The sequence below is a fragment of the Salmonella sp. SSDFZ69 genome, assembly GCF_004010755.1.
Taxonomy (GTDB): Bacteria; Pseudomonadota; Gammaproteobacteria; order Enterobacterales; family Enterobacteriaceae; genus Salmonella; species Salmonella enterica.
Genome location: NZ_CP034831.1, coordinates 4,027,005 through 4,084,675, shown reverse-complemented (window position 1 = coordinate 4,084,675; position 57,671 = coordinate 4,027,005). Strand labels below are relative to the sequence as shown.

The window sequence follows — 57,671 nt, the reverse complement described above, 5'->3', positions numbered from 1 at the left end:
GAGGCGATTTTCCCTTCTCCCGCTGCGCCAATAAAGACGCCATGCTTCAGCGCGGCAGGGACGCTCGCCAGGTAGTTTTCCGTATACCAGCCGTTACGTAATAGCGTGTGAGGAATACCTGACTCAGCCAGCATTTTTTCCGTTTCAATATGTTCATCGGCGAGCGCCAGCGGCGATTTATCTGCATGTAGCAGGCTGGTATAGGCGATGAACTTCACCTTCGCGGCAATGGCGGCCTGAATGACGTTGCGGTGCTGCGCGGTGCGTTGTCCCACTTCGCTGGATGATATAAGCAGCAGTTTATCAACGCCCTGTAAGGCGGTGGTCAGCGCGGCTTCGTTAGCGTAATCCGCCTGGCGAACGGCAATCCCGCGCTGACTGAGCGGGGCGGCTTTTTTCGGGTTACGGACGATCGCGATGAGGTGACTGGCGGGCGTCGTTTTTAGCAGGTTTTCAATAACGTGTTGGCCCAGTTGGCCTGTTGCGCCAGTGATAGCAATCATGGTGAACTCCTCAGTTTTGGTCTTGTGTTTTATTACGCTACCACCTAAACTTACTTTTAGTAAGTACGTACAAAAAGGTAAGTATCAATGCGCGCTCATACTCTTTCCCGGCAGTTGCGTGAAGGCAATCTCTTTGCTGAACAGTGCCCGTCCCGTGAGGTGTTAAAACATGTCACCAGTCGCTGGGGCGTACTGATTCTGGTCGCGTTACGCGACGGTACACACCGTTTTAGCGACCTGCGCCGCAAGATGGGAGGCGTGAGTGAAAAGATGCTGGCGCAGTCGTTACAGGCGCTTGAACAGGACGGATTTCTCAACCGGGTGTCATATCCAGTTGTTCCGCCGCATGTGGAGTACAGCCTGACGCCGCTTGGCGAGCAGGTGAGTGATAAAGTCGCCGCGCTGGCGGACTGGATAGAACTGAATTTGCCCCAGGTATTGGCGCAGCGGGACCGTTTATCAGATGGCGGCTAGCGCTTTATTCGGCCTGCCAGTCAGGCCGAATAAACGCAGCGCCATACGGGACTCACGTTACTTGCTCAAATCCACCTGATAAATGGCAAAACCGATATCATCGACACCAACCTTTTTCATCGGATACTGCCCTTTCGCTTTAATGAAGGCCGCGGCTTTATCGCCTGGCGATGTTTCAAAGCGGATATCCAGCGCCGTATCGCTGTGGATTGGCGCCAGACGCCAGTTATTATCCGCCGCCGGATGGATTTCGCCCGCGCGTTTTGACTCTGCGCCAATCCATGCCGCCAGCACGGCGCGATTTTCATCCGGAGACGCAAAGGCGATATGGCTGTCGCCCGTGCCGGCAAACTTGCCGCCGTAAGCGCGATAGTTATTCGTGGCGACCAGGAACGTAGCGTTCGGGTCGACAGGCTTACCGTTAAAGGTCAGGTTTTTAATACGTTCCGCCTGCGGATTCACCATCTGGCATTCGCCATCATAGCGGGCGGGCTGTGACACATCGATTTGATAATTCACGCCGTCAATGACATCGAAATTATAGGTGCGAAAGCCATCCCAATTGATCAACGATTGCGGTTTGTTGCTGTGAATATCAATTTGATTAAACTGTCCGGCAGAACATTCCAGCCACTCTTTTACCTCCTTGCCGCTGGCTTTCACCACCACCAGCGTATTCGGATAGAGATAAAGATCGGCGGCGTTACGGAAGGTCAACTGGCCTTTTTCCACTTCGACAAAACTGGCAGGATCGTTCTTACGCCCGCCAACTTTAAACGGCGCGGCGGCGGACAGCACCGGCAGTTTCGCCAGATCCGGATCGCCCTGAATAAAGTGTTCCACATACGCTTTTTGCGCGTTATTCACCACCTGAACGGTAGGATCGTCCTGCACCAGAGCAAGATAACTGTACATATTATCGGCGGATTTACCGATGGGCTTGCTGACAAACTCGCGGGTGGCATCGTGATCGGCTTTCAGAATATCGACCAGCTTACTGTCTTCCGCTGCCAGCGACGTTTTAGCGGCGGCGTCGTAAATAGGCCGCGCTTCCGCTTTCGCCTGCGTAACCTGCCATTTACCGCTGTCGTTATTGAGCACCAGATCGACCACTCCCAGATGGTCGCCCCACATGCCAGGCATTACCGCAGGAATGCCGTTAAGCGTACCTTTGGCGATATCCGCGCCTTTGATGTCGGCAAAATCTTTACCGGGGAAGACGGCGTGAGCGTGGCCAAACATAATCGCGTCGACGCCGGGAACTTCGCTGAGGTAATAAACCGAGTTTTCCGCCATGCTGTGGTACGGATCGGCAGAAAGGCCTGAGTGAGCAATGACTACCACGATATCAGCGCCTTTCTCGCGCATTTCGGGCACATATTTCCGGGCGGTTTCCGTAATGTCATTGACGGTAACTTTGCCGCTCAGGTTCGCTTTATCCCAAATCATGATTTGCGGCGGAACAAAGCCGATATAGCCGATTTTCAGAGTTTGCGGGTTGCCGTCTTTATCAATAACGTTCGTCTCTTTAATCAGATAAGGCGTAAAGAGCGGCTTTTGGGTTTTAACGTCGATAATATTGGCGTTAACATAAGGGAATTTCGCGCCAGCCAGCGCGTTATGCAGATAGTTCAGACCATAATTAAACTCATGGTTGCCGAGGTTTCCAACCGCGTAATCCAGAGTGTTGAGCGCTTTATAGACCGGGTGAACATCACCGTCTTTGAGCCCTTTTGCCGCCATATAATCGCCCAGAGGGCTCCCCTGAATCAGGTCGCCGTTATCCACCAGCACGCTGTTTTTGACTTCATTTCGGGCGGCATGAATCAAACTTGCGGTACGTACCAATCCGAATTTTTCGGTTGCGGTATCCTTGTAATAATCGAAATCCATCATGTTGCTATGTAAATCAGTAGTTTCCATGATACGGAGATCGACGGTGGCCGCATTCACGCTGGCGGCGATCAGCGTAGCCAGAAGCGTTGCACTAAACTTAATCATCAGAGGCACCTTTTAAGAACGCAATAGAAAAGCCGGATAGTGAAAAATAGCGATGATAAACAGTGAAAACCGATATCGTTCCGACCGTCGCCAGAAGAAGGCGAAACCGCCCCATCCGGCCGATTTTTTGCGAGTGTTCACAGAAGGGTGAATCATGCCATGAAAGGTATTATCAAAACCGCAGACGGTATCACAGTTGGCGGAACCCTTAACGATCGGGTATAAGTAAAACAACGAGTTAACGCCCCCGTCATAAAGAGGTGGAGAATGTTAGAACAAGTATGCCAGCTTGCACGGAACGCGGGCGATGCCATTATGCAGGTTTATGATGGAGCCAAACCGATGGAGTACGCCCGCAAGCAGGACGATTCTCCAGTCACTGCGGCGGATATCGCCGCACATACCGTGATTCTCGAAGGGTTACGCACGCTCACGCCGGATATTCCGGTGCTTTCAGAAGAAGATCCGCCTGCCTGGGAAGTGCGCCAGCACTGGCAGCGCTACTGGCTGGTCGATCCGCTCGACGGCACCAAAGAGTTCATCAAGCGCAATGGCGAATTCACGGTCAATATCGCGCTGATTGAGCAGGGCAAACCGGTGTTGGGCGTGGTCTATGCGCCGGTGCTGAAAGTGATGTACTACGCGGCGGAAGGTAAGGCCTGGAAAGAGGAGTGCGGGGTGCGTAAGCAGATTCAGGTCCGGGATGCCCGCCCGCCGCTGGTGGTGATTAGCCGTTCGCATACGGATGATGAACTCACCGAATATCTCCAACAGCTTGGCGAACATCAGACCACCTCTATTGGTTCTTCGCTGAAATTCTGCCTTGTGGCGGAAGGCCAGGCGCAGCTTTACCCCAGATTTGGGCCGACCAGCGTCTGGGATACGGCCGCAGGTCATGCCATTGCTGTTGCAGCCGGGGCGCACGTTCACGACTGGCAGGGAAAAACGCTGGACTATACCCCTCGTGAATCGTTCCTTAACCCCGGCTTCCGGGTGACTATTTACTGAGGAGCTTATGCAGCAGGTCGACCACCTGCTGTACCTCTTGCTGGGTTAACGCGCCATCTTTCACCCATTGAACCCGACCGTCTTTGTCAAGCACGATGACGGCGGACCCCTCTTCTTTTAATTGCCAGGCGTTACGCGCCACGCCATTGCTGTCGACAATAAATTGCGACCACGGGTAGAGCTTTTTATTACTTTCTATACTGCTACGCACGAACATACCGGAGCCTGGGATCGCATCATCGGTGTTCACAATTGTGGTCGTCTGGTATCTGTCATGCGGAAGCCCGGCGGATTTAATCGCTTCAATCAGCGTGGCGTTTTTTTCCTTCGCTGACGTTCGACCCGCAATGTGCAGCAGGACGCGCACTTTTCCCGCCAGCTGCGCGCTATTCCAGTTTTTATAACTAAACTCATCTTTATTCAACGTCAGTTCGCCACGATCGGCAATGCCTACCGGCGGCACCCGTTGGTTATCTTCAAGGTTATGCGCACAAGCCATTATGGGGAGTAGCAGACACGACATCGCCAGAATTTTACGTAGGGTCATGGTCATTCCTTCTTTATTTTTTGCAGGTGATCCGACCACTTTGGGCCGATAGTTAATCATATGTGCGATTGATGCTTTTTCCCGCAAAGGGGATGCCAGTTTGCGGGCGGGCGCACACTTCCTGTGAAAAATGAAGGCATATACTGAGAAAAATGAGCTGATGTTTAGATAATTCTGAATAACTGTAATCAAAAGGTAAATATACTTATGCACACTGGAAACGACGTAGATATGGTCTATAGTCATATGGCATTAAAATTTGCGCCTTAAAACTGTTGGGCCGATTGTGGCACCGCAAGGGCGTAATACTCTGCAGGAGACAACAATGAAAATTTTCCAACGCTACAACCCGCTACAGGTGGCGAAGTACGTGAAGATCCTGTTCCGTGGACGGTTATATATCAAGGATGTTGGCGCTTTTGAGTTCGATAAGGGTAAGATTCTTATCCCAAAAGTGAGAGACAAGCAGCACTTGTCTGTGATGTCTGAAGTTAACCGTCAGGTTATGCGTCTGCAAACTGAGATGGCGTAACCAAAAGTGCTATGCAGTAGGTTAAAAAAGTAAAAAAAAACGGCTCCTGAATCAGGAGCCGTTGATGTTTCTGGCAAACGGATTTCAGGCCGCGCTGTCTTCTTTACCTTGCGCATCGGGCAGTTTCGGCGCCGGTACGTTGCTTTTATTGTCGAGACGCGTCACCAGCAACTGATCGATACGGTAGTTGTCGATATCCACCACTTCAAATTTGTAGCCGGAAAACTTCACCGAATCAGTGCGTTTTGGGATCTTGCGCAGCATAAACATCATAAAGCCGCCAATGGTTTCATAGTTGCCGGATTGCGGAAACTCATCGATATCCAGCACGCGCATGACGTCGTCAATCGGCGTGCCGCCGTCAACCAGCCAGGAATTTTCATCGCGCGCCACAATTTGCTCTTCCAGTCCCTGGCCGACCAGGTCACCCATTAGCGTAGTCATCACATCGTTCAGCGTAATGATACCGACGACCAGCGCGTATTCATTCATAATGACCGCGAAATCCTCGCCCGCCGTTTTGAAACTTTCCAGCGCCTCAGAAAGGGTCAGCGTATCCGGCACAATCAAGGTATTGCGAATTTGCACGCCGCTATTCAGCGCCATACTTTGGTTCGCCAGCACGCGATTCAGCAGATCTTTGGAGTCTACATAGCCGATGATGTGGTCGATATCTTCATTACACACCAAAAATTTTGAGTGCGGATGTTCGGCGACCTTTTTCTTCAGGCTTTGTTCGTCTTCGTGCAGATCAAACCAGATGATACTTTCGCGCGACGTCATAGAAGACGGTACGGTGCGGGATTCAAGTTCAAACACATTTTCAATTAGTTCGTGCTCTTGCTTGCGCAAGACGCCCGCCAGCGCGCCGGCTTCCACCACTGCGTAAATATCATCAGAAGTAATGTCGTCTTTCCGCACCATTGGAATTTTGAACAGGCGGAAGATGTTGTTTGCCATGCCGTTAAACAGCCACACCAGCGGGCGAAAAACGAACAGGCAGAAGCGCATCGGGTTGATGATACGCAAAGCCACAGCTTCTGGCGCAATCATACCGATGCGTTTCGGGGTTAAATCCGCGAACAGGATAAACAGCCCCGTCACCAGCGAGAAAGAGAGAATAAAGCTCAGCTGCTCGGAGAGTTCTGGCGACATATAGTGCGAGAAAAGGGCGGAAAAGGCGGGCGAAAATGCCGCATCGCCGACGATACCGCCAAGAATAGCGACGGCGTTCAGGCCAATTTGCACAACGGTGAAAAACATGCCGGGATTTTCCTGCATTTTCAATACGCGTTGTGCGTTGATACTGCCTTCATCAGCTAATAACTTAAGTTTAATCTTACGTGATGCGGCAAGCGAGATCTCGGAGATGGAGAAGAACGCACTTACAGCGATCAGGCAGAATATAATGAATATACTGTTTAACATATCTTATCCGGCGAAACGCCAGATCCTCGGAAGGGAAGTTTATAAATCCGTGTGGTAACGTTTAATGAAAACCGGCTCGTAGCAGTGAGCCGATAAGTTCAGGGCTAGTATAGCGTAAGCTACTGTAAAGTCGCCAGAGGGTTCATTTTCAACTCCGACAAGTTCCCCCTACGCCTGCGTCGTCACGCGTCAGGCGGCAGGCAAACGCCGATCCCGCCAATCCCGCAGTAACCATATGGATTTTTGTGCAGATACTGTTGGTGTTCATCTTCGGCGTAGTAAAACGGCGTCGCATGGGCGATTTCCGTGGTAATAGGGCGATGGTCTCCGGCGGCGGCCATTGCCGACTGAAAGCGCTCGCGACTGGCGTGAGCGGCGGCATTCTGTTCCGGCGTTAAGGGATAAATCGCAGAACGGTATTGCGTACCGTGATCGTTACCCTGTTGCATCCCCTGCGTCGGATCGTGATTTTCCCAGAAGGTCTGTAAAAGCTGCTCATAACGGATAACGGCAGGATCGTACACTATCCGTACCGCTTCGGCATGGCCGGTCTGCCCGGAGCAGACTTCCCGGTAGGTTGGATTAGGCGTGTAACCGCCTGCATACCCTGCCGCGGTGCTATATACGCCGGGCAATTGCCAGAATAAACGTTCTACGCCCCAGAAACAGCCCATAGCGAAGTAGGCGATCTCCATCCCGGCAGGGACATTGGTCATAGAGTGTTCATTTACCGCATGCAGAGTGGCGATCGGCATCGGGGTGTTGCGTCCTGGTAACGCATCTGCTTGAGTAACCAGATGTTTTTTATCAAATAAACTCATGAGCTATTCTCCCGAAAGCGTTAATTGGCGTTAAGGTTGTAACGAGACGCATCTTTGCACACAATAACAACATTAATGTATCTGGATTTAACCATAAGAAATATTTGGGCAGTCGTCTGCTTTTCAATCGAAATTGTTGATTTTATGTTAAGCCGCGGAGCGGTAGTGTGATTTTTTCCAGGGGTGGGAATAGGGGATATTCAGGAGAAAATGTGCCACATATCCGTCAGTTATGTTGGGTTAGCTTACTGTGCCTGAGCAGTTCTGCGGTAGCCGCAAATGTTCGTCTGAAAGTCGAAGGGCTATCCGGAGAGCTGGAAAAAAACGTTCGCGCACAGCTCTCTACGATTCAGAGCGATGAGGTGACGCCGGATCGGCGCTTTCGCGCCCGAGTTGATGATGCGATTCGCGAAGGGCTTAAAGCGTTAGGCTATTACGAACCCACTATCAAATTCGACTTGCTTCCACCGCCTGCGAAAGGACGGCAGGTATTAATCGCCAGGGTTACGCCCGGCCAGCCGGTGTTGATTGGCGGTACAGAAGTCATTTTACGCGGCGGCGCGCGCACGGACAAAGATTATCTGGCCTTACTGAAAACGCGTCCGGCAATCGGCACGGTGCTGAACCAGGGAGACTATGACAATTTTAAGAAGTCGTTAACCAGCGTGTCGCTACGTAAAGGCTATTTCGACAGCGAATTCGTTAAAAGTCAGTTGGGAATTGCTCTGGGCCGTCATCAGGCGTTTTGGGATATTGATTATGATAGCGGTGAGCGCTATCGCTTCGGACCTGTCACCTTCGAAGGTTCGCAGATTCGTGATGAATATTTACAAAATCTGTTGCCGTTTAAAGAGGGTGATGAGTACGAATCGAAAGATTTGGCGGAACTAAACCGCCGACTTTCCGCTACCGGATGGTTTAATTCTGTCGTGGTGGCGCCGGAATTTGAGAAATCGCGTAAAACAAAAATTCTGCCGTTAAAAGGCGTGGTATCGCCGCGAACCGAAAATACGATTGAAACCGGGGTAGGGTACTCCACCGACGTCGGGCCGCGCGTGAAAGCGTCGTGGAAAAAACCGTGGATGAACTCCTACGGTCATAGCCTGACCACCAGCACCAGTATTTCTGCGCCGGAACAGGTGCTGGATTTTAGTTATAAAATGCCGCTGCTGAAAAACCCGCTGGAGCAATACTATCTGGTCCAGGGCGGTTTTAAACGTACCGATTTGAATGATACGGAGCAGGACTCGACCACGCTTGCCGTGTCGCGTTACTGGGACCTTTCCAGCGGTTGGCAGCGGGCGATTAACCTGCGCTGGAGTTTCGACCACTTTACCCAGGGGAACGTCACCAATACCACTATGCTGTTCTACCCGGGCGTGATGATCAGCCGAACCCGCTCGCGAGGGGGACTGATGCCAACCTGGGGCGATTCGCAGCGCTACTCGGTAGACTATTCGAATACGGCCTGGGGCTCCGACGTGGATTTCTCCGTGCTGCAGGCGCAAAACGTCTGGATTCGGACTTTGTACGATCGCCACCGTTTTGTGATGCGCGCCAATTTGGGCTGGATAGAAACCGGTGATTTCGACAAAGTTCCGCCGGATTTACGTTTCTTCGCCGGGGGCGACCGCAGTATTCGCGGCTATAAATACAAATCTATTTCGCCTAAAGACAGCGACGGCAATCTTAAAGGCGCCTCAAAACTGGCAACCGGATCGCTGGAGTACCAGTATAACGTCACCGGCAAATGGTGGGGGGCGGTGTTTGTCGATAGCGGCGAGGCGGTGAGTGATATTCGCCGTAGCGATTTCAAAACCGGGACCGGGGTCGGCGTGCGCTGGGCGTCGCCGGTTGGGCCTGTCAAACTCGATTTTGCCGTACCGGTCGGCGACAAAGACGAACACGGTTTACAGTTTTATATCGGTCTGGGGCCTGAATTATGAGTTTATGGAAGAAAATAAGCCTCGGCGTGTTGATTTTCATTGTGGTGTTACTGGCGAGCGTTGCGTTTCTGGTCGGGACGACGACGGGGCTGCATCTGGTATTCAGTGCGGCGAACCGCTGGGTGCCGGGGCTGGAGATTGGGCAGGTCACCGGCGGCTGGCGGGACTTATCGTTAAAAAATATCCGCTATGAGCAGCCGGGCGTTGCGGTGAATGCGGGCGAAATTCATCTGGCCGTCGGGCTTGATTGCCTGTGGCGCAGTAGCCTGTGCGTCAATGATCTGGCGCTAAAAGACATTAATGTCGCTATCGACAGCAAAAAAATGCCACCCTCCGAACCGGCGCAAGAAGAGGAAGAAAGCGGACCGCTGAACCTCTCCACCCCCTGGCCCATCACGCTGTCGCGCGTGGCGTTGAATAACATCAATATCAAGATTGATGACACTACCGTTTCGGTGCTGGATTTTACCTCCGGGCTGGCATGGCAGGAGAAAAACCTGACCCTGAAACCGACGCGGCTTCAGGGACTGCTGATCGCTCTGCCGAAGGTCGCTGACGTGGCGCAGGAAGAGGTGGTTGAACCCAAAATCGAGAAACCTCAACCGGATGAAAAGCCGCTTGGCGAAACGCTAAAAGATCTGTTTGCAAAACCGGTAATGCCGGAGATGACCGATGTTCACCTGCCGCTCAATCTGAATATCGAGTCATTTCGCGGCGAGCAGCTACGCATCACCGGCGATACCGATCTGACGGTGCGCACGATGCTGCTTAAAGTCAGCAGTATCGACGGTAATATGAAGCTGGATACTCTGGATATCGACGCCAACCAGGGCACGGTGAAAGCCTCTGGTACGGCGCAGCTCGCCAATAACTGGCCGGTTGATATTACGCTCAACAGTACGCTGAATATCGATCCGCTAAAGGGTGAAAAGATAAAACTCAAGGTCGGCGGCGCGTTACGCGAACAACTGGAGGTCGGGGTGAACCTTTCCGGGCCGATGGATGTCGCGCTTCGCGCCCAGACGCGGCTGGCGGAGGCCGGTTTACCGCTCAATCTTGAAGTCGTCAGCCAACGCATTGCCTGGCCATTGACGGGTGATACCCAGTTTCAGGCTGACGATCTGAAGCTCAAACTGAGCGGTAAGATGACCGACTATACGTTGTCGATGCGAACCGCCGTGAAAGGACAAGATATTCCGCCGGCGACCATTACGCTGGATGCTAAAGGGAATGAGCGGCAGATTAATCTCGATAAACTCACCGTCGCCGCTCTGGAGGGAAAAACCGAACTGAAAGCGCTGGTGGACTGGCAGCAGGCGATTAGCTGGCGTGGCGAACTGACGCTGAATGGCATCAATACCGCTAAAGAGATCCCGGATTGGCCCGCGAAGCTTAACGGCGTCATGAAAACCAAAGGCAGCCTCTACGGCGGCACCTGGCAGATGGATGTTCCGGAGCTCAAGCTGACCGGCAATGTGAAGCAGAACAGCGTTAACGTCAACGGGACGCTAAAGGGCAACAGCTACATGCAGTGGACGATCCCGGGGCTGCACCTTGCGCTGGGCCCAAACAGCGCCGATATAAAAGGCGAGCTTGGCGTTAAGGAGCTGAATCTTGACGCCGCCATCGATGCGCCAGGGCTGGATAATGCGCTGCCAGGGCTGGGCGGCATGGCAAAAGGAATCGTTAAAGTCCGCGGTACGGTAGAAGCGCCGCAGTTGTTGGCGGATATCACCGCCCGCGGCTTGCGCTGGCAGGAGCTGTCTGTCGCCCAGGCGCGCATTGAGGGCGATATTAAATCCACCGATCAGATAGCGGGCCATCTCAACGTTCGCGTAGAGCGGATTTCGCAGCCCGACGTTAACATCAATCTGGTGACGCTTGACGCCAAAGGCAGCGAGAAGCAGCATCAGCTACAGCTCCGTGTTCAGGGAGAGCCGGTATCCGGTCAACTCTCCCTGACAGGCAGTTTTGATCGCGAGGCGGCGCGCTGGAAAGGGACGTTAAGCGACACCCGTTTCCAGACGCCAGTGGGGCCATGGTCGTTGACCCGCGCGATTGCGCTGGACTACCGTAATAAAGAACAGAAAATCAGTATCGGGCCGCATTGTTGGCTGAACCCGAACGCCGAGCTGTGCATCCCGCAAACCATTGATGCGGGCGCCGCAGGACGGGCGGTGGTCAATCTCAACCGCTTTGATCTGGCGATGCTGAAGCCATTTATGCCTGATACCACTCAGGCCAGCGGGATCTTTAGCGGGAAAGCGGACGTGTCGTGGGACACCACCCAGGAGGGATTGCCGCAGGGGAAGGTCACGCTTTCCGGTCGTAATGTGAAGGTCACGCAGACCGTCAATGACGCGCCGTTACCTGTCGCGTTTGAGACGCTGAACCTCAGCGCCGATCTGCACAATAATCGCGCCGAGTTGGGATGGCTGATTCGCCTGACGAACAATGGTCAATTCGATGGCCAGGTGCAGGTAACCGATCCTCAGGGGCGGCGCAATCTCGGCGGTAACGTCAACATGCGCAATGTCAATCTGGCGATGGTCAACCCTGTCTTTTCGCGCGGCGAAAAAGCGGCGGGAATGTTAAACGCCAGGCTACGTCTGGGCGGCGATGTACAAAGCCCGCAGTTGTTTGGTCAGTTGCAGCTTAGCGCGCTGGATATTGACGGTAATTTTATGCCGTTTGAGATGCAGCCGAGCCAGCTCACCATGAACTTTAGCGGGACGCGTTCGACGCTCGCCGGTATCGTGCGAACACAACAAGGGCAAATTAACCTGAACGGCAACGCCGACTGGAGTCAGATTGACAACTGGCGCGCGCGGGTGACGGCGAAAGGCAGTCGGGTGCGGATTACCGTTCCGCCGATGGTGCGCCTGGATGTCTCGCCGGATGTGGTCTTTGACGCGACGCCTTCGCTGTTCACGTTGGATGGGCGTGTGGACGTTCCGTGGGCGCGAATTGTGGTGCACGACCTGCCGGAGAGCGCGGTCGGCGTCTCCAGCGATGTGGTTATGCTCAACAATGACCTGCAACCAGAAACGCCGCAGACAGCGTCTATTCCCATCAACAGTAATCTGACGGTCCACGTCGGCAACAACGTGCGCATCGACGCCTTCGGGCTTAAAGCGCGTTTGACCGGCGATTTGAAAGTCGCGCAGGATAAGCAGGGGCTGGGGCTGAATGGTCAAATCAATATTCCTGACGGCCGATTCCGCGCCTACGGCCAGGACCTGCTTGTCCGTAAAGGCGAGCTGCTGTTCTCCGGCCCGCCGGATCAGCCGCTGCTCAATATCGAAGCGATCCGTAACCCTGACGCCACCGAAGACGATGTCATTGCGGGCGTGCGTGTCACAGGCACTGCTGATGAACCCAAAGCGGAAATCTTCTCCGATCCGGCGATGCCGCAGGCTGAAGCGCTTTCTTATCTGCTGCGTGGGCAGGGGTTGGACAGCAATCAGAGTGATAGCGCAGCAATGACTTCCATGCTTATTGGCCTGGGGGTTGCGCAAAGTGGTCAGGTTGTGGGTAAAATCGGAGAGACATTCGGTGTAAGTAATCTGGCGCTGGACACGCAAGGGGTGGGCGATTCGTCCCAGGTTGTGGTCAGCGGCTATGTACTGCCGGGTCTACAGGTGAAGTATGGTGTAGGGATATTTGACTCTCTGGCGACGCTCACGTTACGTTATCGCCTGATGCCTAAGCTATATCTGGAAGCAGTGTCTGGCGTAGATCAGGCACTTGATTTGCTCTATCAGTTTGAGTTTTAGCAATGCGAATATTTGTCTATGGCAGTTTACGACAGAAACAAGGCAACAGTCACTGGATGACCAATGCCCAATTGCTTGGCGATTACCGTATCGATAACTACCAGTTGTATAGTCTGGGCCACTATCCAGGCGCAGTTCCGGGAAACGGAGCGGTATACGGTGAAGTTTATCGAATTGATAACGCCACGCTGGCCGAACTTGATGCTTTGCGCACCAGGGGCGGTGAATACGCACGCCAGTTAATCCAGACGCCTTACGGCAGCGCATGGATGTATGTATATCAACGTCCTGTTGATGGGTTAACTCTGATTGAAAGCGGTGACTGGTTAGACAGAAACCAGCCCTGAACTGAACACGCCACCCTCGGGTGGCGTTGTTTTTTACATTCTGGCTGATGGCGTTAACGCCGGGCATGGTGAGCTCTTATTCTGCCGTAAATCAATAATGACGCGCCGCCCAGGATAACAATGCATCCGAGAACCATAAATCCCTGCATATAGCTGCCGGTTGTCCGGTAAAAATAGCCGACCATTAGGCCTGCCAGCGTACCGCCGCCGCCGGCGCCGATGCCATTAATAATACCGGAGGCTGGGCCAATCGCATGGGGTTTAACGTTCGACTGGATAATCGACCAGATATTGGGGGTAAAGCTGGCGGCATAATAACCCATCGCCAGGGTAATGAGCGTGATTTTAAAGCCCGGCGCATCGACAAATGGCAGGAGAAATAACATCACGCCGGGGATTAGTAGGCCCAGTGAAGCAATAAGTACACGCTTTTGTGTTTTATCACTGATCCATGAGATAGGGATTGCCAGTATAACCGCAGTCAGATAAGGCAGAGAACTGACCAATGCTTTACTGAATCCGGTATAGCCGAGAGAATTGACAACCATGGGTATCCATAACGTAATTCCCCAGAACAACATCCCTTGAGTGATGTAGGTAAAAATAAGGAGTAGGAAGGGGGTTCCGCCCAGCGATTCCAGGGTAAGTTTAGTTTTCTCTGTTGGCGCCGGTGCACGATAATAAGGCGCTTCTTCCTGTTTTTTCAGCATTGTTATATAAAGTGGAACTACAACAACAATGCCGATCACACCAGTAATAATAAAAACATTTCGCCAACCGAAGGCAGCATCCAGCGGGGACAAAATCATAAATCCCAGGCCTAATGCCAGGAACTGTCCATAATACTGGATAATACTGTTCGCCTGCGTCCGTTCTTTGTCTGAAAACCAGTCGCTGGCGAAGCGGGACTGCTGCGGCCAATAAATGCCTTCGGTAATGCCAAGCACCAGCCGACAAATCAAAATAACGTACACTGACGAGGTAAATCCGACAAAAACGGTCGCAATCGACCAGATTAGCACCATCAGAATGACTATTTTTTTCGGATCGTATCGCTGGGTAAATACGCCGCCAAAAATATTTGAAAAGGCATAGCCAATAAGAAATATGGTTAATACAATGCTGGCCGTTGCGCCATCAATATTCAGGTCGTGTGTAATCGTAGGTAACGTAACGGAAAGATTAGAACGGTCAAGATAAGCAACAAAAAGGCCGAACATTAATGTCGCGCCGATCCGTAGCCATTTTTGCATTGAGGTCATTTTTCAACTCCGTTTGGCCGCGCGCCAAAATCAATTTGACGAAATAATATCTCACCGGATTTTATGGTCATTTGTGGTACCAGCACATGCGTCCCCGTGAGCGTTTCACCATGAATATCGGCAAATTCAACATGCCTGTTTTTTAATTTAAAGATGGCGATATCGGCAAATGCCCCAGGGGCCAGCGTACCAATTTCTGCTGCCATGCCCAATAAAACTGCTGGGGTATGGGTACAGGCGTTAATGACATCGGTAAGCGCGACGCCGAGTGCTAAATATTTCGATAAAATCCATGGTAAGGCGTAAACAGGCCAGGCGAGTTTAGTGATGGTTGAGAGATCGCTACTGATGATATCCGGAAGAAAGCCATTGGCGATGGCTCGGCGTGCCGTGTTCATTGAAAAATGGCTGCGACCATTGGCGGCATCAAATATAACGCCTCTTTCCCTTGCCTGACGGACTTCGGCTAAGACAGAGCCTTCATCAGTAAGAATGGTGCTACCTTTGCCGTGAAACGCATGAGCGATAATATCGCCGCGGCGTAGCAAGGAGACAAGTTCTTTCATGGGAACGATGGGATGAGTCGAGTGTATTGCCACGGGGCACCTTAAATCGTTGGCAATACGAAGGGATTCAGTCAGCGGTTTTAAGCCATATTCAGCAATGTCCTCAGTCTGAACCTTGAGTTTTAATCCCTGAAGAACGTTGCGATACTGGCGAAACAGTGCGTGGATCTTATTTTCATCAATATTGTCAGGATCATAATTTTCTTGTGACCAGGTTTGGCCCGGCGGCGACACGGTCAGAAACGCTTTGATTCGAACTTTGCTGGCGCAAATCACCGTTCGGTAGAAGGCATCAAAGTTTGCCGTACCGGCAGAACCTGCATCCACGACGGTGGTGACGCCATTCGGCGGCATGTACATATCAGGCCTGACGCCGCCTTCCGTCGCGTCATAAAAAACATGCGCGTGATAATCGATAAGACCGGGAGTGACGATCATGCCGTCGGCATGGATAATCCGGGTCTCCGAAGTTACAGGATATTTATCGGCATCAACGATAATATCGTTAATGATGCGTAAATTGTTAATCTCATTAATATTACGAGCGGGATCGATGATATGTCCACCGGTAATTAATATATCATTTTTCATCATAATCTCTTAAAATAGTAAATAATTATGGCAGCCCTTAAAAATATATTAAAAAGTGTGTTTTGAGCGGATGTTATGTTGGATTAAAAATACAATTATTGGTAGGGAGAGCTTAGGATACCTTATTAAAAAGGTAATCGGGCTTATGCACTAAATAAGAATTTAGCGCTTGCTAATATTTAGGGCGTAAGTCCAGGGGAGTCTGGGGGCATTCACAAAACAATTATTATCTTAAACTTTTTAGAGAAACCGTGAGCGTATTCAACCCTTTTTAATAAAAAATCAGGTAAAGTCTTATTCATTCCGTGAATGTTAAATTAATAATGATAAAAATTGTGTTCTATTCATTAGCCAATAAAAAGGCCCTCATTACTATGAGAGCCTTTATCTTGACGCTTATGTAAAAGCGGACTTATTTCTTCGCTGCGCGCTCGAAGGAGGCAACGATTTCCGCTTTAGCCGCTTCGGCGTTGTCCCAACCGTCGACTTTCACCCATTTGCCTTTTTCGAGATCTTTATAATGCTCGAAGAAATGAGTGATCTGCGCTTTCAGCAGTTCCGGCAGATCGTTCACATCTTTAATGTGATCGTACTCTTTGCTCAGTTTGGTGTGCGGTACGGCAACCAGTTTCGCATCTTCACCGGATTCGTCGGTCATTTTCAGTACGCCAACCGGACGGCAACGGATGACGGCGCCTGGCTGCAGCGGGTACGGCGTCGGGACCAGAACGTCTACCGGGTCGCCGTCCAGAGACAGGGTATGGTTGATGTAACCGTAGTTGCACGGATAGAACATCGCGGTGGACATGAAGCGGTCAACGAACAGCGCGCCGCTCTCTTTGTCAACTTCGTATTTGATCGGATCTGCGTTAGCCGGGATCTCGATAACGACGTAGATATCTTCCGGCAGTTCTTTACCCGCCGGGACGTTGAGTAAGCTCATGTCTGTTTCCTTTGAATTTATGACAAACAAGTGGCGAGTATTATAGCCAACTCACGCCGAAAGTCTTCGCTTGTTTTCGTTTCCGCCTCATCTGGCGCGTCGTTGCGGAGCATAAACGACAAAGGTTAAGAACCGAAAAAATCACGGGCCTGATAAGGCAACGCCGCCATCGGACATGTTATTGCCCAATGGCGGCTTCATGCGTTATTCCGCATGGTGGTAAAGATTACGCGTCCGGGTATTCGCGGATAAAGCGTTCCACATCGTCAACCATATGGCGGTTGCCGACGAAGAACGAGCGGCGCTGGTGCAGGCTTTCCGGAATGATATCCAGAATACGTTCTTTACCATCGCTTGCTTTGCCGCCGGCCTGTTCCGCGAGGAACGCCATCGGGTTGCACTCATACAGCAGACGCAGTTTCCCCTGCGGATGGCTGGCGGTGCTGGGGTAGAGATAGATGCCGCCTTTCAGCAGGTTGCGGTGGAAATCGGCCACCAGAGAGCCAATGTAACGTGAGGTATAAGGGCGACTTGTTGAACTATCCTCTTCCTGGCAGAATTTGATGTACTTCTTCACGCCATTCGGGAATTTAATGTAGTTGCCTTCGTTAATGGAGTAGGTTTTACCCTTTTCCGGGAAACGCATACGTTCCTGGCACAGACAGAACACGCCTAACGACGGATCGTAGGTGAAAGCGTGTACGCCGCAGCCGGTGGTGTAAACCAGCATGGTGGACGAGCCATACACGACATATCCCGCAGCGACCTGTTTGTTGCCGGGTTGCAGGAAATCTTCTTCGGTGACCGGCGTGCCGACGGGCGTCACGCGGCGATAAATCGAGAAAATCGTACCGACAGAGACGTTAACGTCGATGTTAGAAGAGCCATCCAGAGGGTCCATCAGCACCACATATTTCGCGTGTTCGCAGCCTTCAAAGACGACAATTTCGTCCTCTTCTTCCGATGCGATGCCCGCTACAATATCGCGCGCTTTTAGTGCAGCTTTCAGTTTCTCGTTCGCGAACAGATCGAGTTTCTGCTGAACCTCGCCCTGTACGTTCTCAGCACCGCTGGCACCCAGGATATCGACCAGACCGGCCTTGTTGATATCGCGGTGGATGATCTTGGCGCCCAATTTTATTGCCGACAGCAAAGCAGTGAGCTCACCGGTAGCCTGAGAGAACTCGTGCTGCTTTTCGACAATAAATTCACCTAACGTTTTCATAACACTTTCCCTGCAATTGATTGGAGTAAAGCGACCGTAACAATCTTAACAAACATTTCAGATGATGCGCTCAGGTGAATCGCGCCAGCAAAGTACAGATTTACCTGAAATGCGTTTCTCACTTGCCAGACATGTGCGTAAAATGGCTCGCAGATAAAAAAAGGATAGTGACGTATGCGCATTCATATTTTGGGAATTTGTGGCACTTTCATGGGGGGGCTGGCGATGCTGGCTCGCTCGCTTGGTCATGAAGTAACGGGTTCGGACGCCAATGTGTATCCGCCGATGAGTACCTTACTTGAGAAGCAAGGCATTGATCTGATCCAGGGTTATGACGCCAGCCAGCTCGATCCGCAGCCGGATCTGGTGATTATCGGCAATGCGATGACGCGCGGGAATCCGTGCGTGGAAGCGGTGCTGGAAAAAAACATTCCCTTTATGTCTGGTCCACAGTGGCTGCATGACTTTGTGTTGCGCGACCGCTGGGTACTGGCGGTCGCCGGTACCCACGGCAAAACCACGACCGCAGGCATGGCGACCTGGATACTGGAAGCGTGCGGGTACAAACCGGGCTTCGTGATCGGCGGCGTACCGGGCAATTTTGAGGTTTCCGCACGCCTGGGCGAGAGCCCGTTCTTTGTTATCGAAGCGGATGAGTACGACTGCGCGTTCTTTGATAAACGTTCTAAATTTGTGCATTACTGCCCGCGGACGCTGATCCTCAACAACCTTGAGTTTGATCATGCCGACATCTTCGACGATCTGAAAGCGATCCAGAAGCAGTTCCACCATCTGGTGCGCATCGTGCCGGGGCAGGGGCGCATCATCTGGCCGGAAAACGACATCAACCTGAAACAGACCATGGCGCTGGGCTGCTGGAGCGAGCAGGAGCTGGTGGGCGAGCAGGGACACTGGCAGGCGAAGAAGCTGACTACGGATGCTTCCGAGTGGGAAGTGTGGCTGGACGGCGAAAAAGTCGGCGATGTGAAATGGGGCCTGGTCGGCGAACATAACATGCACAACGGTCTGATGGCGATTGCCGCCGCGCGCCACGTGGGCGTCGCGCCCGCAGAAGCGGCCAGCGCGCTGGGGTCATTTATTAACGCCCGCCGCCGTCTGGAGCTACGTGGTGAAGCGAACGGCGTGACGGTGTATGACGATTTCGCCCATCATCCGACGGCGATTCTGGCGACGCTTGCCGCGCTACGCGGGAAAGTGGGCGGCACCGCGCGCATTATCGCGGTACTGGAGCCGCGTTCTAACACGATGAAGATGGGGTTATGCAAGGATGACCTGGCGCCGTCGTTAGGGCGTGCGGATGAAGTGTTCCTGCTGCAGCCGCCGCATATTCCGTGGCAAGTGGCGGAAGTCGCCGAAGCCTGCGTACAGCCTGCTCACTGGAGTGGCGATGTCGATACGCTGGCGGAAATGGTGGTGAAAACCGCACAGCCTGGCGATCACATCCTGGTGATGAGCAACGGCGGTTTCGGCGGCATCCATCAGAAATTGCTGGATGGGCTGGCGAAAAAAGCTCAGAACGTAACAGCGTATTAAATGACTATGCGGTCAGCCAGCCTTGTGGCTGGCTGTTTTATATGGGGCATCTTGCCATCGAAAGCGCATTCCGCTCGCCGGGAGACGTTAAAGCAATACTGAAAAATCATTTGCCGCTCAGTATTGAAAAAGAGTAGACGCATATCCTTAAAGTAATCAGTGTAATACACTAAGAGTGTTCCGCCGGTTGCCGTATGCGGGACGAAAAGAGCCAGTTCGCAATAACAGATGAAGGTTTCGTGATTTATAAACGTCATCTTCTGCCTTTCAACGTTTGCGATGCCGCCTGGCTGCGGGCATCGTCCAGTCATAACAATGCTGATCCTGTCGCATTTATGCGGTCAGATTCAGATTGCTCAGAACCCAGCCCGCCAGCAAATTCTGTACTGAAGGTAACCACAGCGCAATTTGAATGTTGTTAACTGTATGTTCAGTTCATTTGTGCTAATATGGTTATTTACGAAATTTTCGTTCTATTAGAGTATCATGCATGTCTAAACATCAAACTCAACTTTCCTTACTGCAGGATGATATCCGCAGTCGCTATGACAGCCTTAGCAAACGTCTTAAACAAGTTGCTCAGTATATTCTGGATAACAGTAATAGCGTTGCTTTTGACACGGTAGCTTCCATCGCGCAACATGCCGATGTTCCCCCTTCGACACTGATTCGTTTTGCTAATGCGTTTGGTTTTAGCGGATTTAATGAAATGAAACAGGTATTTCGCCAGCACCTGATGGAGGAAACTGTAAGCTATACCGAGCGGGCGCGTCTGTTCAGACAGAAAAATGCGGATGAAGGGGAACCTACCCCGGAAAAGCCGGGTGAAATTCTGAAGCTATTTTCAATGGTGAATGCACAGGTATTACAACAATTACCGGTGCAGATTAAAAATGAGCAGTTGGATGCGGCGGTAAATCTGTTAGCGAAAGCCGACAATATTTATGTGATTGGATTACGTCGTTCGTTTAGCGTGGCCAGTTATTTAACCTACGCATTGCGTCATCTGGAGAGACGGGCATTTTTAATTGACGGTATTGGCGGAATGTTCTCTGAACAGCTAAGTATGGTCAGCCCCGACGATGTCGTTATTGCCATCAGCTACTCGCCTTACGCGCAGGAAGTGGTGGAATTAGTCGAGCTTGGCGCGAAACGCGGTGCGCACCATATTGCGATAACCGATAGCCAGGTCAGCCCGCTGGCAGCGTTCAGTGAAGTCTGTTTTGTGGTACGTGAAGCGCAGGTCGATGGTTTCCGTTCTCAGGTCGCGTCCATGTGTCTGGCGCAAACGTTAGCGGTTTCACTGGCGCTGGCGACGGAGTAAAAAAACAAGCCGATGATCGTATTTAGCGATCATCGGCATTGTGGTGAAACTTAATCAGAATAACGTTCGGTTTGAATTGGCTGCAGTTTTTTTCTGCGTTTTGCTAACACTACACTCTCCATTTTCTCCAGCGAAATGCCTTTTGTTTCCGGCAGGTAACGGCAGATAAAGAAGTAACTGAAGATGCAGCAGATGGCAAATATCCACATTGGAAATGCGCCGTGGAAATGCGAAAGTAAATACGGGTTTTCATTAATCATCGGGAAGAATTGCGAAACTAAAAAGTTTGCCATCCACATAAATCCGACCGAAATACTCATTCCCTGCGACCTCATCCGGTTAGGGAATATTTCAGAAATAAGCACCCATGCGCCCACGCCCCAGGAAAGCGCGTAGAAAATCATAAAGAACAGCATACCGAATAGCGCGAAATAACCGGTTGCCTGGCTGTACAGCGCCCATGAAGTGAGCAACAAGCCGATGATGCTGCCAATAGTGCCTTTACGCATCAGCGACAAACGCCCCATCTTATCCATAATCATTGCGCCAATAATGGAACCGATAAGCTGAATCACGCCGATCCAGATTGTCTGGAACAGGGCCTCCTGGGCGCTACCGGTCACATCCTTAAGGACGATTGGCGCGTAATACATCATGACGTTAACCCCTGTTACCTGTTGCAGCATAGCGATCATGCAGCCCAGAATCAGGATGAAACGCACGTTCCCGTCGCGGTAATTGAGTTTTTGATGGGCGTTTAGTTGGTCATTTTGCAGTGAGGTTTTTATATCGGCAAGAAGATGTCTGGCATGTTCTTCGTTGGATATTTTGGTCAGTATTTTTAGCGTCTCCTCCTCGCGACCAATCATCATCATCCAGCGGGGAGATTCCGGGATTAAAAAGACTAAAATACAGAACAAAATGCAGGGAATAATACCCGCAGCAAACATATAGCGCCAGCCAAGTTCAATGAGCCAGGTATCCGCTGCAATCGATGCTATTTTGTAGTTAACGTAGAAGATCAGAATCTGACCGAAAACGATAGCGAACTGCTGCATACTTAATGCTCTGCCGCGCATGTTTTTCGGTGAGACTTCAGACATATACATCGGTGATACTGTTGCCGCCAGGCCGACTGCCAGTCCACCGATAATGCGATAAATCACAAAATGGGTGAACGTGTAGGAGAGGGAGGTGCCCACTGCGGAAATAGTGAATAACAGCGCTGAAACCATCAATGATTTCTTGCGTCCAAAACGTTTGGATAAATATCCGGCGCTAAACGAACCAATAACGCACCCCACCACAACGCAGGAAACCGCCCAGCCGGTCTCAGCAGGAGATAGATGAAAGTAGCTGGTCAGTGAACCAATCGCACCTGAAATAACAGCAGTATCGTAGCCAAATAATATTCCGCCCAGTGCGGCAATCGCGCAGATGCGTAATATGTAACCCGTATTATAACAACTATCTGATGTGGACATAGGTAGATTATCTCCAGAATAAACTTCATCTATCTGTTTGAATTTAGTGAACAAATAGACAAATTCATCTTATGTCGGTCATTGCCGTAGCTCTGCCGACGATCTTATAGCTATTGAGAACTCTCGTTTCACAACCTATGTTTTAATTTCAAAACGATCAATAATGAAACTTATGTTTTGTTATGGGTATCACATTTCGAATTTCATAATCCTGGCGTTTTTTATCGTTAAGATGCTGCGTTTTGCGCAGTGCTCTCCTGTATATTGATGAATTTACTTAATTTTATTGCTTTCGTGACAGTGCCTGAACTCAATTTGTCAGGGGCAGTACTTTTTGTTCTTTCCTGGAACATCTCCATTTCGTGATCTTTTGCATGGAATTTTTCTTCTAATGAGTGCAAAAATAAAATGAAAAATTTCATTGGTGTGTTGTTTCCTCAACAGGCAAGGGAGGGATTATGTCTCAGAGAAGTAAGTACAATTCGGCCTATGTGTACGTCCTGTGTTGTATTGCGGCGCTGGCTGGATTGATGTTTGGTTATTCAACGGCGGTGATTACCGGGGTAGTATTGCCTTTACAGCAGTATTACCAACTGACGCCAACCGAGACCGGATGGGCCGTTTCCAGTATCGTGATTGGTTGTATCATCGGCGCGCTGGTCGGTGGAAAAATTGCCGATAAACTGGGGCGTAAACCTGCGCTTCTGATCATTGCGATCATTTTTATCGCTTCTTCCTTAGGGGCGGCGATGAGTGAATCGTTCATGATCTTCTCCCTTTCCCGCATTGTGTGTGGTTTTGCGGTTGGGATGGCCGGAACGGCATCCACCATGTATATGTCTGAACTGGCGCCTGCTGAAATTCGCGGCAAAGCGCTGGGCATTTACAATATTTCCGTGGTATCTGGCCAGGTTATCGTGTTTATAGTCAACTATCTGATAGCAAAAGGAATGCCTGCTGATGTGCTGGTTTCCCAGGGCTGGAAGACTATGCTTTTTGCCCAAGTGGTACCCTCCATTGCGATGTTAGCGATTACGCTTTTCCTACCCGAATCACCGGCATGGTGCGCCCGTAACAACCGCAGCGAAGCTCGTTCGATAAAGGTGCTTACCCGGATCTACAGTGGATTAACGGCCACAGATGTGGCCGCTATTTTTGACAGCATGAAAGAAACCGTACGTCCACAGGACAACGTCGCCGGGGGAGAACGCACCAACCTGAAAAGCTCGCCGGTGCTCCGCTATATTCTGTTGGTTGGATGCTGTATCGCCGTTTTGCAACAGTTCACAGGCGTTAACGTAATGAACTATTATGCGCCGCTGGTGTTGCAGAACAGCAGTACCGAAGTGGTTATGTTCCAGACCATTTTTATCGCGGTATGTAATGTGGTGGGCAGTTTTATCGGCATGATCCTGTTCGACCGCTATGGCCGTATACCGATTATGAAAATTGGTACCATCGGCTCAATTGTCGGCCTGTTGATCGCGTCATACGGTTTGTACACCCACGATACAGGCTACATTACCATCTTTGGCATCCTTTTTTTTATGCTGCTGTTTGCCGTCAGCTGGAGCGTTGGCGCATGGGTACTGATTTCTGAGGTTTTCCCTGAAAAGATAAAAGGTTTTGGGATGGGGCTGGCGGTGAGCCTGATGTGGATAGCCAACTTCCTCATCTCACTGTTGTTCCCGGTCATAAATGATAACGCCTGGCTGCAGGAGACCTTCGGCGGCGCTTTTTCGATGTGGATTTTTGTCGTCTTTAATTTGGTCTGCTATGTCTTTATTTCTCGTTATGTGCCGGAAACAAAAGGGGTGCCGCTAACAGAAATTGAACGGCTGGCCGAGAACAAGCTGCGTGAAATTCAGGGGAAACGTCGCGATGTAATAGCCTGATACCTCTCCAATATTAGCGGAGAATATCCAGAGATATTCTCCGCTGGTTACACAACCTTTACTCCCTCCAGCGAGTGCGCACAGGATATACCCTGTTGAAGCCTCCCCAGTGTTTACCACCTCTACGTAACTAATTGATCCATAATAATATCGGCAAATAGGGTAAGTCTTCTTCTGCATCATTATTTTATTGCGTATTCCTGGTGGGGGCCGTGCCGTAAATACGCTATATACAAAACAGGGAAATAATTTAAGAGAAGGTGGATAGCGATCTTATGAGCGTGTGTGGCGCAGAGTTGAATAAAAAAGCCAGCCGCAGAGGACGGCTGGCAAAGTACCACTCAACGAAGTGTTATCGCGGGTAGTCTGATGAGTTAATCCACGCGTGGTTCTCTTCCCAGGTGAAACGCCATTTTCGTAGCGGGCCGGCCATCACGTTCAGATAGTAGTTATCGTAACCCGCGATGGTGGCAACCGGGTGGTAGCCTTTAGGTACTTTCACTACATCCCGGTTATAGACCGCCATACATTCATCCAGGCTGCGATCGTCGGTGTAGACGCGCTGTAAGCAGAATCCCTGAGGTGGATTGAAACGGTGATAGTACGTCTCTTCCAGATAGGTCTCCTGGCCTTCAACTGCCGTATCGTGCTTGTGCGCGGGCCAGGAGCTGGTATCGCCTTCATTAGTGTACACTTCAACGACTAGCAGGCTGTCGGCGAGCTGGCTATCAGGAAGGATGTTATGCACCAGGCGCTGATTGCGCCCTTTTCCCCGATGCTCTACCCCGACCTCTTGTGGCGAGATCAGACGTACCGGAAGCTCTCCGAATCCCGGCGCGCTGCATACGGCCAGCTCAAGGTCGGTTTCGGCTGTCACTTTCGCCTCCGTATGATGGGGGAGGTAAACCGAATAAGCCGGAATGCGTTCAAACGGACTCATGCGCTGACCAATCCGATAGAAAAAACTGTCGGCGGCCTTAACGCTGGCCAGCCCGGCAACCAGCACCAGACAGCGTTCACGCTCATCGGACGGCAGGGTTATCGACTCTCCAGCCTTTAACTGCCAGACATCAAAACCGACATACTCCCAGCCTGCATTTTGAGGGGAAATGTGTTGGATATTTCCCGACTCAGAGGTACAGGTACTCAGCAAGTTGGCCATAATCTTCTCCTTCCTGAAAGCGTATTAACCGAGAGTCGGCATACTGAACTCCGATACGATCTGCTGTCCGTTCGGCCAACGCGAGGTAACGGTTTTCATCCGGGTATAGAAGCGCACGCCATCCGGCCCATGGACGTTCAGGGCGCCAAACACCGAGCGCTTCCAGCCGCCAAAAGAGTGAAATGCCATCGGAACCGGAACTGGAATATTAATACCGACCATCCCGGCTTCAACCGACTGGGCGAATTCGCGCGCATAGTGACCGTTGGTGGTGAAAATCACGCTGCCGTTGCCGAATTCATGGGAGTTTACCGTGCTAATGGCGGTGGCATAATCCGGGACGCGCACAATTCCGAGAACCGGGCCAAAAATTTCTTCACGCCAGATGGTCATCTCAGGCGTGACGTTATCAAACAGAGTGCCGCCGACATAAAAGCCTTCAGGATATCCCGCCACGCTATAGTTGCGGCCATCCATGACCAGAGTTGCTCCCTCGCTCACCCCTTTGTCGATGTAACCCAACACTTTCTGTTGGTGAGCACGTGAAACAACCGGGCCCATTTCATTTTCATCTTTGCCGCGCAGCTCTCCCGGGCCGATACGTAGCGCCGCAATCAGCGGTTTCAGGCGTTCGATCAGACGGTCCGCCGTTTCATCGCCCACCGCGACCACTACCGGCAGCGCCATACAGCGTTCGCCCGCGGAACCAAATGCTCCGCCCATAATGGCGTTGACGGTGGCGTCCAGGTCTGCATCCGGCATGACGATTGCGTGATTTTTGGCGGCCCCGAAGGCCTGTACGCGTTTGCCATGGGCGCTGGCGGTGGTATAGATATGTTCCGCGACGGCGGAGGAACCGACAAAGCTGACGGCCTGTACGCGAGGGTCGCTGGTCAACAGGCTAGCCGCCTCATTGCCACAGTGAACAACGTTAAACACGCCGTCCGGCAGGCCAGCCTCCTGCAGAAGCTGCGCCATACGTAACGATGCGGACGGCACCAGTGCGGGCGGCTTCAGGACGAAGGTATTGCCGCAAGCCAGAGCAACCGGGAACATCCACATAGGCACCATTGCCGGGAAGTTAAACGGTGTGATGCCTGCCACAACCCCAAGCGGCTGCATTAATGAAAAGCTGTCAACGCCTGAGCCGACGTTAAAGGAGTACTCTCCTTTGCTGAGGTGCGGGATCCCGCAGGCAAATTCGACAACCTCTATGCCGCGTGTCAGTTCGCCAAGCGCATCTGACCAGACCTTGCCATGCTCGCTGACGATCAGCGCCGCCAGTTCGTCCCGATGCTTTTCCAGTAATACTTTGAATTCAAAAAGGATACGTGCCCGGCGTAGCGGAGTCATTTTACTCCATGCCGGAAAAGCCTCATGTGCGCTTTGAATTGCCGCCAGCATCTCCTCTCGGGTGCTCTGGGTGACCTGACGAATTACTTTACCGGTGGCCGGATTAGTCACCGGTAGCGTCTCGCCGCTGCTGCTCAGTGTCGTTTTACCATGAATAAAATTGCCGACTGTTTCCATCTCTTTTTTATCCTCTTAAACCGATGTTGACGACGTTCTGACTGAGCGGTCACAGGAAAACCTGGTTATCTTCAGCCTAAAACGCATACCGTATTCAATGTAAATTTTAGGATTAAAAATTTCAAATTTATTTTTATGAAATTTTATTTTGAAAATTTGACGACTGATTTTTATACGAGAGTATGTGCAGTAAGAAATCAAAAATCTAATTAACTTATTGATTTTTATTGTTTTTATTTGGTGTGGTATCAATGGTTGTCTGTTGTGACGAGGAAAGATTTGGAAAAAATTATGATCTATATAGCATTTTTGTTTCATTTGGTGTGGTATAAAAATTCAAATTTCAGGGGTGTTTCGGCACCACAGTTTCGGATATTGGAGGGTAAATCATGCGCTTGTGCTTCTGTCCTTCAGAACGAGAGAATAAGGCTCAGCCCCAGTTGGCGTATGTGAGTCAGGTCAGTGAGAGCAATGGTCCGTTTGTCCGGTTCATGCATATGCACCCACAGACCGTTGAACTGATTCTTATCACCGAAGGAGACGGGGAGTATTTCATTGGCGATCGCATCTACCCGGTTCGTAAAGGCGACCTGGTCATTTATAACAGCCAGGTGGTGCATGATGAGTATCTGGAAAGCGGGCGACCAATTGGCACTATTTGTTGTGGGATTAACAATATTTCGTGTCCGGGTCTACGTGAGAATGCGCTAATACCGGATGATATTGTGCCGGTTATTCCACTGTATCACCATTATGCGACGGTGGAAAAACTGATGAGCTCCGTGTTTACCGTTATTAATCAGCATGCGGTAGAAGGGCCAGCAATGGCGCAGCTATTGACCCAGGTAGTACTCAAATACATTGAGGGAAATGTCTTATTGCGCACAGGTAACGATGCCATACAGCGCCATGAAAATTTACTTGATTCAATAAAATCCTATATTGATCGCAATTTCTATGAGCCAATTCGGCTGGATACGCTGGCGACGAAATTTAATGTCAGTCCTTATTATGTTTCCCATGAATTTAAACGCCGCTATGGTTATTCACCGATGGATTACCTGATAAAACGTAGGCTGGGGGAGGCGCAATCGTTACTAACCACGGATGAAGGCGGGCGCGAAAAGATCACCTCTATTGCTTATCGTGTTGGCTTTAGCAACCTTAGTCATTTTCAGAATTACTTCAAAAATAAAGTGGGGAAAACACCCGGTCAATATCGCAAGGACTATCGTAAAGCTAATTATTTATTATTTGAATATTAATTCTTGCTAAAATTTAATCGTCATGAGAATGGTCGCAATACTGCGGCCATTTTTATTTGTCGGTATATTTTATGCGTTTATCTATAGCGCGAAAAGTCTGGCAATATCATTAAAGAGTGATGATTTTTTTGTGATACCTGACGCATTTATCCCACTTCTTCAACCAGGATAGATAAAGTTTTTCAGGCTACAAAAAGTAATATGTTGTCCATCAAAGGTTAATTTGCATCGCGGTATGCAGTAAAAGCGTTTCATTAAGTGGGAGCCAGCAACATGTACAATGTAAAAAAGAGCATTAAGTTGGGGATTGCGCCTATCGGTTGGCGCAATGATGATATTCCTGAGATTGGTAAAGAAAATACATATAAACAAATACTTAGTGATGCCGCGCTTACCGGTTTTTCCGGGACGGAAGTTGGCGGTTGTTATCCGCAGGATCCTGCTGAGTTAAATAAAGAGTTAATGCTTCGCGGACTGGAAATACCAGGCCAGTGGTTTTCTTCCTTTATTATTCGCGATGGTATTGCATCTGCGATGAATGCTTTTGAACAGCATTGTGCTTATTTGCAGGCAATACATGCATATGTCGCCGTTGTTTCTGAACAAACTTATAGTATTCAAGGTATTATCGATAAGTGCGTTTATACAGAGAAGCCTAACTTCAGCGACAGCGAATGGCAGCTTTTATGCGAAGGACTTAATGCGCTTGGGAAAATTGCCAATGCGCACGGGCTGAAGCTCGCTTTCCATCATCATATGGGTACCGGTGTGCAGACTCTGCCGGAAGTGGATCGACTCATGGAGAATACCGATCCGCAATTTGTACATCTGCTGTTTGATACCGGGCATATATATGTTTCTGACGGCGATGTCATGCCGCTACTGAGTAAACATTTTGATCGTATTAAACACGTTCATTTTAAAGATGTGCGTAATGAAAAACTCAAAGCATGTCGCCTCGCGAAGAAATCATTCCTCAATTCTTTCCTTGATGGTGTGTTTACCGTCCCCGGCGATGGAAATATTGATTTTAAATCCGTATTAGCTTATCTGGTCGGGCATCAATATTCTGGCTGGATTGTTGTTGAGGCCGAGCAGGATCCTAAGAAATATAACCCATTGGAATATGCGCAAAAAGGTAAAAAGCATATTGATGAGTTACTGAAAAATTATCTTTAATTGAAAAGGAAACAGAAAATGACTTTAAAAGCAGGTATTGTAGGTATCGGCATGATCGGCTCCGATCACTTAAGACGTCTGGCCAACACCGTGTCGGGTGTAGAGGTTGTTGCCGTATGTGATATCGTCGCGGGTAGGGCGCAGGCGGCGCTGGATAAGTATGCGATCGAAGCCAAAGATTATAATGACTATCACGATCTGATTAATGATAAAGACGTTGAAGTGGTCATCATTACCGCATCAAATGAGGCGCATGCCGATGTGGCCGTTGCCGCGCTAAATGCTAACAAATATGTTTTCTGCGAAAAACCGTTAGCGGTGACGGCTGCGGATTGTCAGCGTGTGATTGAAGCAGAGCAGAAAAATGGTAAGCGCATGGTGCAGATTGGTTTTATGCGCCGCTACGACAAAGGTTACGTTCAGCTGAAAAATATTATCGACAGCGGCGAAATCGGTCAGCCATTAATGGTTCATGGACGTCATTACAATGCCAGCACGGTGCCAGAATACAAAACGCCACAGGCTATCTATGAAACATTGATTCATGAAATTGACGTTATGCACTGGCTGCTAAACGAAGATTATAAAACCGTTAAGGTTTACTTCCCGCGCCAGTCCAGCCTGGTGACCACTCTGCGTGATCCGCAGCTGGTTGTAATGGAAACCACCTCCGGCATCAATATTGTGGTTGAAGTATTTGTGAACTGCCAGTATGGCTACGACATTCACTGCGATGTTACCGGCGAGAAAGGAATGGCGGAGCTGCCAACCGTCGCCAGCGCCGCGGTACGGAAAGCGGCGAAGTATAGCACCGACATCCTGGTTGACTGGAAACAGCGCTTTATTGATGCCTACGACATTGAGTTCCAGGATTTCTTCGATCGCCTGAACGCAGGATTGCCGCCGGCAGGCCCAACGTCATGGGATGGTTATCTGGCTGCGGTTACCGCTGATGCCTGCGTGAAGTCTCAGGAAACAGGGAATACCGAGATTGTTGAATTACCCTCAAAACCTGATTTCTACAAATAAACCTTCCGCGTATTAAAACCTTCTGCCGGATAGCGATGCTTAAGCGTCCTATCCGGCATATCACAATTTATTATCTTCTTTTATCCGGAACTTCCCTATGAAAGGCAGACTCATCTCTTCCGATCCGTATCGTCAGCAATTCCTTGTTGAGCGTGCGGTCTCTTTTTCGCATCGTCAGCGTGATTGCAGTGAATTAATCAGCGTCTTACCGCGCCACACGTTACAGCAGATTGACGGATTCGGCGGCAGCTTTACCGAAGGTGCGGGCGTGGTATTCAACAGCATGAGCGAAAAGACGAAGGCGCAATTTCTTTCCCTTTATTTTTCTGCTCAGGAACATAATTACACTCTGGCGCGGATGCCAATTCAGAGCTGTGATTTTTCCCTGGGCAATTACGCGTATGTCGATTCCAGCGCTGATCTGCAGCAGGGACGGCTCTCCTTTTCCCGCGATGAAGCGCATTTAATACCGCTGATTTCCGGGGCGTTGCGGTTAAATCCACACATGAAGCTGATGGCTTCGCCGTGGAGTCCGCCGGCGTTTATGAAAACTAATAACGATATGAACGGTGGCGGCAAGCTGCGGCGCGAATGCTACGCCGACTGGGCCGATATCATTATCAACTACCTGCTGGAATACCGCCGCCACGGCATTAATGTGCAGGCGCTCTCCGTGCAGAATGAGCCGGTGGCGGTAAAAACCTGGGACTCCTGTCTGTATAGCGTGGAAGAGGAGACAGCCTTTGCCGTGCAGTATCTGCGTCCGCGCCTCGCCCGGCAGGGTATGGATGAGATGGAGATCTATATCTGGGATCACGATAAAGATGGCCTGGTAGACTGGGCTGAACTCGCCTTTGCTGACGAAGCTAATTATAAGGGAATTAACGGGCTGGCATTCCACTGGTATACCGGCGACCATTTTTCGCAAATACAGTATCTGGCCCAGTGCCTGCCGGATAAAAAACTCCTGTTTTCCGAAGGCTGTGTGCCAATGGAGAGCGATGCCGGTAGCCAGATTCGCCACTGGCATACCTATCTCCATGACATGATTGGTAATTTCAAATCGGGTTGTAGCGGGTTTATCGACTGGAATCTGCTGTTGAACAGTGAGGGTGGGCCGAATCATCAGGGTAATCTGTGTGAAGCGCCCATTCAATATGATGCGCAAAACGACGTGCTGCGGCGTAACCACTCCTGGTATGGTATTGGCCACTTCTGCCGCTATGTGCGGCCGGGGGCGAGGGTCATGCTTTCTTCAAGTTACGATAATCTTCTGGAAGAGGTGGGATTTGTGAATCCCGACGGCGAGCGTGTGCTGGTGGTGTATAACCGCGATGTCCAGGAAAGGCGTTGCCGGGTGCTGGATGGCGATAAAGAGATCGCGTTAACGCTGCCGCCGTCAGGCGCCAGTACGTTGCTATGGCGGCAGGAGTCGATCTGAATGATGAAGCTGGGATTTAATGAAGCGACCTGTATGCGAAACTCCACGCTGGCACAGGATGTTGTGTTGGCGGAACGTTTTGGCTATGACTACATCGAAATCCGTCTGGATATGTTGCAGGAGTGGTTACAGAAACATACGTTAAGCGAGCTGGCAGACATTTTCGCCGTCGGCCACCTTAAGCCCTGGGGCTACAATTCGCTGGAAGACATTACGTTTTGTGATAGCGAAAGCTGGGCGGAGAAACGGCGGCAGTTGGCTTTCGCCTGCCATGCTGGCTCAGTGGTGGGGGGTGATTGTCTGGTTGTGGTGCCCACCATTCGTCAGGGGGGAAATTTTCCGCCAGGGGAAACGGTGAAAGATTCAGTGAAGCGTCTGCGCGAGATGGCGGCAGTGGCGGAAGAAAGCCAGATGCGGCTGGCCTTTGAGCCGATCGGTTCCGCAGGATGCTGTGTGCGCAGTCTTGCCATGGCGATGGAGATCGTAGATGCGGTCGATCGCAGTAACGTCGGGCTGGTCGTCGATGCCTTTAATCTTTACCTGCACGATCAATGGCGGGATCTGACCACGCTTCGCCAGATCCCTGTGGAAAAGATCTTCGTTTACCATATTGATGACGCCGATAATCTGCCGCTGGCAACGCTGGAGCATTGCCATCGTCTGTTTCCTGGCAACGGCGTGATCCCACTGCATGAGATCACGCATGAGCTAGTGCAGAAGGGCTATGAGGGGATCTGTTCGCTGGAACTGTTTAACCCTGGCTACTGGCAGATGGCGGCCAGCGAAGTCTTTGCGATAGGGGCGGAAAAGACTCGCCCCTTCTTAACAGCTTAATGTTGCCGCAGCAGGAGATGGACAACCGCCGCGCCCAGCAGCGCGCAGGCCGCGGCCAGAAGAAAGACCTGCTGATAGCCGATAAACGGCGTCAGCAGGCCCGCTATTGGTCCGGTAAATCCGTAGGCCAGATCCTGAAACGCTGACCAGACGCCGAGGGCCGTACCACGAATCTCCGGTGGCACTCTGCGCACAACCTCTACGCCCAGCGATGGGAACATCAGCGAACAGCCGCAGCCGGTAATCGCCGCGCCAATCAGCGCAGCGCCTGCTGACGGAGCGGCCCACATTACCGCCAGTCCGGTCCCCTCTACCAGTAGTGAAAAGGTTGCGACCGTGGCGCCGCCGTAACGGTCGGGAAATTTGGCGCAGAAAAAGCGGACAGCGATAAACGCAATGCCAAATAGCGTCATCGCAAAACCGGTGTTATCCCAGTGACGCTCGTTGAACCAGAGGGCGGTAAATGCGCTAAGGGTGGCAAAACCAATACCCTGGAGCACAAGCCCTGTTCCGGGCCGCCACACCAGGCCGACTACCCGTAGCACTGGCACGCGGGGACGGGCTGTTGGGATATTCCCCGGAATGCCATAGATGACTCCGCTGGCGATGATCGGCAACAGCACGACGAGGAGCGCCGGAAGCGCCAGGCCGGCCCTGGCGTAAAGCGACAGCCCCAGCGGCGCGCCGATAGCCAGCGCACCGTAGGTCGCCATGCCGTTCCAGGAAATAACCTGACCCGCGTGGGTCGAGCCCGCCAGCCACATCCCCCAGGTTAAATTACCGGTCAAAATGAAACTTTCACCGATGCCCAGCAGCACACGACCAACAATCAGTATGGCCCATGCGAGCAGCGGAACCGGGTGAGCGATTAGACTGACCAGCATCAGCAGACCTGATGCGGCGCAGTAGAACTGACCGGTGATAACCGTCCGACGTCCGCCTGACGTGTCGGCTTTTCGACCCGCGGCGCCCCGGGTAAGCAAGGTGGCGATAAACTGGCTACCTACCGCGATACCGATCAACAGATCGCTCAGATGCAACTGCTGCTGAACGTACAGCGGCAGCATGACTAACGGGATGCCAATAGTCAGATAGTTGAGAAACATCGCGGCGCTGATGCGAAACAGCGTGATCGATGTGGAATGTTGTGTGAGAGCTGGCATGGAATCGTCCTTGAACACGCCCCTTGTCCGATGCAGACACGGGGCGTGATGAGGCAGGCATTAACGTGCCGGGCGGTATTCGCGCCAGTAGTCGATAAGCATGCGGTATTTTTGTTTCACCGTTGCGATGAGCTGTTCATCGTTAAGCTGGCCGCCTAACCACTGGCGTGACGGTTCGCCAAAGATGGTCCGGCCGACGGCGAAACCTTTCACCCAGGGCATATCCGCTGCTGCGGCGAATCCTGACTTCAACTCGCTTTCCGGTGCGTCCAGGCCAAGTATCAATATACCGCGACATTCAGGGTCATAATGCTCAATATGCTGGCTGATTTCTCGCCAACGATCTGGGCTTAACGGCGGCAGTTTCCACCAGTCCGGCAGGATCCCCAGTTGATAAAAACGTTCCACAATCTGGGGATAGTATTGCTCATTTTGGTCTGCCGCATCGCGCGGCAAGATGACTTCCAGCAGCAGATCATGACCAGACTGGCAGCAGGCGCGGTAAACCTCGTCAATGAGCGCCTCTTGTTCAAGACGTACCGACTCTGCATCAAGTGGATGATAGAAGACCAGACATTTCACGACGTGCTCTTGTGGCCAGCTGACAAGCTGAGAGCCAATATCGCCATGTTCCAGCTTCAGCGGATACGAACCGGGCATCTCAACCGGTCGGCCAATCCACCATCCCTGGCCGGTCACGTCGTTAAGCGCCTGCTGACCAAAGGTGGTATCGGCAAGGATGCCGCTATTATTCTGTAAACCGGCCTCAAGCGCCGCCTGACGCGCCCCTTCCAGCAGTAGCATCTTCAGAGGGGGGATCGCGGATTCACTGGCGCCGACTTCATTTGCGATATCCACCAGTTGCTTGCGATGGTCGAAGGCGAATACGCACAGCTCCGGCCAGTGCTGTTTACGGGTTGTGACCCGATGAAGGTGATTCAGCCGCGGGTCTTTGTCTGGCCGGGTGATGGATTGTTCACGCGCGAGGTAGTCGTCCAGCTCTTTTTTTGTTGGCATGGCGGGGGCACAACCGTGGCGCGATACTACTAACGCGCCGCAGGCGTTTGCATAACGGCAGGCTTGCTCCCAGCTTTCATCGTTCAGGTATCCCCGCAGCAGTCCTGACATAAAGGCATCGCCCGCGCCCAGAACGTTCAGAACGTCTACGCGAACGCCGCTATGTATCTTCACCTGCGACCAGTCATCGGCGATGTTGCCTTCAAAGACTGAGCAGCCCAGCGCGCCGCGTTTGCACACCAGTACGGCCTGGGTCAACTGACGGACGCGCCGCAGGGCGGTCAGCGTGTCGGTACTGCCGCCGGCGATATGGAATTCTTCTTCGGTCCCAACGATCAGATCGAAATGGCGCAATACCTGCTGGAGCTGTTCGGTAACCTGTGATGAGGCGATGAAACGTGTTTCACCGTCTCCTAGCGACGTCAGGCCCCACAGTACGGGGCGGTAGTCGATATCCAGCGCCCGCCGCAGCTCGTGTTTTTGCGCATACTCCAGCGCTTTAAGAACGGCGGCGCGCGTATTGGGGTGAGAAAGATGGGTACCGGTGACGGCTAATGCGCGTGAAGAAGCGATGTAATCTTCGCGGATATCCTCGGGTGTTAGCGCCATGTCCGCGCAGTTATCGCGGTAGAAGATCAGAGGAAAGGTGTCCTGATCTTTAATGCCGAGGATCACCAGCGCGGTCAGACGATCGCGATCCGACAGCAGGCACTGCGTATCCACACCAACGCGGTTTAATTCTTCACGAACGAAACGTCCCATATGCTCATCGCCGACGCGGGCCAGCATAGCGGAACGTAATCCCTGAATGGCCGTGCCGTAGGCAACATTGCCTGACGATCCCCCTAAATATTTAGCGAAAGTCGTCATATCCTCCAGCCGCGACCCGATTTGTTGACCATACAAATCAACGGCGACTCGTCCCAGACAGATAACGTCCAGCGGCTTTTGCTCACTACTGACTGCTTTATTCATTGACATATCCCCTAACAGAAGACGGTGTTATTTTTGCCCATACTAAGGTTTGGTGATTTCATTTTCAATAAAAATGGAAATAATGTTTTCATTTATTGTTTGAACAAGATCACAGAAATGGCATTTCCGGGCAACGGGTATGATCGTTTTTTGTTGTGTTTTTTGTTTTAATTGATTGATTGTCAATATGTTATTTCTTTTAAAAGCGAATGGAAGATAAATTTCATTTTCATGAAAAATACGCCTAAATGGCGAAATTTTTTAACCGTTTTTTGATCTCCTTCCCATAAATGAAATATAAATTCCATATAATTGTGAGAACGGAAATTTTGATCCTATGATAAGTCTCTGTGTTTTTGGGGCTGAAGCGATGCATAAGCAGGCAACGACAGCCGAACGGTTGATAAAAGCAGGTGGGGTACATGAAAACAATCAGGTTGACCATGGCGCAGGCTTTGGTGCGCTTTCTTGATAATCAGTACATCGACGTAGACGGCAGCGAAATCAAATTTGTAAAAGGGATTTTCGCCATTTTTGGCCACGGGAACGTCGTCGGATTGGGGCAAGCGCTGGAAGAGGACTGTGGCCAACTTAGCGTTCATCAAGGGCGTAACGAACAGGGAATGGCGCATATCGCGACGGGATTTGCCCGCCAGATGCGTCGCCATCAGATTTATGCCTGCACCTCCTCAGTGGGGCCAGGGGCCGCCAATATGATCACCGCAGCGGCGACCGCGACGGCTAACCGTATTCCACTGCTTTTGCTGCCGGGCGATGTGTACGCATCTCGTCAACCCGACCCGGTTTTGCAACAGGTTGAACAAGAACACGATCTGACGTTGAGCACCAATGACGCTTTCCGTGCAGTTAGCCGCTACTGGGATCGCATTACGCGTCCGGAACAGCTAATGAGCGCCTGTATCAGCGCGATGCGGGTGTTAACCGATCCGGCGGATACGGGGGCCGTGACGCTTTGCCTGCCACAGGATGTGCAGGGTGAAGCCTGGGATTATCCGGATTATTTTTTCGCTCGCCGGGTCTATCGTCTTGAGCGTCATGCGCCGACGGAGCCGATGCTGAACGAGGCGGTTGCGCTGATTCGCCGCCACCAGCGGCCGCTGATCGTTTGCGGTGGGGGCGTGAAGTATTCGCAGGCTGAAGAGGCGCTGCTGAGATTTGCCGAACGCTGTCATCTGCCGATTGCTGAAACCCAGGCTGGCAAGGGAGCGCTCAGTTCTGCACACCCGTTGAACGTCGGCGGGATTGGCGAAACCGGTTCACTGGCGGCGAATCTGCTGGCGCAGGAGGCCGATCTGATTATCGGTGTGGGGACGCGCTATACCGATTTCACCACCTCCTCAAAGTGGATCTTCCAGAATCCCGACGTGCGCTACTTAAATATCAACGTTAGCCGCTTTGATGTCTTCAAGCTGGATGGCGTACAGATGCAGGGTGATGCTCGCGTCGCCCTGACGCAGCTTAGCGAACGGTTGGCCCAGGAGCATTATGCTTCGCAATGGGGTGAGACTATTCACCGCGTCCGCTCGCAATATATGGCGGAAGTTGAGCGCGTCTATGCTGTGGAATATAGCGGAGAGGGCTTCAAACCTGAAATTGAGGATCATATGGATACTCAAAAGGTGTTTGAAGAGTTTAATGAGATTACGCGGTCGTGGCTGACCCAGACGCGCGTGTTGGGTGTGCTTAACCGGATGTTGCCGGAAAACGCGCTGGTGGTGGCGGCGGCGGGCAGCCTGCCGGGCGACCTCCAGCGTGTCTGGCAAAGCCGCGGCGAGAATGATTACCACGTCGAGTACGGCTACTCCTGTATGGGCTACGAAGTCAATGCCGCATTGGGGGCCAAACTGGCGCAGCCGGAGCGCGAGGTGTACAGCTTCGTGGGCGACGGTTCGTTCATGATGCTGCACTCTGAGTTGGTTACTTCCGTCCAGATGGGGAAAAAGATTACCGTCATTTTGCTCGATAACATGACCAACGGCTGTATCAATAATCTGCAAATGGAACACGGTATGGACAGTTACTTCACCGAGTTTCGTTTCCATCAGCAGGAGAGCGGTCGTCAGGAAGGCGGGTTTATCCCGGTCGATTTCGCTCGCATCGCTGAAGGATATGGTTGTAAAAGCTATCGCGTCACCACCATTGAACAACTGCATGAAGCGTTGGAAGATGCTCGTAAACAGACCGTGAGCACGCTGATAGACATAAAAGTGCTTCCCAAAACGATGGTGCATAAGTACCTGAGCTGGTGGCGCGTTGGTGGGGCGCAGGTATCCCGTAGCGAACGTATCCAGGCGGTAGCGCGTATGCTTGAAGAACATATCGGACAGGCCCGGCAGTACTGATTAATTTGCCGTTGTTCAGGTTGCAGAAGTGTGGTTATTGTTCTGCAACCTGAACGATACAGCGTCAACGCATTGTTTGCTTTTCAGAACGGCAAAATAAAACGATCCGTTTTTCGCAGAACTACGGATGCTTTTCTTTTGCGGTTTTAAATTTACTATTCATGAGATTAAGAGGTACGAATGAAAAAGCTTCGATGTGGTGTTATTGGCCTCGGTCGGGTAGGTAAAATGCATGTTGAGAATATGTATTTACTGCCTCAATTAGATATTATCTGCGCCGCCGATTATTTTATTGAGGAGATGAGCGATTGGCTTTATTCGGTAAATATAACTTCAGGGTATAAAAATTATCAGGAACTTTTACAGCGTGATGATATAGAGGCAGTTTTTATTTTCACTTCAACGGATATGCACGAAGAGATCGTCACGGCGGCAGCGCAGGCGGGGAAGCACATTTTTTGTGAAAAACCGCTCAGCATGAATGAGGATGAGCAGGCCTCAATGGCGGTGCTGAGAAAAGTGAAAGAGAAGGGGGTGACGCTGCAGGTTGCCTTTAATCGCCGTTTTGATCCTCAGTTTCACGAGGTCTTTGAGCTGGTGCGCAGCGGCAAGATTGGTCGGCCCCAGATGATAAAAATCACCTCCCGCGATCCGGACCTGCTACCCCATGATCTGATCAAACGTATTGGCGGTCTGATTTTTGACTTCACCATGCATGACTTTGATATGGCTCGTTTTATGATGCAGGATGAAGTCAGCGAAGTCTATGTTAAGGGCAATACGCTGATTGATCCCAGCCTGAAAAATATTGATGATGTTGATACGCTTGCGGTGATGCTGACTTTCAGAAACGGCGGCTACGCGCTCATTGATAACAGCCGTCGGGCGGTATATGGCTATGACCAACGGGTGGAGGTTTTTGGCTCAGAAGGGATGGCGTATGCGGATAACGTTAGTGAATCGACGGTGAAAGTTTTCAACAGCCAGCACTGCATAATGAAAAATCCCCTTCCTGATTTCACGGTCCGTTATCGCGAAGCTTACCGAACGGAAATATTACACTTTATTGATTCAGTCCTGCATCATACGCCGGTTGTCTGTACCGGCGAAGACGCATTATTGGCCCAGCGTATCGCTATTGCCGCGCAGCAATCATTAAAAAGCGGGCTGCCGGTGAAAATAACAAGCGATATTTATCTTTAACTGCATCTGTTAATAATGAATAAACTCTCGCACTGAAAAGTGTGAGAGCTTTTCTATACCGAGGGTAATAAAATGAAAGAAATGCAGGCAACGCTGCCCCAGACATTTTATATAAAACCAGGTAAGTTTATCTGGAGCTACCTGGGAACATTTTTATTTATGTTGGGCGGCTGTATTGAGAACAGCTGGTTATCTGCCTGGTTAAATACGCAGGGATTTGATCAAGCGCATATCGGGCAGATTTTTGCCGGATATGGGATTGTGGTCGCGATCACCTCCTGGCTATCCGGCGTCTGTGTGGACGTTTTTGGTCCTAAAAAGGTGATGGTTACCGGTTTTATCGTCTATCTTCTGGCTTCCGTCGCGTTTCTGAACTTTGCGCTACCCAGCCATGATTTTGGTGCCATTCTCGTGACCTATATGCTGCGTGGCGTGGGGTATCCGCTGGTCTGTTACTCCTTCCTGGTACGCCTGACCATCCAGTTGGATAATCACCAGCAAGGGATCGGCACCTCGCTATTTTGGGTGGTCTATAACCTTGGTTTTACCATCATTGGGCCGGTGGTGGCGGCGTCGTTAATTCCTGCGTTGGGGCATATCAACGTGATGTGGGCCGGGATGGGCGTTGCGCTGCTGGGGGTTCTCTTCATGCTGGTGCTGGAACGCAATGAATTCATTCTGAAACCGCGAACGACGCCGGTCTTCAAAGAGTTATCTGCGGGTATCTCCATTATGTATGAACGGCCACGGATCGGTCTGGCGGTGATTGTCAAAACTATTAACGGTCTTGGCACCTATGGTTTTGTTGTCGTATTACCTCTGTTTCTGCTGGATAAGCACTTTACGCTTGAGGAATGGGCGAGTATTTGGGGGATTACCTTTATCTCTAACCAGGTCTTCAACATTATCTTTGGCTGGATGGGCGATAAAATTGGTTTTCGCCGAACCATCCAGATTTTTGGCAGCATCCTGACCGGTGTCGCTACGCTGATTGTTTACTGGGTGCCGATGATATGGGGGCATAACTATGTCGCCTTTATGCTGGCGATGTGTTTGTGGGGAGCCGGGCTGGCTGGCTTTGTGCCAATGACGCCGCTGGTGCCGATGATGGCGCCGGATAAGAAGGGGGCGGCGAACTCGGCCGTGAACTTTGGCTCCGGCCTGGGAAATTTTGTTGGGCCAGCGCTGGTCTCTGTTCTGGCAGGGTTCGGCACCGGCGTGGTGATGTATACTATGGCGGGGCTCTATTTATTCAGCGGCATCCTGGTGCAGTTTCTTAAAGTGCCTGGCGAAAAATAGCTTCAAATATTCTTCAAAAATCCCTTATAGCCTGTGATGTTCATCACTAAATTAAACCGGTTTTTATCAAGATTGATAAAGCCGGTTTTTTCACCCTACGTTAAATTGTACTAACGGATTACGGTTATTTACCCACTCATATACGTTCAGGGAGAAAATAATGAATATCGAGAAAACACGGTTTTGTATTAACCGGAAAATTGCACCGGGTCTAAGCATAGAAGCATTCTTTCGACTGGTTAAACGTCTTGAGTTTAATAAAGTGGAATTGCGTAATGATATGCCAAGCGGCAGCGTTACTGATGACTTGAATTATAATCAGGTGCGTAACCTGGCAGAAAAGTATGGACTTGAAATTGTCACAATTAATGCGGTCTATCCCTTCAACCAACTGACCGAGGAGGTCGTAAAAAAAACGGAAGGATTATTACGAGACGCGCAGGGAGTCGGCGCGCGGGCATTAGTTCTTTGTCCGCTGAATGACGGAACGATTGTGCCGCCGGAGGTTACGGTTGAGGCAATAAAACGACTGAGCGATCTCTTTGCCCGGTATGATATTCAGGGGCTGGTTGAACCTTTGGGATTCCGCGTAAGTTCGCTGCGTTCTGCCGTCTGGGCTCAGCAACTGATCCGGGAAGCAGGTTCCCCCTTTAAGGTTTTGCTGGATACCTTCCATCATCATCTGTACGAAGAGGCCGAAAAGGAGTTTGCGTCGCGCATTGATATTTCTGCTATCGGGTTGGTGCATTTGTCCGGTGTGGAAGACACCCGACCAACGGAAGCATTGGCTGATGAGCAGCGTATTATGCTGAGTGAAAAGGATGTAATGCAGAATTACCAGCAGGTGCAGCGTCTGGAAAATATGGGATATCGCGGTATTTACGCTTTTGAACCTTTTTCTTCCCAGTTGGCTTCCTGGAGTGAGGCGGAAATAGAGGAACAAATTAATCGCAGCGTGTCATTGCTGTTGCAATGATACAGCTAATTTCCAGGTGACCGTTTTCAGTTTCCGCAGCGTGGTATTTACAATGAAAATTGCTTTTGATGTCGATGTTATTAAACATTTACCCATTACCCAAATGGTACGGCAGGTTTCCGAGTGGGGGTATAAATATATTGAGCAGTCGCCGCACCCGCGTATTAATCCGTTTTATAAACACCCTAAAGCTGGTCGCGATACCATGCAGGAGTATAAACGCGCCTTGCAGAACTACGGTGTGGAAATCTCGTCATTTATTGTGGTTTATCGTTGGTCCGGCCCCGATGAAGAGCGTCGGCGCGCCGCGGTAACCAACTGGAAGCGGATGATTGAGATTGCCGTTGATATGGGCGTACAGGTGATTAATACCGAGCTTTCCGGGACGCCGGATGAGCCGGAGATTTGTGAAGAGATGTGGTATCGCTCCATGGAGGAACTGCTGCCGATCGTGGAACGAGAGGGAATTCGAATCGAAATTCAGTCTCACCCCTGGGATTTCTGCGAACTGAACGATGAGACGGTCGACATGGTGCAGTCTTTGCGTAGTGATAACGTGACCTATCTGTACAGCGCACCGCATGGCTTCTTTTACGATAAAGGGCAGGGCGACGTCGCAAGGATGCTGAACTATGCCGGGGCCGATCTTTCGCATGTTCTGCTGGCCGATACGCACAACCACACGCTTCCCTGCCGCTACATCATGAACCCGCCTGGCGTGAATGCGACGATTCATCAGCACATCGGGCTGGGAGAAGGTGAGGTCGATTTTGACGCGCTATTCCAGGCGCTGCGTGAAATGGATTTTGCAAACCGCACGTTTAAGGTGGGCGGTGAGGCAATTATCACCACGTCGCTGTTTGGTTATCCTGAAAAAATGAGTGTTCAGGCGGTGGAAACGCGCGAGCGGATCGAGCGGGAGCTACTCGGACGTTAAAAACGGGTGGATTTGCCTGTACCGCGCCACAAGCTGGCGCGGTCATTTGCGGCAATTACCCTTCGTTTTCCGCCAGCTCGCGCAGATACTGGAAAATCTGACGCGCTGATTTCGGCGGTTTGTTGCCTTCTTTCTCTTTCTTCGCATTGCGGATCAATGAACGAAGCTGTTGACGATCGGCGTGCGGCCACAGGGTCAGTACTTCGGCTACCGCGTCATCGCCTTCGACGATCAGACGATCGCGCAGATGCTCAAGCTTGTGAAACAGCACCACCTGCTGATTATGGCGGTTCTTCAGCTTGTCCAGCGCCTGGCGAATAGGTTCAACGTCGCGTTGGCGCAGCATTTTTCCGATAAGCTGCAACTGGCGGCGGCGTCCTTCCATTTTGATTCGCTGGGCCAGTTCAATGGCGTCGCGCAGATCGGCGTCCAGCGGGATCTTATCCAGCGCGTTTTTCCCCAGATCCACCAGTTCCGCGCCCAGGCGTTTTAATTCCTCGGCATCGCGTTTAATTTCACTTTTACTGACCCAGATAATTTCATCGTCTTCGTCTTCGATGTCATCACCGGGAACGTCGTCGAGCCAGTCTTCGGGCTGCTTTGTCATGTCAGGCTCCTTAAAAAAAGAGGCTAATGTTACCAGTTAAGATGCGCACTGAAAAACGGTTCTCTGTTAGACTTCAGAGAAACTCTCTCTACATTATGGCATTTGCAATGAAAGTAATCTCACAAGTTGAAGCGCAGCGTAAGATTCTGGAAGAAGCAGTTTCGACAGCGCTGGAGTTAGCCTCAGGCAAATCGGATGGGGCGGAAGTCGCCGTCAGCAAGACCACCGGCATTAGCGTCAGCACCCGTTATGGTGAAGTAGAGAATGTCGAATTTAATAGCGACGGCGCGCTGGGCATTACGGTGTATCACCAGAACCGCAAAGGCAGCGCCTCTTCGACGGATTTAAGCCCGCAGGCGATTGCCCGTACCGTGCAGGCCGCGCTGGATATCGCGCGTTACACGTCGCCGGACCCGTGCGCAGGCGTGGCGGACAAAGAACTGCTGGCGTTTGACGCGCCGGATCTGGACTTGTTCCACCCGGCAGAGGTTACGCCAGACGAAGCCATTGAACTGGCCGCGCGTGCGGAACAGGCTTCTCTAAAGGCGGATAAACGCATCACCAATACCGAAGGCGGTAGCTTTAACAGCCATTACGGCATTAAAGTGTTCGGCAACAGCCACGGCATGTTGCAGGGATATTGCTCCACGCGCCATTCGCTCTCAAGCTGCGTCATCGCTGAAGAGAACGGCGACATGGAGCGTGATTACGCTTACACCATCGGTCGGGCAATAGCGGATCTGCAAGCGCCGGAATGGGTCGGGGCCGAGTGCGCGCGCCGCACCTTATCCCGCCTGTCGCCGCGCAAGCTCTCCACCATGAAAGCGCCGGTCATTTTCGCCAATGAAGTGGCGACAGGGCTATTCGGTCATCTGGTCGGGGCGATTGCCGGCGGCGCGGTATACCGTAAATCCACTTTTCTGCTCGACTCGCTGGGGAAACAAATTCTGCCGGAATGGTTAACCATCGAAGAACACCCGCATCTGCTAAAAGGGCTGGCGTCTTCGCCGTTCGACAGCGAAGGCGTGCGTACGGAGCGCCGGGACATTGTGAAGGATGGCGTACTGATGCAATGGTTGCTGACCAACTATTCCGCCCGCAAACTGGGGCTGAAAAGTACCGGTCATGCCGGCGGCATTCATAACTGGCGTATCGCCGGGCAGGGGCTGAACTTTGAGCAGTTGCTAAAAGAGATGGGCACCGGCCTGGTGGTGACGGAACTGATGGGCCAGGGCGTCAGCGGTATTACCGGCGACTACTCCCGCGGCGCTGCGGGATTCTGGGTTGAAAATGGTGAAATCCAGTACCCGGTAAGTGAAATTACCATTGCCGGTAATTTAAAAGAGATGTGGCGTAATATTGTCACCGTAGGTGATGATATTGAAACGCGCAGTAATATACAGTGCGGTTCGGTATTGTTACCGGAGATGAAAATCGCCGGACAATAATACCCGTCATACTTCAGGCTGCAGGCGCGTTGGCTGCCTGCAACCCGAATTATTCAGGGTATTACACTTATCGTTAATAATAAAAAAGGAAGTGAGCAATGCGTAAAAGCCTGTTAGCTATTCTTGCTGTGTCATCGCTGGTATTCGGTTCGGCTGTTTTTGCTGCCGATCTTGAAGATAATATGGATATTCTCAATGATAACCTGAAAGTTGTTGAGAAAACGGATAGTGCCCCTGAACTGAAAGCGGCATTAACCAAAATGCGCGCGGCCGCGCTGGATGCTCAAAAAGCTACGCCGCCAAAGCTGGAAGATAAAGCGTCGGATAGCCCGGAAATGAAGGATTTTCGTCACGGTTTTGACATTCTGGTCGGCCAAATTGATGGCGCGCTGAAGCTGGCGAACGAAGGTAACGTTAAAGAAGCGAAAGCGGCGGCGGAAGCGCTAAAAACCACCCGCAATACGTATCATAAGAAGTATCGTTAATTTTTGTGGGATGGCGGCTTCGCTTTATCCGCAGGTCGCCATCCGGCAAACTGTAATACCCATCACACTTTCTCACTTTATACGACAACGTCATTGTTTCGCCATTTCCTCTTTATGCCGCGATAGATCTCACACTTTCCCGGCGATAATTCATTAATGCCACCTTTTCTGTGGCGCAGATCACCTATCCCACTCGCGTTTCCACTTCGAGGTGGAAAATAACTCGCTACAAACTTTTAACCCTTGCCGCTAGTTTTATCTCATTGCCATTAACGGGGTGAGACGCGTGGATAACGGAGCAGTAAAACACGATGCCGGTGAGCGAATTAACGAACTGGCTGAACAGGTGTTAACGCAGGTGGATGGCCTGCTGGGGCGGCATCACATTGTCCCCAATGCGGTACAGACGCAAATGCTGACCTCGCACGTTCGCGCGATGGCGCACCGGTCAATTACCGGCGAGCCTTTACCGGAAGTCGATGCCAGCTTGTTTGATGAAATCTCAGCCGAATCAATGGCGCTCGCCCGCGAAATCGTGGCGGCGTTTGGCAACCTTCCTGACGAAGAAGCCTGGCTATTATCGGTACATTTTGAAGTCGCGAAAGACAACCTCTAAGGAGCAAAAAATGGAACAGATTACCGTCGTGATTGGCGATCGCCTGGGTAAAGGCCAGAAAGTGGCGGCAGGCGTGGAAAAAGCGGGCGGTCGCGCGGTCGTCGTACCGGGCGTCGCGGCAGACATGAAGCTGGGCGATGTGATGAAAGCGGAAAACGCCACCTTCGGCATTTCATTTTGCGGCAGCGGCGGCGCGGGCGCTATCACCGCGCAAAACAAGCATGGCTACAAAGCCAAATATGGCATGCGGTCAGTGGATGAAGGCGTCACCGCTATCAATGAAGGCTGCAACGTGTTGGGTTTCGGCTTTATGGATAAAGAAGAGCTCGGCGAGCGCCTGGTGCAGGCGTGGCAAAAGAAATACGGCGCCTGATGATGAAAGAGCAATTCACCACCACGGTGAGAGTAAAAGGCAAGGGCGACGCCAAAGCACGCGCCTTTGCCGATGCGCTGAACCATGTTCAGTCGGCGGTGATGAGAGAGTCGCCGTATATCTTACTGCGTATTGAGCCACAGGATGTGCGGATTGTTCAGGCGCATGAGTCGGTGCGTAAAGAGGCCTTTCTGTTTTTCTTTTTGCGCCGGGAACGACGCACTTACAGCGTGGAGCTGGATGTGACCGTCAACGTGACCGCCATCAATCTCGACAGGGTAGATTTCGTCGCGAAACGCTGATTTTTATTAAAAAGGCATAGTTATGTTCCTGATAATACTAATTAAATCTCTCATTATCGGCGCGCTGGTCGGCGTAGGGGTGGGCGCTGGGGCTGCACGCATGTTTCACGCGCCAACCACGCAGGGGATGGGCGCGTTCCGTACGTTGGGCGAACTCAACTCTTGTGAAGGCGACCCGGCATCTCACTTCTCCTTTGGGCTGGGTTTCTTCTTTAACGCCTGGGCGTCGTCTGTGGCGGCCGGATCGTTCACCCAGGATGTCGATCACCGCATCATCCCTAACTGGGGCGCGGCGGCGCTAATGATCAAAAACCGTAACGTCGGCGAGACGCTGCACGACCCGAAAAAAATGGCGATCGCCTGCGCCGTCATCGGCATGATTGTCGTAACGTTCCTTAACCTGACCGCCTCATCCGTGCCAGAGGCGCTACAGGTGACGGCGGTTAAGGTGCTGGTACCGGCGGCAAACCTGCTGGTCAACATCGTCATGCCTGTGATCTTCTGGTTAGCAGCGATCGACGCTGGTAAAAAATCGGGCTTCTGGGCCACCGTTTTCGGCGGCGCGGCGCAGCTCATCATGGGGAACGCCGTACCGGGGCTGGTGCTGGGTATTTTGATCGGTAAAGGCGTAGAAGAGAGCGGCTGGAACCATGTCACCAAAGTGATGATGGTCGCCATCGTTTTGCTGTTTGTGTTGAGCGGCTTCTTCCGCGGCTTCGACATGAAAATGATCGAGTCTTTCAACATGACGGTACCGAACTGGCTTGAACTGATCCACAACTCGCTCAGCGGCAAATAACGGAGGCCACAATGGAAGAGAATAAAGGTTTTTGGTATGCCGACTGGTCGTTCCCGATCTTTGTTGGCCTGCTCTCCTCCGGCGTTTTCGCCGGGACGCATATGTACTATCTGTACGGTATCGGCGCATTTAACGAAGTCGCTTTTGTGGCGATGTTGAAAGCGGGGATGGATACCGGCGTCTACGGCGCGGTCGCCGCTTTCGGCGCCAGCTTTTTATTTGCCCGCATTATCGAAGGTTCGCTGGTCGGAATTCTGGATATCGGCGGGGCAATTCAGACCGGCGTGGGCTTAGGGGTTCCGGCGTTACTGCTGGGGGCCGGCTTTGTCTTCCCGGTGGCGAACTTTATCGCTTCGCTGATAACCGGTCTGGTGATTGGCCTGGCGATTGGCTACATCATTATTCTGGCGCGTAAGTTCACCATCAATCAGAGCGACTCCACGTACGGAGCGGACGTCATGATGGGGGCCGGTAACACTTCAGGTCGTTTTCTGGGGCCGTTGATTATCCTCAGCGCCATGACGGCATCGATTCCCATTGGTCTGGGCTCTCTGGTGGGCGCGCTGCTGTTTTATATCTGGCAGAAGCCGATTACCGGCGGCGCGATTTTAGGCGCGATGATCCTCGGTTCCATCTTCCCGGTTGCGATTAGCTAACTGTTGATTTGTAGGCCGGATAAGGCGGTTGCGCCGCCATCCGGCAAAGGAGAGAACGATGTTTGATTTACTCCTGCGCCATGCGCGTCTGGTCGATGACACGCTGACTAATATTGCCCTGCAAGATGGCAAAATCGCGGCGTTGGGTGACGTTGATGGTCCGGCGGTGAAAACCATTGACCTGCGCGGCGAGTGTTACGTTAGTGCGGGTTGGATTGATTCTCACGTTCACTGCTACCCGACATCACCGATTTATCACGACGAACCGGACAGCGTGGGTATTGCCACTGGCGTTACCACAGTGGTGGATGCCGGCAGCACTGGCGCAGACGACATTGATGATTTCTATGCTCTGACGCGTCAGGCGACCACCGACGTTTATGCGCTATTGAATATTTCCCGCGTCGGGCTGATAGCTCAGAATGAACTGGCTAACATGGCCAATATTGACGCCGATGCGGTCCGACAGGCGGTAAAACGCCATCCGGATTTTATCGTCGGCCTCAAGGCGCGGATGAGCAGCAGCGTGGTAGGCGTTAACGGCATCACGCCGCTGGAACGCGCTAAAGCCATGCAGCAAGAAAACGGCAACCTGCCGCTGATGGTGCATATTGGCAATAACCCGCCGGATCTGGACGAAATCGCGGAGCGTCTGACGGCGGGCGATATCATTACCCACTGTTACAACGGTAAGCCGAACCGTATTCTGACGCCGGAAGGCGAGCTGCGCGCCTCGGTGACACGAGCGCTGGCGCGCGGCGCGCGTCTGGACGTTGGGCATGGTACCGCCAGCCTGAGCTTTGCGGTGGCGAAACGCGCCATTAGCCTGGGGATTTTACCGCATACCATCAGTTCCGATATCTACTGCCGTAACCGCATCAATGGCCCGGTGCATTCGCTGGCTAATGTGATGTCGAAATTCCTCGCCATCGGCATGTCGCTGCCGCAGGTCATTGCGTGCGTGACGGCCAATGCCGCCGATAGCCTGAATCTGAAAACCAAAGGTCGTCTTCAGCCTGGTCTGGATGCCGACCTGACCCTCTTTACGCTTAAACGCCAGCCCACCGTGTTGGTAGACGCGGAAAACGACAGCTTACAGGCTGAAGAATTGCTGACGCCGCTTGCCGCGATACGCGCAGGCAAGGGCTATATGACCGAACAAGGGAGCGCGGAACATGCCTTCGATTTTTGAGAAGTATCAATTAAAACAGGTGATTAACGCCTCCGGACGTATGACGGCGCTCGGCGTCTCTACGCCGCGCCCGGAAGTGATAGACGCGGCGATGGCCGGAATGAATCAGTATTTCGAGATGAAAGATCTGGTGAATAAAACCGGCGAGTACATTGCGAAATTGCTGGAGGTGGAAGGGGCGACGGTAGTCTCCTGCGCCAGTGCGGGCCTTGCCCAGTCGGTTGCCGCGGTACTGGTTCAGGACAGCGACTGGCTGCTGGAAAACCTGCACGTTACACCGATTGAAAATAACGAAATCGTCCTGCCAAAGGGCCACAACGTCAACTTTGGCGCGCCGGTGGGAACGATGGTGGCGCTGGGCGGCGGCAAACTGGTAGAAGCCGGTTACGCCAACGAATGTTCCGCCGCGCAGTTGGCGGCGGCCATTACGCCACACACGGCGGCTATTCTGTATATCAAATCTCACCACTGTGTACAGAAAAGTATGCTCAGCGTGGAGCAGGCTGCGGTGGTGGCGCGCACGCATAATCTTCCGCTGATTGTGGACGCGGCGGCGGAAGAAGATTTGCAGTGCTACTACCGCGTGGGCGCAGATCTCGTTATCTATAGCGGCGCGAAAGCGATTGAAGGGCCGACCAGCGGGCTGGTGATTGGCAAAACGCAGTATGTTGAGTGGGTAAAACGTCAGTCAGCGGGCATTGGCCGGGCGATGAAGGTCGGCAAAGAGGGAATTGTTGGCCTGACCTGCGCCATTGAATTGTACCTGCGGGCGCAAAAAGAGAGCGGCGCGGAGATGGTAGAAAAAATGGCGCCCTTTATCGACACGTTGAACACGTTTAACGGCGTCAGCGCCCGTGCGGTGTGGGACAGCGCCGGACGCGACATCGCGCGCACGGAAATTAAGTTTGATGAAGCCGTTACCGGCATCGCCACTGGCGACCTGGTCGACGCGCTGAAGCAAGGGGAATACGCGATTTACTTTCGCGGATACAAAGCCAACGAAGGGATTATTGAAGCGGATGTCCGCAGCGTCGATCGCACGCAGTTAGCGATTGTGGCGCGTCGTATTGGCGAGGTGATTAATCAGGAGAAACAAGCATGAAACTGACCCCTAACTTTTACCGCGATCGCGTTTGCCTGAACGTACTGGCCGGTTCGAAAGATAACGCCCGGGAAATCTACGCGGCGGCGGAAGGTCATGTGCTGGTTGGCGTGCTCTCCAAAAACTACCCAGATGTGGCAAGCGCAGTCGCGGATATGCGTGAATATGCGGCGCTTATCGACAATGCGCTCTCCGTCGGACTGGGGGCAGGCGATCCTAACCAGTCGGCGATGGTGAGCGAAATCTCGCGTCAGGTACAGCCGCAGCATGTCAACCAGGTGTTTACCGGCGTAGGGGCCAGCCGGGCGCTGCTGGGGCAAAACGAGACGGTGGTGAACGGTCTTGTCTCGCCGACCGGCACGCCGGGGCTGGTGAAAATTTCCACCGGCCCGCTAAGCAGCCGCACGCCGGACGGCATCGTACCCATAGAAACGGCGATTGCGCTACTCAAAGACATGGGCGGCAGCTCTGTTAAATACTTTCCGATGGGAGGACTCACCTGTCGCGACGAGTATAAAGCGGTGGCTGAGGCCTGCGCCCGCCATGATTTCTGGCTGGAACCGACGGGCGGCATCGATCTGAAAAACTTCGCCGAGATTCTGCACATCGCCCTTGATGCAGGTGTAAGCAAAATCATTCCTCACATTTATAGTTCGATTATTGATAAGGTGAGCGGCAACACCCGTGCGGACGATGTGCGTCAGTTACTCGCTATCGTCCGGTCGCGTGTCGGCTAATCATGAGGAGAGAGACGTGCGATTCCCCAACCAACGTTTAGCGCAGCTATTTGCGATGCTGCAAAACGAGACGCTGCCGCAGGACGAGCTGGCGCAGCGGTTGTCGGTCTCCACGCGTACCGTTCGGGCGGATATCGCCGCGCTGAACATGTTGCTGACGCCGCATGGCGCGCAATTTACTCTCAGCCGCGGCAACGGGTATCAGCTCAAAATTGATGATCCGGCACGTTATCAATCCCTGCAAACGCAGCAATCTCCCGCCCTGGCGCGCGGTCCGCGCACCAGCCAGGAGCGGATACACTATTTGCTGGCGCGTTTTTTAACCTCCGCCTTCTCGCTGAAGCTGGAGGATTTAGCAGATGAATGGTTTGTCAGCCGTGCGACGTTGCAGAACGACATGGCGGACGTGCGCGAGCATTTGCTGCGTTATCATCTGACGCTGGAAACGCGTCCGCGTCATGGCATGAAATTGTTTGGCGGAGAGATGGCGATTCGCGCCTGTCTGACCGACCTTTTATGGACGCTGGCGCAGCAGGAGCCCTCCCATCCGTTAATTGTTAGTACCACGCTGAACACCGAGTTGTCTCAACGGCTGCAGTCTCTTTTGCCGGATATTTTCTCTCATTGTCAAATCCGCCTGACCGATGAGGGCGAGCTGTTTCTGCGTTTATACTGCGCGGTGGCGGTACGGCGTATTCGCGAGGGGTATCCGTTATCGGAATGCGTGGCAGAGGAGGTCGATGAAAAAGTGCGCCATGCGGCGCATGAGATTGCGGAGCTACTACAACAGCTTGCCGACAAGCCGCTGTCGGAGCCGGAAGTAAGCTGGCTGAAGGTGCATATTGCCGCCCGCCAGGTACAGGAGATTGCCCCCAGCGCCATTAATGCCGATGATGAAGAGGCGCTGGTGCGCTATATCCTCAATTTTATTAATACCCAGTACAACTATAACCTGTTGAATGATAAACAGCTTCACGCGGACTTGCTGACCCACATCAAAACGATGATCACCCGCGTGCGCTACCAGATCATGATCCCCAATCCACTACTGGAAAATATTAAGCAGCACTATCCGATGGCATGGGATATGACGTTGGCGGCGATATCGAGTTGGGGAAAATACACGCCGTATACCATTAGCGAAAACGAAATCGGTTTTCTGGTGCTGCATATTGGCGTTGGGCTGGAACGTAGTTACAACATTGGCTACCAGCGGCAGCCGCAGGTACTGCTGGTGTGCGATGCTGGTAATGCGATGGTGCGGATGATTGAAGCGGTACTGGCGCGGAAATACCCGCAGATTGAGATTGCCCGCACTCTGACGCTACGCGACTATGAGGCGCGGGACAGTATTGTGGAGGATTTTGTGATTTCCACGGCGCGGATCGGCGAAAAAGATAAGCCGGTCATCATGATCGCGCCCTTTCCTACCGACTATCAATTGGAGCAGATCGGTAAGCTGGTGCTGGTGGACAGAACCCGTCCGTGGATGCTGGATAAATATTTCGATGCCTCGCATTTTCGCATTGTGGAAGGGGAAATAGATCAACAGACGCTGTTTAAAACGCTGTGCGATCAGTTGCATGAGGAAGGCTTTGTTGATGCGGCGTTTCTCGATTCGGTTATTGAACGTGAAGCTATTGTCAGTACGTTATTAGGCGACGGGATTGCCTTGCCACACGCGCTGGGGCTGCTGGCGAAGAAAACGGTGGTTTATACGGTGCTCGCGCCGCAGGGGATTGCCTGGGGTGATGAAACGGCGCACGTTATTTTTTTACTCGCCATCAGCAAAAGTGAATATGAAGAGGCGATGGCCATCTACGATATTTTCGTCACTTTCCTGCGCGAACGCGCCATGACGCGCCTCTGCGCATGTCAGAATTTTACGCAATTTAAAACGGTCGCGATGGAGTGCGTGAGTCGTTTTTGAGAGGCGTTATCCAGAATTCGATGTAATGCGAATGTAATGCTAAACTGCATTACACATTCGATTCTACTGGAGGCATAATGGCCACGCTGAACGTCCGTCTGGATGACAAACTCAAAAATGAGGCTTATGCCGTGCTGGAAAAACTGAACATTACTCCAACGGAAGCCGTGCGATTACTGTTCCAGTACGTCGCGGAAACGGGGCGCATGCCAGTGAAAACCGTCACTCTTAGCGACAGTGAAGATGCATTGATTCAGACAGTTCGGGAGAGGCTGTCTAGTCCGCAAAAGGGAATCAAGGTTAGTCTGGATGACTTATGAACTGGAATTCGACCCGAGGGCCTTAAAAGAGTGGCATAAGCTGGGCGATACGGTGAAGGCTCAGCTTAAGAAAAAGTTGGCTGATGTGCTATTGAACCCCAGAATCGACTCTGCCCGTTTAAACGATCTTCCTGACTGCTATAAAATTAAGCTTAAATCGTCCGGTTATCGCCTGGTGTACCAGGTTCGGGATGACGTTGTGATTGTGTTTGTTGTTGCGGTCGGCAAGCGAGAACATTCAGCCGTCTATCACGATGCAAACAAACGGCTTTAGCGATCAACGCAAATGATGCACTACCTGGTTGCTGCTACCGCGCCAGATAAGCGCCGGGTCTTTCAGATCCTGCACAAATTTGCCATCGACCAGCACGTTGATGAGATCGACCACCTGCATTTGCGCGGCGTTGAGTTCATTGAGCTTGTAGCCGGTCCACACCCAGATATCTTTCCCCGGGCACTCTGCGCGGATGCGTTGTACCAGTGCCAGGATATCCGGTACGTTTTGCGGATGCAGCGGATCGCCGCCCGACAGCGAGATCCCCTGACGGTGAATGCGCGTGTCGTTCAGATCGGCAATGATCTTATCTTCCATCTCTTTGGTAAACGGCTGGCCGGAATTGAGCCGCCAGGTGCTTTTGTTGTAGCAGCCAGGGCATTCATGCACGCACCCTGACACAAACAGGGTGCAGCGGGTGCCGGGGCCGTTAACGATGTCTACGGGGTAGTATTGGTGGTAGCGCATAGCGGGTGTCCAGAAAGCATGTAGGCCGGATAAGGTGCTTGCACCGCATCCGGCAACATTGTGATGCCTGATGACGACGCGATTGCGTCTTATCAGGCCTACGGTCTTTGCAAACGGAAATTAACCGATCTGCCCGTTGCCTAAATGCTTCACGCGGCGCTTCACTTCTTCCTGCTTACCGGCGTTAAACGGGCGTGCGTCCGGGCTGCCTAAATAACCGCACACGCGGCGGGTGACCGAGACGCGCGCGGCATCGTGGTTGCCGCATTTCGGGCAGGTGAAACCTTTACTGGTACATTCGAACTCGCCGGTAAAGCCGCACTCGTAGCATTCATCGATCGGCGTGTTGGTGCCGTAATAGGGTACATGCTGATAGCTGTAATCCCAGACATCTTCCAGCGCTTTCAGGTTGTGCTGAATGTTCGGGTATTCGCCGTAGCAAATGAAACCCCCGTTCGCCAGCGGCGGATACGGCGCTTCGAAATCGATTTTGTCGTACGGGTTAACCTTCTTCTCCACGTCGAGGTGGAAGCTGTTGGTGTAGTAACCTTTATCGGTTACGCCCGGCACCACGCCGAACTCGGCGGTATCCAGACGGCAGAAGCGGTCACAGAGGTTTTCACTTGGCGTGCTGTACAGGCTAAAGCCGTAGCCGGTCTCGTCTTTCCACTGATCCACGGCCTGGCGCAGACGCTCCACAATCGCGATGCCTTTAGCGCGAAGTTGCTCGCTGTCGTACAGGTGTTCGCCGCCGAACAGCGCGTTAATGGTTTCATGGATACCAATGTAGCCCAGAGAGATGGACGCACGACCATTTTTAAAGATTTCAGACACGTCGTCGTCCGCTTTCAGCCGCACGCCGCAGGCGCCTTCCATATACAGGATAGGCGCGACGCGGGCTTTCACGCCTTCAAGGCGGGCGATACGGGTCATCAGCGCCTTCCGCGCCAGCGCCAGACGTTCATCCAGCAGTTTCCAGAATGCGGTTTCGTCGCCTTTTGCTTCCAGCGCGATGCGCGGCAGGTTAAGGCTAATCACGCCCAGGTTGTTACGCCCGTCGTGGATCTGCTCGCCGTTTTCGTTCTCCCACACGCCGAGGAAGCTGCGGCAGCCCATTGGCGTTTTGAACGAACCGGTGACTTTGACCACCTGATCGTAGTTGAGGATGTCCGGATACATGCGCTTGCTCGCGCACTCCAGCGCCAGTTGTTTAATGTCGTAGTTCGGATCGCCAAACTTGTGGTTCAAACCGTCGCGGATAGCGAAGACCAGTTTCGGGAACACGGCGGTTTTGCGATTTTTACCCAGACCGGCGATACGGTTACGCAAAATAGACGCCTGGATCAGACGCGACTCCCAACTGGTGCCGAGGCCAAAACCAAAGGTCACGAAAGGCGTCTGGCCGTTAGCGGTGTGCAGCGTGTTAACTTCGTATTCCAGCGACTGGAAGGCGTCGTAGCACTCTTTTTCGGTGCGAGAACGCGCATACCCTTCGGCATCCGGGATCTGCCACTCATCGGCGGTTTTGCGGTGCTTGTTGTAGCTTTCGGTGACAAACGGCGCCAGCACTTCGTCGATACGGTTAATGGTGGTGCCGCCATAAATATGGCTGGCGACCTGCGCGATAATCTGCGCGGTAACGGCAGTGGCGGTAGAGATTGATTTCGGCGGTTCGATCTCGGCGTTACCCATCTTAAAGCCCTGGGTCAACATGCCTTTCAGGTCGATCAACATACAGTTGAACATCGGGAAGAACGGCGAATAGTCGAGATCGTGATAGTGGATATCGCCGCGCTCATGCGCTTGTACTACGTCACGCGGCAACAGGTGCTGGCGGGCATAGTGTTTGGCGACAATCCCGGCCAGCAAATCGCGCTGGGTGGGAATGACTTTACTGTCTTTGTTGGCGTTTTCATTGAGCAACGCGGAGTTAGTTTGCTCTACCAGGCCGCGAATTTCCTGGTTCAGACGACCACGCTTTTCACGCTGAATGTCGCGATCGTGACGGTATTCGATGTAGGCGCGGGCAAGCTGTTTGTACGGGCCGGACATCAGTTGGTTTTCAACCGCAGTTTGGATCTCGTTAATATCCACCTGACTGCGTGCGTTCATTTGGCTGCTAACGACTTCTGCGACGGTGGCACAGTAATCTGCGTCATCGACTCCCGCTGCTTTAGCTGCACGTAGAATGGCTTCCTTAATGCGCTCTGATTTGAATGGCACTTTACAGCCATCTCGTTTCATCACATGCGGTGTCATGATCACTCCATATTTGTAAGAACAGGTTATCCACAGAGGCCGGGGAAGCCATAACAGGTTTATTCATCTCTTTTCCAACGACTTCCCGCAATCCTGACCCAGGTTATCCACAATTCACCTTGTGTCGAGTGAACAGGTGTTGTAGCAATTGTAGTCAATTAATACAACATATTGGGTCGGCGTGCATTTTAAAGTCTATATGTAGTGATTTGCATCAAGGATGTTTGCAATTTTATTGATGTAGAACAAGGTAAAAATCAGAGCGTACAGATGGCGGGCGCTGTAGCGTTTGTAAAAGATAGCAAGAAAAATCTGATTAATTATTCAACAAAAACAGACAGTAACCTGGAGCAACGCCACAGCCCGTGTCAATAGGTTTGTGGCGTTTATCCGTATAAGGACGTCGCGTTAGCGTTGTAACCACCAGATGGCTTCAAATGGGCGGAGCGTCATCGCGGCTGGCTGGCTGGCGACCTCGCCATAATTGTGCAGTAGCGCCTGCCACTGTCCTTTGATATGCGGCGGATGCCACTCCTGACACTGGCCACTCAGATTGGCGACGACCAGCAGGGTTTGCCCCTGCCACTGGCGGCGATAACACCATACTGATGGGCTATCCGGGAGGAGATCCTGATAATCGCCCCAGATCAGTACAGGCTGGGTTTTACGTAGCGCAATCAGCTTTTGATAGGTGTAAAACACCGAGTTTTCATCGCGTAATGCCGCCGCGACATTAACCTCCGTATAGTTATCGCACAGGCTTATCCACGGCTCGCCCTGGGTGAAACCGGCGTTTTTACCGTTGTCCCACTGCATCGGCGTGCGGCTGTTGTCGCGGGATTTACTGGCCAGGATAGCCAGTAGTTCGTCGGGGTCGCGTCCGGCGGCGCGTAGCGCGGCAAACATGTTATGGCTTTCCACGTCGCGATAATCGGTGATGCGGGTAAAGTGTGGGTTGGTCATGCCGATTTCTTCGCCCTGGTAGATATAAGGCGTCCCTTGCATACCGTGCAGCGCCATCGCCAGCATTTTCGCGGCTGGAATCCGGTATTCACCCTCGTCGCCAAAGCGGGAAACGATGCGCGGCTGATCGTGATTACACCAGAATAACGCGTTCCAGGCGACGTTATGCATCCCCTGTTGCCAGTGGCGGAACAACGCTTTCAGCGCCACATAATCAGGTTTTGCCAGCGTCCACTTTTCGCCATTGGGGTAATCCACCTTCAGATGATGAAAATTGAAGGTCATCGAGAGTTCGTCGCCGCTAAGCGCGGCATATTGCTGGCAGTTTTCCAGCGTGGTAGAGGACATTTCGCCTACCGTCATCAGATTACGTGGCGTAAAAACGTCACGGTTCATTTCGCGTAAAAACGTATGCGCGCGCGGTCCGTCGGTATAAAAGCGGCGTCCGTCGCCCGTCGGATCGTCAGGAAAATCCTGATCTTTGGCGATCAGGTTCACCACGTCCAGACGCAGGCCATCCACGCCGCGATCGGCCCAGAA

52 protein-coding genes (2 of these 52 cut by a window edge) are annotated in these 57,671 nt (G+C 52.0%); 32 read left to right on the top strand and 20 right to left on the bottom strand.

What is annotated here, in order from left to right; genetic code table 11:
• On the bottom strand, positions 1-503 hold the 5' portion of the coding sequence (locus EOS98_RS20235; protein WP_126524340.1) for an SDR family oxidoreductase. It extends 346 nt beyond the left edge of the window; the window shows 503 of its 849 coding nt (coding positions 1-503); its start codon is at positions 501-503; its stop codon lies off the left edge, out of view.
• Between the two features lie 87 nt (positions 504-590).
• Between EOS98_RS20235 and EOS98_RS20230 the strand changes: the two genes are divergently transcribed.
• Positions 591-977 carry a winged helix-turn-helix transcriptional regulator gene (locus tag EOS98_RS20230; RefSeq protein WP_001201295.1) on the top strand — a complete coding sequence of 129 codons (387 nt, stop codon included), beginning with the start codon at positions 591-593 and terminating at the stop codon, positions 975-977.
• A gap of 57 nt (positions 978-1,034) precedes the next feature.
• Here EOS98_RS20230 and EOS98_RS20225 read toward each other — a convergent pair whose 3' ends face one another.
• Positions 1,035-2,978, bottom strand: coding sequence for a bifunctional 2',3'-cyclic-nucleotide 2'-phosphodiesterase/3'-nucleotidase (locus tag EOS98_RS20225; protein WP_126524339.1), 1,944 nt, complete (start codon positions 2,976-2,978; stop codon positions 1,035-1,037).
• A 267-nt stretch (positions 2,979-3,245) separates the two neighbouring features.
• Here EOS98_RS20225 and cysQ point away from each other — a divergent pair, with 267 nt between their 5' ends.
• Positions 3,246-3,986, top strand: coding sequence for a 3'(2'),5'-bisphosphate nucleotidase CysQ (cysQ, locus tag EOS98_RS20215; protein WP_000893398.1), 741 nt, complete (start codon positions 3,246-3,248; stop codon positions 3,984-3,986).
• Here cysQ and EOS98_RS20210 read toward each other — a convergent pair.
• On the bottom strand, positions 3,976-4,533 hold the full coding sequence (locus EOS98_RS20210) for a YtfJ family protein (protein WP_000175300.1): 558 nt from the start codon (positions 4,531-4,533) through the stop codon (positions 3,976-3,978). The two genes, cysQ and EOS98_RS20210, sit on opposite strands and share 11 nt — an antisense overlap.
• 325 nt (positions 4,534-4,858) lie before the next feature.
• On the opposite strand from EOS98_RS20210, the gene EOS98_RS20205 reads away from it, so the two are divergent.
• Entirely contained in the window at positions 4,859-5,065 is a 207-nt protein-coding gene (locus EOS98_RS20205; RefSeq protein ID WP_000689229.1) for a DUF1107 domain-containing protein, read from the top strand.
• 84 nt (positions 5,066-5,149) lie between these two features.
• On the opposite strand, the gene EOS98_RS20200 is transcribed toward EOS98_RS20205, so the two are convergent.
• Positions 5,150-6,493, bottom strand: a complete 1,344-nt coding sequence (locus tag EOS98_RS20200; protein WP_000934974.1) for a hemolysin family protein — start codon at positions 6,491-6,493, stop codon at positions 5,150-5,152.
• A 182-nt stretch (positions 6,494-6,675) separates the two neighbouring features.
• On the bottom strand, positions 6,676-7,314 hold the full coding sequence (gene msrA, locus EOS98_RS20195) for a peptide-methionine (S)-S-oxide reductase MsrA (RefSeq protein WP_000051467.1): 639 nt from the start codon (positions 7,312-7,314) through the stop codon (positions 6,676-6,678).
• 212 nt (positions 7,315-7,526) lie between these two features.
• Here msrA and tamA point away from each other — a divergent pair, with 212 nt between their 5' ends.
• Genes tamA through EOS98_RS20180 form a run of 3 tightly spaced genes read left to right on the top strand, consistent with a single transcriptional unit; the run spans position 7,527 to position 13,383 of the window.
• Positions 7,527-9,260 carry an autotransporter assembly complex protein TamA gene (gene tamA / locus EOS98_RS20190; RefSeq protein ID WP_001120237.1) on the top strand — a complete coding sequence of 578 codons (1,734 nt, stop codon included), beginning with the start codon at positions 7,527-7,529 and terminating at the stop codon, positions 9,258-9,260.
• Complete coding sequence (gene tamB, locus EOS98_RS20185) at positions 9,257-13,036, top strand: autotransporter assembly complex protein TamB (RefSeq protein WP_094965152.1); 3,780 nt, start codon at positions 9,257-9,259, stop codon at positions 13,034-13,036. The genes tamA and tamB overlap by 4 nt, the downstream gene beginning before the upstream one ends.
• Positions 13,037-13,038: 2 nt before the next feature.
• Positions 13,039-13,383, top strand: a complete 345-nt coding sequence (locus tag EOS98_RS20180; RefSeq protein ID WP_001219167.1) for a gamma-glutamylcyclotransferase — start codon at positions 13,039-13,041, stop codon at positions 13,381-13,383.
• Between the two features lie 53 nt (positions 13,384-13,436).
• Here EOS98_RS20180 and EOS98_RS20175 read toward each other — a convergent pair whose 3' ends face one another.
• From EOS98_RS20175 to fbp, 4 genes are all read right to left on the bottom strand, one after another.
• Positions 13,437-14,645 (bottom strand): MFS transporter, encoded by a 1,209-nt coding sequence (locus tag EOS98_RS20175; RefSeq protein ID WP_000203131.1) that lies wholly within the window; start codon positions 14,643-14,645, stop codon positions 13,437-13,439.
• Positions 14,642-15,805 carry a metallo-dependent hydrolase gene (locus EOS98_RS20170; protein WP_126524338.1) on the bottom strand — a complete coding sequence of 388 codons (1,164 nt, stop codon included), beginning with the start codon at positions 15,803-15,805 and terminating at the stop codon, positions 14,642-14,644. The genes EOS98_RS20175 and EOS98_RS20170 overlap by 4 nt, the downstream gene beginning before the upstream one ends.
• Before the next feature lie 409 nt (positions 15,806-16,214).
• The gene (gene ppa / locus EOS98_RS20165; protein WP_000055079.1) at positions 16,215-16,745 is read right to left on the bottom strand and encodes an inorganic diphosphatase; all 531 of its coding nucleotides are present in this window, start codon (positions 16,743-16,745) and stop codon (positions 16,215-16,217) included.
• Between the two features lie 226 nt (positions 16,746-16,971).
• Positions 16,972-17,970 (bottom strand): class 1 fructose-bisphosphatase, encoded by a 999-nt coding sequence (gene fbp, locus EOS98_RS20160; protein WP_000853764.1) that lies wholly within the window; start codon positions 17,968-17,970, stop codon positions 16,972-16,974.
• 174 nt (positions 17,971-18,144) lie between these two features.
• Between fbp and mpl the strand changes: the two genes are divergently transcribed.
• Both mpl and iolR read left to right on the top strand, forming a co-directional pair.
• A complete protein-coding gene (gene mpl / locus EOS98_RS20155) occupies positions 18,145-19,524 on the top strand; it encodes a UDP-N-acetylmuramate:L-alanyl-gamma-D-glutamyl-meso-diaminopimelate ligase (RefSeq protein WP_001219833.1) in 1,380 nt (459 codons plus the stop codon).
• A 490-nt stretch (positions 19,525-20,014) separates the two neighbouring features.
• Positions 20,015-20,848 (top strand): myo-inositol utilization transcriptional regulator IolR, encoded by an 834-nt coding sequence (gene iolR, locus EOS98_RS20145; protein ID WP_000033840.1) that lies wholly within the window; start codon positions 20,015-20,017, stop codon positions 20,846-20,848.
• Between the two features lie 50 nt (positions 20,849-20,898).
• Here iolR and iolT1 read toward each other — a convergent pair whose 3' ends face one another.
• Together iolT1 and EOS98_RS20135 are read right to left on the bottom strand one after the other, a co-directional pair.
• Positions 20,899-22,332 (bottom strand): myo-inositol import MFS transporter IolT1, encoded by a 1,434-nt coding sequence (gene iolT1 / locus EOS98_RS20140; RefSeq protein WP_000107709.1) that lies wholly within the window; start codon positions 22,330-22,332, stop codon positions 20,899-20,901.
• Positions 22,333-22,559: 227 nt separating this feature from the next.
• Positions 22,560-22,754 carry a hypothetical protein gene (locus tag EOS98_RS20135; protein ID WP_126524337.1) on the bottom strand — a complete coding sequence of 65 codons (195 nt, stop codon included), beginning with the start codon at positions 22,752-22,754 and terminating at the stop codon, positions 22,560-22,562.
• Between the two features lie 36 nt (positions 22,755-22,790).
• On the opposite strand from EOS98_RS20135, the gene iolT2 reads away from it, so the two are divergent.
• Positions 22,791-24,227 carry a myo-inositol import MFS transporter IolT2 gene (gene iolT2, locus EOS98_RS20130; RefSeq protein ID WP_000083108.1) on the top strand — a complete coding sequence of 479 codons (1,437 nt, stop codon included), beginning with the start codon at positions 22,791-22,793 and terminating at the stop codon, positions 24,225-24,227.
• A 352-nt stretch (positions 24,228-24,579) separates the two neighbouring features.
• Here the strand turns inward: iolT2 and iolB are convergent, their stop codons facing one another.
• The 3 genes from iolB to EOS98_RS20115 are packed head-to-tail and all read right to left on the bottom strand — an operon-like array spanning position 24,580 to position 27,237.
• Entirely contained in the window at positions 24,580-25,389 is an 810-nt protein-coding gene (gene iolB / locus EOS98_RS20125) for a 5-deoxy-glucuronate isomerase (protein WP_020437622.1), read from the bottom strand.
• A gap of 24 nt (positions 25,390-25,413) precedes the next feature.
• Positions 25,414-26,919 (bottom strand): malonate-semialdehyde dehydrogenase IolA, encoded by a 1,506-nt coding sequence (gene iolA, locus EOS98_RS20120; protein WP_000450729.1) that lies wholly within the window; start codon positions 26,917-26,919, stop codon positions 25,414-25,416.
• 15 nt (positions 26,920-26,934) lie between these two features.
• On the bottom strand, positions 26,935-27,237 hold the full coding sequence (locus tag EOS98_RS20115; protein WP_071591110.1) for a hypothetical protein: 303 nt from the start codon (positions 27,235-27,237) through the stop codon (positions 26,935-26,937).
• Positions 27,238-27,359: 122 nt separating this feature from the next.
• On the opposite strand from EOS98_RS20115, the gene reiD reads away from it, so the two are divergent.
• The 5 genes from reiD to iolI1 all read left to right on the top strand — a co-directional run bounded on the left by reiD (position 27,360) and on the right by iolI1 (position 32,667).
• Complete coding sequence (gene reiD / locus EOS98_RS20110; protein WP_000332219.1) at positions 27,360-28,184, top strand: myo-inositol utilization transcriptional regulator ReiD; 825 nt, start codon at positions 27,360-27,362, stop codon at positions 28,182-28,184.
• A 258-nt stretch (positions 28,185-28,442) separates the two neighbouring features.
• Positions 28,443-29,363, top strand: coding sequence for a myo-inosose-2 dehydratase (gene iolE / locus EOS98_RS20105; protein WP_012601329.1), 921 nt, complete (start codon positions 28,443-28,445; stop codon positions 29,361-29,363).
• Positions 29,364-29,381: 18 nt separating this feature from the next.
• Entirely contained in the window at positions 29,382-30,392 is a 1,011-nt protein-coding gene (iolG1, locus tag EOS98_RS20100; RefSeq protein WP_000172704.1) for an inositol 2-dehydrogenase IolG1, read from the top strand.
• Between the two features lie 97 nt (positions 30,393-30,489).
• Positions 30,490-31,833: a lysosomal glucosyl ceramidase-like type III secretion effector SrfJ gene (gene srfJ / locus EOS98_RS20095; RefSeq protein ID WP_000678388.1), complete on the top strand. Its 1,344-nt coding sequence runs from the start codon at positions 30,490-30,492 to the stop codon at positions 31,831-31,833.
• Positions 31,834-32,667: a 2-keto-myo-inositol isomerase IolI1 gene (gene iolI1, locus EOS98_RS20090; protein ID WP_000976927.1), complete on the top strand. Its 834-nt coding sequence runs from the start codon at positions 31,834-31,836 to the stop codon at positions 32,665-32,667. It begins immediately after the preceding gene.
• Here the strand turns inward: iolI1 and EOS98_RS20085 are convergent.
• Together EOS98_RS20085 and EOS98_RS20080 are read right to left on the bottom strand one after the other, a co-directional pair.
• Positions 32,664-33,830 (bottom strand): MFS transporter, encoded by a 1,167-nt coding sequence (locus EOS98_RS20085; RefSeq protein ID WP_001111174.1) that lies wholly within the window; start codon positions 33,828-33,830, stop codon positions 32,664-32,666. The genes iolI1 and EOS98_RS20085 overlap by 4 nt on opposite strands.
• Positions 33,831-33,890: 60 nt before the next feature.
• Positions 33,891-35,828 (bottom strand): bifunctional 5-dehydro-2-deoxygluconokinase/5-dehydro-2-deoxyphosphogluconate aldolase, encoded by a 1,938-nt coding sequence (locus EOS98_RS20080; RefSeq protein WP_126524336.1) that lies wholly within the window; start codon positions 35,826-35,828, stop codon positions 33,891-33,893.
• Positions 35,829-36,244: 416 nt separating this feature from the next.
• Between EOS98_RS20080 and iolD the strand changes: the two genes are divergently transcribed.
• The 5 genes from iolD to iolH all read left to right on the top strand — a co-directional run bounded on the left by iolD (position 36,245) and on the right by iolH (position 42,600).
• Positions 36,245-38,185: a 3D-(3,5/4)-trihydroxycyclohexane-1,2-dione acylhydrolase (decyclizing) gene (gene iolD, locus EOS98_RS20075; protein WP_000849477.1), complete on the top strand. Its 1,941-nt coding sequence runs from the start codon at positions 36,245-36,247 to the stop codon at positions 38,183-38,185.
• A gap of 180 nt (positions 38,186-38,365) precedes the next feature.
• On the top strand, positions 38,366-39,388 hold the full coding sequence (iolG2, locus tag EOS98_RS20070) for a D-chiro-inositol-2-dehydrogenase IolG2 (protein ID WP_000736098.1): 1,023 nt from the start codon (positions 38,366-38,368) through the stop codon (positions 39,386-39,388).
• Positions 39,389-39,460: 72 nt separating this feature from the next.
• Positions 39,461-40,687 carry an MFS transporter gene (locus EOS98_RS20065; protein WP_000661780.1) on the top strand — a complete coding sequence of 409 codons (1,227 nt, stop codon included), beginning with the start codon at positions 39,461-39,463 and terminating at the stop codon, positions 40,685-40,687.
• A gap of 160 nt (positions 40,688-40,847) precedes the next feature.
• Positions 40,848-41,663: a 2-keto-myo-inositol isomerase IolI2 gene (gene iolI2 / locus EOS98_RS20060; RefSeq protein WP_001019386.1), complete on the top strand. Its 816-nt coding sequence runs from the start codon at positions 40,848-40,850 to the stop codon at positions 41,661-41,663.
• 52 nt (positions 41,664-41,715) lie between these two features.
• On the top strand, positions 41,716-42,600 hold the full coding sequence (iolH, locus tag EOS98_RS20055; protein WP_000683955.1) for a sugar phosphate isomerase/epimerase IolH: 885 nt from the start codon (positions 41,716-41,718) through the stop codon (positions 42,598-42,600).
• A 55-nt stretch (positions 42,601-42,655) separates the two neighbouring features.
• Here the strand turns inward: iolH and yjgA are convergent, their stop codons facing one another.
• The gene (yjgA, locus tag EOS98_RS20050) at positions 42,656-43,207 is read right to left on the bottom strand and encodes a ribosome biogenesis factor YjgA (protein WP_000166287.1); all 552 of its coding nucleotides are present in this window, start codon (positions 43,205-43,207) and stop codon (positions 42,656-42,658) included.
• Between the two features lie 95 nt (positions 43,208-43,302).
• On the opposite strand from yjgA, the gene pmbA reads away from it, so the two are divergent.
• The 13 genes from pmbA (at position 43,303) to EOS98_RS19985 (ending at position 53,441) form a co-directional block, all read left to right on the top strand.
• Complete coding sequence (gene pmbA, locus EOS98_RS20045) at positions 43,303-44,655, top strand: metalloprotease PmbA (RefSeq protein ID WP_126524335.1); 1,353 nt, start codon at positions 43,303-43,305, stop codon at positions 44,653-44,655.
• Between the two features lie 98 nt (positions 44,656-44,753).
• A complete protein-coding gene (gene cybC, locus EOS98_RS20040; RefSeq protein ID WP_126524334.1) occupies positions 44,754-45,140 on the top strand; it encodes a cytochrome b562 in 387 nt (128 codons plus the stop codon).
• A gap of 277 nt (positions 45,141-45,417) precedes the next feature.
• Complete coding sequence (locus EOS98_RS20035; protein WP_001255103.1) at positions 45,418-45,756, top strand: glycine dehydrogenase; 339 nt, start codon at positions 45,418-45,420, stop codon at positions 45,754-45,756.
• A 10-nt stretch (positions 45,757-45,766) separates the two neighbouring features.
• Complete coding sequence (locus EOS98_RS20030) at positions 45,767-46,129, top strand: SFCGS family glycine-rich protein (protein WP_000435389.1); 363 nt, start codon at positions 45,767-45,769, stop codon at positions 46,127-46,129.
• The gene (locus tag EOS98_RS20025) at positions 46,129-46,431 is read left to right on the top strand and encodes a DUF4312 family protein (protein ID WP_000975187.1); all 303 of its coding nucleotides are present in this window, start codon (positions 46,129-46,131) and stop codon (positions 46,429-46,431) included. Before EOS98_RS20030 ends, EOS98_RS20025 begins: the two co-directional genes overlap by 1 nt.
• A 22-nt stretch (positions 46,432-46,453) precedes the next feature.
• A complete protein-coding gene (locus EOS98_RS20020; RefSeq protein WP_000478578.1) occupies positions 46,454-47,230 on the top strand; it encodes a DUF4311 domain-containing protein in 777 nt (258 codons plus the stop codon).
• An 11-nt stretch (positions 47,231-47,241) separates the two neighbouring features.
• The gene (locus EOS98_RS20015; RefSeq protein ID WP_000392128.1) at positions 47,242-47,886 is read left to right on the top strand and encodes a DUF4310 family protein; all 645 of its coding nucleotides are present in this window, start codon (positions 47,242-47,244) and stop codon (positions 47,884-47,886) included.
• A gap of 58 nt (positions 47,887-47,944) precedes the next feature.
• Entirely contained in the window at positions 47,945-49,078 is a 1,134-nt protein-coding gene (locus tag EOS98_RS20010; protein WP_126524333.1) for an amidohydrolase/deacetylase family metallohydrolase, read from the top strand.
• The gene (locus EOS98_RS20005; protein ID WP_126524332.1) at positions 49,062-50,180 is read left to right on the top strand and encodes a DgaE family pyridoxal phosphate-dependent ammonia lyase; all 1,119 of its coding nucleotides are present in this window, start codon (positions 49,062-49,064) and stop codon (positions 50,178-50,180) included. Before EOS98_RS20010 ends, EOS98_RS20005 begins: the two co-directional genes overlap by 17 nt.
• Positions 50,177-50,917 carry a 2-dehydro-3-deoxy-phosphogluconate aldolase gene (dagF, locus tag EOS98_RS20000; protein ID WP_126524331.1) on the top strand — a complete coding sequence of 247 codons (741 nt, stop codon included), beginning with the start codon at positions 50,177-50,179 and terminating at the stop codon, positions 50,915-50,917. Before EOS98_RS20005 ends, dagF begins: the two co-directional genes overlap by 4 nt.
• Before the next feature lie 16 nt (positions 50,918-50,933).
• Positions 50,934-52,847 (top strand): BglG family transcription antiterminator, encoded by a 1,914-nt coding sequence (locus EOS98_RS19995; RefSeq protein WP_140902122.1) that lies wholly within the window; start codon positions 50,934-50,936, stop codon positions 52,845-52,847.
• A 77-nt stretch (positions 52,848-52,924) separates the two neighbouring features.
• Positions 52,925-53,167, top strand: coding sequence for a type II toxin-antitoxin system RelB/DinJ family antitoxin (locus tag EOS98_RS19990; RefSeq protein ID WP_000212724.1), 243 nt, complete (start codon positions 52,925-52,927; stop codon positions 53,165-53,167).
• Positions 53,157-53,441 carry a type II toxin-antitoxin system RelE family toxin gene (locus EOS98_RS19985; RefSeq protein ID WP_000220577.1) on the top strand — a complete coding sequence of 95 codons (285 nt, stop codon included), beginning with the start codon at positions 53,157-53,159 and terminating at the stop codon, positions 53,439-53,441. Before EOS98_RS19990 ends, EOS98_RS19985 begins: the two co-directional genes overlap by 11 nt.
• Positions 53,442-53,444: 3 nt before the next feature.
• Here the strand turns inward: EOS98_RS19985 and nrdG are convergent, their stop codons facing one another.
• The 3 genes from nrdG to treC form a co-directional block, all read right to left on the bottom strand.
• Positions 53,445-53,909, bottom strand: a complete 465-nt coding sequence (gene nrdG, locus EOS98_RS19980; RefSeq protein WP_031605772.1) for an anaerobic ribonucleoside-triphosphate reductase-activating protein — start codon at positions 53,907-53,909, stop codon at positions 53,445-53,447.
• 120 nt (positions 53,910-54,029) lie between these two features.
• Positions 54,030-56,168, bottom strand: coding sequence for an anaerobic ribonucleoside-triphosphate reductase (gene nrdD, locus EOS98_RS19975; RefSeq protein WP_000187818.1), 2,139 nt, complete (start codon positions 56,166-56,168; stop codon positions 54,030-54,032).
• A 408-nt stretch (positions 56,169-56,576) separates the two neighbouring features.
• Positions 56,577-57,671 carry the 3' portion of an alpha,alpha-phosphotrehalase gene (gene treC, locus EOS98_RS19970; RefSeq protein ID WP_126524329.1) on the bottom strand. Its footprint extends 558 nt past the window's final position, so only the last 1,095 of its 1,653 coding nucleotides appear in the window; its start codon lies off the right edge, out of view; the stop codon is at positions 56,577-56,579.

What these genes read in the sequence shown, in the direction of transcription:
- EOS98_RS20230 (WP_001201295.1), top strand. Translation starts at nt 591, where the DNA reads ATGCGCGCTCATACTCTTTCCCGGCAGTTGCGTGAAGGCAATCTCTTT.
- EOS98_RS20225 (WP_126524339.1), bottom strand. Translation starts at nt 2,978, where the DNA reads ATGATTAAGTTTAGTGCAACGCTTCTGGCTACGCTGATCGCCGCCAGC.
- cysQ (WP_000893398.1), top strand. Translation starts at nt 3,246, where the DNA reads ATGTTAGAACAAGTATGCCAGCTTGCACGGAACGCGGGCGATGCCATT.
- EOS98_RS20210 (WP_000175300.1), bottom strand. Translation starts at nt 4,533, where the DNA reads ATGACCCTACGTAAAATTCTGGCGATGTCGTGTCTGCTACTCCCCATA.
- EOS98_RS20205 (WP_000689229.1), top strand. Translation starts at nt 4,859, where the DNA reads ATGAAAATTTTCCAACGCTACAACCCGCTACAGGTGGCGAAGTACGTG.
- EOS98_RS20200 (WP_000934974.1), bottom strand. Translation starts at nt 6,493, where the DNA reads ATGTTAAACAGTATATTCATTATATTCTGCCTGATCGCTGTAAGTGCG.
- msrA (WP_000051467.1), bottom strand. Translation starts at nt 7,314, where the DNA reads ATGAGTTTATTTGATAAAAAACATCTGGTTACTCAAGCAGATGCGTTA.
- tamB (WP_094965152.1), top strand. Translation starts at nt 9,257, where the DNA reads ATGAGTTTATGGAAGAAAATAAGCCTCGGCGTGTTGATTTTCATTGTG.
- EOS98_RS20180 (WP_001219167.1), top strand. Translation starts at nt 13,039, where the DNA reads ATGCGAATATTTGTCTATGGCAGTTTACGACAGAAACAAGGCAACAGT.
- EOS98_RS20175 (WP_000203131.1), bottom strand. Translation starts at nt 14,645, where the DNA reads ATGACCTCAATGCAAAAATGGCTACGGATCGGCGCGACATTAATGTTC.
- EOS98_RS20170 (WP_126524338.1), bottom strand. Translation starts at nt 15,805, where the DNA reads ATGATGAAAAATGATATATTAATTACCGGTGGACATATCATCGATCCC.
- ppa (WP_000055079.1), bottom strand. Translation starts at nt 16,745, where the DNA reads ATGAGCTTACTCAACGTCCCGGCGGGTAAAGAACTGCCGGAAGATATC.
- fbp (WP_000853764.1), bottom strand. Translation starts at nt 17,970, where the DNA reads ATGAAAACGTTAGGTGAATTTATTGTCGAAAAGCAGCACGAGTTCTCT.
- mpl (WP_001219833.1), top strand. Translation starts at nt 18,145, where the DNA reads ATGCGCATTCATATTTTGGGAATTTGTGGCACTTTCATGGGGGGGCTG.
- iolR (WP_000033840.1), top strand. Translation starts at nt 20,015, where the DNA reads ATGTCTAAACATCAAACTCAACTTTCCTTACTGCAGGATGATATCCGC.
- iolT1 (WP_000107709.1), bottom strand. Translation starts at nt 22,332, where the DNA reads ATGTCCACATCAGATAGTTGTTATAATACGGGTTACATATTACGCATC.
- EOS98_RS20135 (WP_126524337.1), bottom strand. Translation starts at nt 22,754, where the DNA reads ATGAAATTTTTCATTTTATTTTTGCACTCATTAGAAGAAAAATTCCAT.
- iolT2 (WP_000083108.1), top strand. Translation starts at nt 22,791, where the DNA reads ATGTCTCAGAGAAGTAAGTACAATTCGGCCTATGTGTACGTCCTGTGT.
- iolB (WP_020437622.1), bottom strand. Translation starts at nt 25,389, where the DNA reads ATGGCCAACTTGCTGAGTACCTGTACCTCTGAGTCGGGAAATATCCAA.
- iolA (WP_000450729.1), bottom strand. Translation starts at nt 26,919, where the DNA reads ATGGAAACAGTCGGCAATTTTATTCATGGTAAAACGACACTGAGCAGC.
- EOS98_RS20115 (WP_071591110.1), bottom strand. Translation starts at nt 27,237, where the DNA reads ATGAAACAAAAATGCTATATAGATCATAATTTTTTCCAAATCTTTCCT.
- iolG1 (WP_000172704.1), top strand. Translation starts at nt 29,382, where the DNA reads ATGACTTTAAAAGCAGGTATTGTAGGTATCGGCATGATCGGCTCCGAT.
- srfJ (WP_000678388.1), top strand. Translation starts at nt 30,490, where the DNA reads ATGAAAGGCAGACTCATCTCTTCCGATCCGTATCGTCAGCAATTCCTT.
- iolI1 (WP_000976927.1), top strand. Translation starts at nt 31,834, where the DNA reads ATGATGAAGCTGGGATTTAATGAAGCGACCTGTATGCGAAACTCCACG.
- EOS98_RS20085 (WP_001111174.1), bottom strand. Translation starts at nt 33,830, where the DNA reads ATGCCAGCTCTCACACAACATTCCACATCGATCACGCTGTTTCGCATC.
- EOS98_RS20080 (WP_126524336.1), bottom strand. Translation starts at nt 35,828, where the DNA reads ATGTCAATGAATAAAGCAGTCAGTAGTGAGCAAAAGCCGCTGGACGTT.
- iolD (WP_000849477.1), top strand. Translation starts at nt 36,245, where the DNA reads ATGAAAACAATCAGGTTGACCATGGCGCAGGCTTTGGTGCGCTTTCTT.
- iolG2 (WP_000736098.1), top strand. Translation starts at nt 38,366, where the DNA reads ATGAAAAAGCTTCGATGTGGTGTTATTGGCCTCGGTCGGGTAGGTAAA.
- EOS98_RS20065 (WP_000661780.1), top strand. Translation starts at nt 39,461, where the DNA reads ATGAAAGAAATGCAGGCAACGCTGCCCCAGACATTTTATATAAAACCA.
- iolI2 (WP_001019386.1), top strand. Translation starts at nt 40,848, where the DNA reads ATGAATATCGAGAAAACACGGTTTTGTATTAACCGGAAAATTGCACCG.
- iolH (WP_000683955.1), top strand. Translation starts at nt 41,716, where the DNA reads ATGAAAATTGCTTTTGATGTCGATGTTATTAAACATTTACCCATTACC.
- yjgA (WP_000166287.1), bottom strand. Translation starts at nt 43,207, where the DNA reads ATGACAAAGCAGCCCGAAGACTGGCTCGACGACGTTCCCGGTGATGAC.
- pmbA (WP_126524335.1), top strand. Translation starts at nt 43,303, where the DNA reads ATGGCATTTGCAATGAAAGTAATCTCACAAGTTGAAGCGCAGCGTAAG.
- cybC (WP_126524334.1), top strand. Translation starts at nt 44,754, where the DNA reads ATGCGTAAAAGCCTGTTAGCTATTCTTGCTGTGTCATCGCTGGTATTC.
- EOS98_RS20030 (WP_000435389.1), top strand. Translation starts at nt 45,767, where the DNA reads ATGGAACAGATTACCGTCGTGATTGGCGATCGCCTGGGTAAAGGCCAG.
- EOS98_RS20025 (WP_000975187.1), top strand. Translation starts at nt 46,129, where the DNA reads ATGATGAAAGAGCAATTCACCACCACGGTGAGAGTAAAAGGCAAGGGC.
- EOS98_RS20020 (WP_000478578.1), top strand. Translation starts at nt 46,454, where the DNA reads ATGTTCCTGATAATACTAATTAAATCTCTCATTATCGGCGCGCTGGTC.
- EOS98_RS20015 (WP_000392128.1), top strand. Translation starts at nt 47,242, where the DNA reads ATGGAAGAGAATAAAGGTTTTTGGTATGCCGACTGGTCGTTCCCGATC.
- EOS98_RS20010 (WP_126524333.1), top strand. Translation starts at nt 47,945, where the DNA reads ATGTTTGATTTACTCCTGCGCCATGCGCGTCTGGTCGATGACACGCTG.
- EOS98_RS20005 (WP_126524332.1), top strand. Translation starts at nt 49,062, where the DNA reads ATGCCTTCGATTTTTGAGAAGTATCAATTAAAACAGGTGATTAACGCC.
- dagF (WP_126524331.1), top strand. Translation starts at nt 50,177, where the DNA reads ATGAAACTGACCCCTAACTTTTACCGCGATCGCGTTTGCCTGAACGTA.
- EOS98_RS19990 (WP_000212724.1), top strand. Translation starts at nt 52,925, where the DNA reads ATGGCCACGCTGAACGTCCGTCTGGATGACAAACTCAAAAATGAGGCT.
- EOS98_RS19985 (WP_000220577.1), top strand. Translation starts at nt 53,157, where the DNA reads ATGACTTATGAACTGGAATTCGACCCGAGGGCCTTAAAAGAGTGGCAT.
- nrdG (WP_031605772.1), bottom strand. Translation starts at nt 53,909, where the DNA reads ATGCGCTACCACCAATACTACCCCGTAGACATCGTTAACGGCCCCGGC.
- nrdD (WP_000187818.1), bottom strand. Translation starts at nt 56,168, where the DNA reads ATGACACCGCATGTGATGAAACGAGATGGCTGTAAAGTGCCATTCAAA.